Here is a 57545-nt window from a genome sequence, read left to right as displayed (position 1 = left end):
ATGACGTCGTAGGGGTCGGGGTGCAGCACCGCCTCGAGGATGGGAGTGCCGACGTTGCCGGCACTGGTGGCGCGCAGGCCGGCCGCGCGCAGCATCGAGGCGAGCATGTTGACGGTGGTGGTCTTGCCGTTGGTGCCGGTGACCGTGAGCCACGGCGCGGCGCCGACCTCCGGTCGCATCCGCCAGGCCAGCTCCACCTCGCCCCACACCGGTATGCCGGCCTGCGCGGCTTCGGCGAGGAGCGGCTGGTCGGGGCGCCAGCCCGGTGACGTGACGACGAGGTCCAGGGGCGTCTCGTACGGCAGGTGCGCGACGTGCTCCGCGCCGAGCCGCACGTCGACGCCCAGGATGTCGAGGATGTTGGCCCGCTCGCGCAGCGCGGTGCTGCGCTCGGGGTCGCCGCCGTCGACGGCGATGACCCGGGCGCCGCGCTCGTGCAGGGCGTCGGCGGCCGCGAAGCCGCTCAGCCCCACACCGGCGACGAGCACGCGCAGTCCGCTCCAGTCGGCGCCGGCGCTGGTCAGCCCGTCCAGTCGTCCCCCGATGGGTCCACTGCTCACGTCGCTCCCACAACCCACTCTGCGTAGAAGAGCCCGAGGCCGAGGGCCACGAAGAGCCCGGCGATGATCCAGAACCGGATGACGATGGTGACCTCGTTCCACCCCACCAGCTCGAAGTGGTGCTGGAGGGGCGCCATCCGGAAGACGCGTTTGCCCGTCAGCTTGAACGACCCGACCTGGATGATCACCGACAGGGTGATGGCGACGAACAGGCCGCCCAGGATGACGACGAGCAGCTCGGTGCGGGTGGTGATGGCCAGCCCGGCCATCGCGCCGCCGAGGGCCAGCGAGCCGGTGTCGCCCATGAAGATCTTGGCAGGCGAGGCGTTCCACCACAGGAACCCGAAGCAGGCGCCCATGCCGCAGGCCGCCACCACCGCCAGGTCGTGGGCGTCGCGCACCTCGTAGCACTTGATGCCCGCGTTGGTCTGGCAGTTCTGGTTGAACTGCCAGATGCCGATGAGCACGTAGGCCGCGAACACCATCACCGAGGCGCCGGTGGCGAGGCCGTCGAGGCCGTCGGTGAGGTTCACACCGTTGGACGTGCCGGCGATCATGAGGTTGGCCCAGATGACGAAGAGGATCAGGCCCACGATCGTGCCGGCGAACGCCAGGTCGAGGTTGGTGTCCCGCACGAAGGAGATGTGCGTCGACGCCGGGGTCCGCGACTTGTCGTTGGGGAACTGCAGCGCCAGCACAGCGAACAGCACCGCCACGAGCGTCTGCCCGGCGAGCTTCTCCCCCGACCGGAGGCCGAGGCTGCGCTGCTTGCTGATCTTGATGTAGTCGTCGAGGAAGCCGACCAGTCCCAGCCCGGCCATGAGGAACAGCACCAGCAGGCCGCTCATGGTCACCGGCGTCAGGGTGACCAGGTGGGCCACGGCGTAGGCCAGGAGGGAGCCGGCGATGATGACCGCTCCACCCATGGTGGGCGTGCCGCGCTTGGTGTGGTGCGACGTCGGGCCGTCGTCGCGGATGAACTGCCCGTAGCCGCGACGCACCAGGAACTTGATGAACATCGGCGTGCCGAAGAGGGCGGCGACCAGTGAGACGACGGCCGCGATGAGGACAGCCTTCACGTCGGGTTGCCTTCCTTGGTCATGGCCAGTCGGTCTCCGAGCCACCGTAGCCCGGCGTCACGGCTGGACTTGAGCAACACGACGTCGCCGGGTGCGAGCTCTCGGTCGAGCAGGTCGTAGGCCGCGTCCGCGTCCGGCACCCAGGTGGCCTCGTCGCCCCAGGAGCCCTCGTGCTGGGCCCCGGTGGCCATGGGCCGGGCGGTCTCCCCCACGACCACGAGCCGCGAGATGTTGAGCCGCACGGCGAGCCGGCCGATCGCGTCGTGCTCGGTGGTGGACTCGTCGCCCAGCTCGAGCATGGTGCCGAGCACGGCCCAGGTGCGGCGGCCGTGGCCCATCGCGACGAGCGCCTTCAGCGCCGCGCGCATGGACTCGGGGTTGGCGTTGTAGGCGTCGTTGACGACGGTGACCCCGTCGGGGCGCTCGGTGACCTCCATCCGCCAGCGGCTGGCGGGGGTGGCGGTGGCCATGGATGCGGCGACGGCGTCGATGGGCAGGCCGCACTCCAGGGCGGTCGCGATGACGGCCAGGGCGTTGCCGACGTGGTGCTCGCCGTGCAGCGGGAGGGTGACCCGCACGTCGCCGTCGACGCCCCGCCCGGAGACGGTGAACGACGGGCGACCGGCCTCGTCGAGGGCGATGTCGGTGGCCCTCAGGTCGGCCTCGGGGCCGGTGCCGACGAGCTCGACCCGGGCCGGCGTGGCCGCGGCCATGGCCGAGACGATCGGGTCGTCGGCGTTGAGCACCGCCAGCCCGGTCGGCTCGAGCGCCGCGACGAGCTCGGACTTGGCGCGGCCGATGGCCTCGCGCGAGCCGAACTCGCCCACGTGCGCGCTGCCCACGTTGAGCACGATGCCGATGTGGGGTCGGGCGATCCCGGTGAGGTACTCGATGTGCCCGACGCCGCGGGCCCCCATCTCGACGACGAGGAAGCGGGTCTGCGAGGTGACCCGGCACACCGTCAGCGGCACGCCGACCTCGCTGTTGAGCGAGCCGGCGGGCGCCACGGTGGGGGCGGCCGAGGAGAGCACGCTGGCGAGCAGGTCCTTGGTGCTCGTCTTGCCCGAGGAGCCGGTGATGCCGATGACGGTGAGCTCGCCGTGGGCGGCGATGACGCCGCGCGCGAGGGCGGCGAACGCCTCCTGCACGTCGTCGACGACCACGCACGGCAGGTCCTCGACCTCGCGGGTCGTCAGTGCCGCGACGGCGCCCGCCGCACGCGCGTCACCCACGAACTGGTGGCCGTCCATGGACTCCCCCACGCGGGCGACGTAGAGCCCACCGGGCCCCGCCTCCCGCGAGTCGGTGACCACCGGGCCGTCGACGACGAGAGCGGCAGCCCCGGCCTCGTCGGTCCCGTGCAGCCGTCCCCCGGTCAGGTCTGCGATCTCCTTCAGGGTCAAAGGGATCATGCGTCTGCTCCCCCGGTGATGAGCTGCTGCAAGGCCTTGCGCACTTCCTCACGGTCGTCGAACGGGTAGATGGTGCCGGCCACCTCCTGGCCGGTCTCGTGGCCCTTGCCCACGACGGCGACGGTGGCACCGGGACCGGAGCGGTGGGCGGCCTGCACGGCCTGGGCGATGGCCACGGAGCGACGGTCCACGTCGTGGAGCTCGGCGGTCGTCGCGGCGTCCCGCGCGCCCTGGAGGACGGCCGCCCGGATGGTGGCCGGGTCCTCGGAGCGAGGGTTGTCGTTGGTGACGTAGACGAGGTCGGCGTGCTCGGCAGCGGCCCGGCCCATGGCGGCCCGCTTGCCGCGGTCGCGGTCGCCCCCGGCACCGATCACGACGGCGAGCTTCCCGGTGGTCGTGGGCCGCAGCGCGCGCAGGGCCGCAGCCACCGCCTCGGGCGTGTGGGCGTAGTCGACCACGCAGCGAGGCAGGTGCTCACCGCCGGGAACCGCCACGGGTTCCATGCGGCCGGGCACGTCCGGGTCGGCGGCGCAGGCGCGCTCCACCTCCGCAGCCTCGTGGCCGGAGACCAGCAGGGCGAGGGCGGCCAGGGCGGTGTTGACCCGGTTGAAGTCGCCGGGCAGGGCCGAGCGCAGCCGCAGCGTGGTGCTCCCGTCGGAGAGCGTGAACGCCGCGGGGTCGAGCTCGTCGGCGACCAGGCGCCAGTCGGCCGGCACGTCGGCGCACGAGGTGAGCGTCGTGACCGGCACGGAGGCCAGGCCGGCCAGCTCGCGGCCCCACTCGTCGTCGACGCAGACGACGGCCTGACGCGACCGCTGCGGGGTGAAGAGGGCGGCCTTGGCCAGGAAGTACTCGCGCATCCCGCCGTGGAAGTCGAGGTGGTCCTGCGAGAGGTTGGTGAACACGGCCACGTCGTAGACGACGCCGTCGACCCGGTGCAGGTCGAGGGCGTGGCTCGAGACCTCCATGACGCAGGCGTCGAGGCGGCGTTCGGCCATCACCGCCAGCAGTGCGTGCAGGTCGGTGGCCTCCGGGGTGGTGCGCACGCTCTTGACCCGCTCGTCGCCGATGCGGGTCTCCACGGTGCCGATCAGGCCCGTGGTCTGCCCGAGGGCGTGCAGGGCCGAGCTGACGAGATATGCCGTGGTGGTCTTGCCGTTGGTGCCGGTGATGCCGTACGTCCGTAGCGGCTGGTGCTCGGTGCCATAGACGCGCGACGCGACGGCGCCGAGCACCGCCCGGGGCTCCTCGACCACGACGCGGGGCACGTCGAGCCCGGCCTCGTCGAGCAGGTGCGCTCCGGCCGCGTCGGTCAGCACCGCCACGGCCCCGCCCTCCACGGCCGCCCCTGCGAAGGTGGCACCGTGCGCGTTGGCGCCCGGGAGGGCGGCATACAGGTCGCCGGTGGTGACCGCGCGCGAGTTCAGGGTGACTCCCGTGACCACGGCGTCGCCGGCCGGGGCCGGCGCCCCCACGAGGGCTGCCACGGCCGCGAGCGGGGTGGCGCGCACGGCGGCAGGACGGGGGGTGGACACGAAGGAGGAGACTACCGGCCCCACCGTCAGCGGACGCCGCCGGACTTGCGGTCGCGCAGCACGGTGGGGTCGTCCTTGGCGGGCGTCTCCTCCTCCTTGATGCGGACCTTGGGCGGCTTGGTGTTCGTCGGCGGGATCTTGAGCTCCTGCAGGGCGTAGGTCATGACGTCACGGAACACCGGGCCGGCCACGACGCCGCCGAAGTAGCCCTTGATCGGCCTCTGGAGGGTCACCGAGACGACCAGCTGGGGGTCGTCGGCCGGGGCGAAGCCGATGAAGCTGGCGGTCTTGCCGGAGTACCGGCCCTGCTTGGGGTCGTAGCGGTCGGCGGTGCCGGTCTTGCCGGCCACGCGGTAGCCGGGGATCTTCGCCTCGGGCGCGGTGCCCTCGTTGCCGACGACGCCCTCGAGCATGTCGCGGACGGTCTTCGCGGTCTTCGCCGACACGACCCGCACCGGCTTGGCCGGCTCGGCCTTGACCCAGCCGCCCTTGCCGTCGCCCACGTCGGCGATGAGCCGGGGCGGGATCCGGACCCCGCCATTGGCGATGGTCTGGAAGACGCCGGTCGCCTGGAGCGCGTTCACCGAGACACCCTGGCCGTACATGATCGTGTAGCGCTGGCTGCCGTCCCAGTCCTTGACCGGCTCGAGCAGCCCCTCGCCCTCGCCGGGGAACCCCATGCCCGAGGTCTGGCCGAGCCCGAACCGGTAGAAGTAGTCGTGCAGCGTGGTCGCCTTCATCTGCTCGCCCGCGAGGACCGTGCCGATGTTGCTCGACTGGGCGAGCACGCCGGCGAACGTGAGGTACTCGGTCGGGTGGTCGTGGCTGTCCTTGAACTCGGTGCCGTTGCGGCGGATCCGGTTGGGCACCTCCACGACGGTCGAGGGCGAGACGACGCCCTCCTCGATGGCGGCTGACGCGGTCATGACCTTGGCGGTCGAGCCGGGCTCGTAGACCTCGTTGAACGCCTTGTTGGTCCAGTTGTCCTGGCTCTGCCCCGGCTGGTTCGGGTCGAACGTCGGGTACGACGCGACGGCCAGCAGCTCGCCCGTCCTCACGTTCTGCACCACGACGGTGCCCGACAGCGCGTTGGTCTGGATCACCTTCTGCGCCAACGCGTTCTGCGCGAACCACTGGAGGTCGGAGTTGATGGTGAGCTTGACGTCGCGCCCGGGCACGGCCGGGGTGGTCTGCTGGTGACCGGTGGGGATCACCCGGCCGTCGAGCGCCTGCTCGTAGACGGTGTGGCCGTCCTTGCCGGACAGCGACTTGTCGAGCATGACCTCGACACCGGCGCCGGCGCTGCCGTCGGAGCGCAGGAAGCCCACGAGCGAGGCCGCGGCGGTGGAGGTCGGGTAGTTCCGGTCGGGGGTCGGCTCGCTGTAGATGCCCGGGATCCCGAGGGCTGAGATCTTGCGCCAGTTCAGCGGGGTGATGTTCTTGGCGACCACGCGGTAGCGGGCGTGGCCGGTCAGGACGGGAGTCAGCTCGGCGGCCGACATGCCGACCAGGGGCGCGAGGTCGGCGGCCGCGCCGGCCGCGCCCACCACCTGGTAGACGCCGTTGACGCTCTTCTTGTACTGCGCCACCGCGGTCTGGTCCACCGTCACCGTGCGCCGCTCGATGCTCGACGCGAGCACGGTGCCCTGCGAGTCGAGGATGCGACCGCGCATCGCGGGGATGGGCACCTTGGCCGTGCGCGACGACAGCGCGTCGGCCGAGGTCGCCGCGGCGTCGAACCCCTGCAGGCGCAGCAGCTGCGCGGCGAAGATGCTGAAGACGAACAGGACCGTCCACACCATGACCCGCATCCGGCGGCGGGGGTTGGCCGTGCCGAGTCGCAGGGACTTCGGCTTGCGACCACCCGGGTGCCGCGGCGCGGAGGCGCGGTTCTCGGGGCCCCGTTCGGGGCGGGCCGGTCGTGTCGGTCGCTGCGCCGGCCGTCCGGTGCCGGCGCCCTGCCGGGCGCTCACCGGGGGCACGCGCCGCTGGCCCGCCGCGCCCTGGCCGCCGACCTGCCGGACCTGCCCGGCCTTCGGGGCCGCCTTGGGGTGCGGGGCGCCCTCGCGCCGCGGTGCCGCCCGACGCGTCGCGCCCTTCGACGCCGAGCCGGCCTGGCCCGGCCGGGTGCCTCGGGGCTGCGTCACGTCGATACCTCTGGGTCGATGCTGGTGGGGTTGCTGCTGGCGTCGCTACGGGTGCGGGGTGCTGCTGGTGCGGGGTGCTGCTGGCGGGAGTCTTGCTGGTGCGGGGGTGCTGCTGGTGCGGGGGTGCTGCTGTGGGCCGGGGCCGTCAGCGCGACGGCGTCGCCGCCGGGGTGCGGCCGTTCTGCCTCTTCTGGCCGGTCTGCCCACGGTCGGGCGTACGGGCGGTCTGGGCGGGGTGGGTCGTGGAGGTGGTGCTCGTCGTGTTCCTCGTGCGCGCGTTGACGCTGGTGCGGGTGGTCACGACGGAGCCGTCCGGCTTGGTCACCACCATGGTCGTCGTCGTCACGTCCCCCTTGCGTGTCACGGTGGTCCTCGGCCCGGCTGCGGCGCCCTTCGCCGGCGTGGCCGACGTCCCGCTGTGGGAGTGGGCCTTCGCCTGGGGAGCCGTCACCACGGTAAAGCCGGCCTGCTTCTTCGCCGGCTTCGCCACGCCGAGCACGGCGCCGTCGCTGAGCCGCAGGAAGGCTGCGGAGTCGGCGGGCACCATGCCCAGCTTCGAGGCGCGCGCGGCGAGGTTGGCCGGCGCCTTCTGCGCGTCGATGGCCGCGGTGAGGGCCTCCTCGGTGTCGGTCAGCTGTCCCGAGGTGGCCTGGAGCTTGTGCAGGGTGAAGGAGCCCTCGGCCATCGTGGTGTTGAGCATGAGCAGGCCCATCAGGCCGCCGACCAGCAGGAGCATGCAGAGGGCGGCGAACATCGCGCTGCCCGGGTGTCCGGCCTTGCCGGGGACGACCCGGAGCGGCTGTGGTGCCGTCGAACGGCGCTGGGGTGCCCGTGATGCGACCCTCGCCGTCGCAGTCATCTGGCTCATCGGTGCTGTCCCTTCGTGGAGCGTGTCTTCTCGGCGACCCGGAGCCGGGCCGACGCAGATCTGGGGTTGGCGGCCTTCTCCTCCGCGCTGGGCTCCTCGGCCCCGCGCGTGAGCAGCCGCAGGTAGGGCCGGTGCTCCGGCAGCTCGACGGGGAGTCCCTCGGGAGCGCTGCTGCGGGCGCCGGCGGCGAAGACGCGCTTGGTGATGCGGTCCTCGAGCGAGTGGTAGCTGAGCACGGCGACCCGTCCGCCGACCGCGAGCGTCTCGACGGCAGCGGGCAGCGCCGACGCCCAGGCGGACAGCTCCGCGTTGACCTCGATGCGCAGCGCCTGGAAGGTGCGCTTGCCGGGGTGCCCGCCGCTCTTCTGCGAGGCGGCCGGCACGACCTTCTTCAGCAGCTCGACCAGGCGGCCGGAGGTGGTGAACGGCTCGACGGCCCGCTCGCGCACCACCGCCGCGGCGATCTTGCGGGCGAACCGCTCCTCGCCGTACTCGCGCAGGATGCGCTCGAGCTCGGCCGCCTCGTAGGTGTTGAGCACGTCGGCCGCGGTCAGCCCCCGGCTCTGGTCCATCCGCATGTCGAGCGGCGCGTCCTGGCTGTAGGCGAAGCCGCGGTCTGCCTCGTCGAGCTGCAGCGACGAGACCCCGAGGTCGAACAGGGCGGCCTGCACCCCGTCGATGCCGAGGTCGGCCACCACCGTGGCGACCTCGTCGTAGACGGCGTGCACCAGCGTGACGCGGTCACCCCACGCAGCCAGCCGCTCCCCCGCCAGCGCGAGCGCCTCCTGGTCGCGGTCGATGCCGACGACGCGCGCGTTCGGGCAGCGCTCGAGTACCGCCTGCGCGTGCCCTCCCATGCCGAGGGTGCCGTCGACGTAGACCGAGCCCGGCTCGGTGAGCGCGGGCTCCAGCAGGTCGAGGATGCGGTCGCGCAGCACAGGGATGTGCCGGTCCTCGGCGCGTCCTCGGCTGTCCATGCGCGTCTACTTCCTGTGGGTGGTGCTGGGGTGCGGTGCTGCGGTGGCTGGGGGTGGGGGGTCGTATGCCGCGTGCGGCCTGTGGGTGGCCCCTGCGGTCAGGTCTCCATCCGCTTTGTCGCCCGAGACGGGGGAAGTCGCCTCGGGTGGCGAAGCGGCTGGAGACCTGGCTCCAGGGACCGCCGGCTCTTACGTCAGAGGAGTCCGGGGATCACCTCCTCGCTCTGGTCGGAGAAGGCCTGCTCGGTGCTCTCGAGGTAGGCGTTCCAGGCGGCGGTGTCCCACACCTCGACGCGGGCACCGGTACCGATGACGGTGCAGTCCTTGGACAGCCCGGCGTACTCGCGCAGCGCCGCCGGGATGGTCACGCGGCCCTGCTTGTCGGGCACCTCGTCGGAGGCGCCGGAGAGGAAGACGCGCATGTAGTCGCGGGCGGCCTTGCTGGTGGTGGGCGCCTGCTGCATCTGCCCGGCGAGACGCACGAACTCGTCCATCGGGAACACGTAGAGGCAGCGCTCCTGGCCGCGGGTGACGACGAGGCCGTCGGCGAGCCGGTCGCGGAACTTGGCAGGGAGGAAGAGCCGCCCCTTCTCGTCCAGCTTGGGGTTGTGGGTCCCGAGAAACACGCGCCTCCACCTCCCCTCTGGCGTGCTGCGTGGCACCATCGGCCTCTGATGCGCCCCACTTTACTCCACCGTTATCCACTTCACGACCAGAATGCGCGATTTTCCCGTTCGAGGTGTCGCGTCAGTGCAGGTCAGCGCGGTGGAGGGAAGTGGGGAGGATCTCCGCACACGCACCTCGTCGGAGGAGAAGAGAGCCGCGCGAGGAGGCCGCCGGGTCACCGGGCGGTGACGATCTGGCGCGGATCGGCAGGAAACGGGCCCCGGGAGGCCGTCGACCGGGCACCATGACGGCCCCCGACGCGTTCCCGAGAGGTGCACCGCGGCATAACCCTGTCGTGGTGGAGCGTTGTGGGGGAAGATCGAGCGACATCGACGAAGGGACATCGGACGTGGCGATCACGGAGCCGACGGAGGGACGACTCGTGCACGACCAGGACGCCGCAGCGGGCGACGGGCAGCCGGCCGTGCCGGCCGCTGCACCCGTTTCCTCCCCCGCCCCGGCACGCGAGGGGGAGGTGGCTTCGCTCGAGCTCGTCACCCGGGTGGCCGGGCAGCTCTCCCGCGCCATGAACTCGGTGATCGAGGGCAAGCCCGACGTCGTGCGCACCGCCATCACCGTGCTCCTCGCCGAGGGGCACCTGCTCCTCGAGGACGTGCCCGGCGTCGGCAAGACCATGCTCGCCAAGACCCTCGCACGCTCCATCGACTGCTCGGTGCGGCGCGTCCAGTTCACCCCTGACCTGCTGCCCAGCGACATCACCGGCGTGAGCGTCTTCAACCAGGACGTGCGCGACTTCGAGTTCCGCCCCGGTGCCATCTTCGCCAACGTCGTCGTCGGCGACGAGATCAACCGCGCCTCGCCGAAGACGCAGTCGGCGCTGCTCGAGTGCATGGAGGAGGGCCAGGTCACGGTCGACGGGCAGACCTACGGCCTCCCGCGACCCTTCATCGTCATGGCCACGCAGAACCCCATCGAGATGGAGGGCACCTACCCGCTGCCCGAGGCACAGCGCGACCGGTTCATGGCCCGCATCTCGCTCGGCTACCCCTCGACGCGGGCCGAGCTGGCCATGCTCGACACCCACGGGCAGACGAGCCCGCTGGACAAGCTCGAGCCCGTGACCGACGCGGACACCATCTCGACGATGGTCCGGGCGGTGCGCGCCGTCTACACCAGCCCGGCGATCAAGCAGTACGTCGTCGACCTCACGTCCTCCACGCGCACCAGCACCGCCCTGCGGCTCGGTGCCTCCCCGCGGGCCACCCTGCAGCTGCTGCGTGCCGCCCGGGCGCACGCCGCACTCGAGGGCCGCGACCACGTGCTGCCCGACGACGTCCAGGCCATCGCCGTGGCCGTCCTGGCGCACCGCATCATCCCCACGGGCGAGACCCAGCTGGCCCGCAAGAGCACCGCCGACGTGCTGCACGACCTGATGCGCCGCGTGCCGGTGCCCTCGGCCAACCGCTGAGGGAAGGGGGACGTCGTGCGCCGGCTCCGCGACCTGCTGACGACACGCGGCCGTGCCTTCGTGTCCGCCGGCATCACGCTGGCGCTGTGCGGCATCGGGCTCGGCTTCTCGGACCTGACCCGCATCGGCATCCTCCTCATCGCGCTCCCGCTGTTCAGCGCGCTGATCATGCGGCGCCACGACCTGCGCTTCGCCCTCGACCGCACCCCCCGCCCCAGCCGGGTGCAGGTCGACGAGCCGTCGACGGTCACCGTCACCATCGAGAACGCCGGACCCAGCGCCAGCCCGCTCCTCATGGCCGAGGAGCAGCTCGACTACGCGCTCGGCGACCGCCCCCGCTTCGTCGTCTCGCGCCTGCGCCGCGGCGACCGCCAGGAGATCCACTACACCGTGCGCTCCCACGTGCGCGGGCGGCACCGGCTCGGCCCGCTCGGGGTGCGGCTGCGCGACCCGTTCGGCCTCAGCACCCGGGTGGCGGCCATCAGCGGGGCCGGCGACATCCTCGTGCTCCCGCGCATCGTGCCGCTCGGCTCGGGACGACCGCCGGGCAGCGGCATCGGCGCCGAGGGAGCGATCCCCCACATGGTGGCCCTGCACGGCGAGGACGACGTCTCCATCCGCGCCTACCGCGACGGCGACGACCTGCGCCGCATCCACTGGCCGTCGACGGCGAAGACGGGCGACCTCATGGTCCGCCAGGAGGACCGGCCCGCCCGGCGGCGCGCCGTCGTCGTGGTCGACTCACGCGCCGCGGGTCACCGCGGCAGCGGCAGCTCGAGCTCCCTCGAGTGGGCGGTCACCGCCGCGGCGTCCGTCACCGCACACCTGTCCGAGCAGGGGTATGCCGTGCACCTCGTCACCGACGAGACCGCCGACGACGGGCGCGCGGGCGCCGCCATCGACCTCGACCACGCGCTCGAGGTGCTGGCAGAGGCCCAGGCGGGGCAGCCCGAGCAGTTCGCGGAGGTCCTGCACGCAGCCCACCCGGTGACCTCCTCGGGTGGCCTGGTCATCGCGGTGGTCACCGCGCTCGACGAGGACCTCGCCCGGCAGGTCGCGGCCCTCCGCCAGCCGGGTGGCACCGGCCTCGCCATGGTGGTCGACTCCGCCAGCTTCGGCGGCCAGCGCAGGCCCACGAACGCGCCCACCGAACCGGCGTGCGTCGCGGTGCTCCGCAGTGCCGGCTGGAGCGCGGTGGTGGTCGGTGCCGACGACCAGCTCCCCTCGGCCTGGGCGGCACTGGCCGGGGCGTCGAACCCGGTACCGGCATGAGCCGCACCCGCCTGGCCGACACGGCGATCGCCGCCCTGGCCACCGCCGTGGTGAGCTGGCCGCTGACGACGCTGTTCACCCCCGACGACTGGATCCGGCCGACCATGCTCATGGTCGCGTTCGTGGCCGCGGCCGGGCTGCTGGGCCGGTGGCTGACCACCTCCAAGACGGGGGTGCTGTTCGTGCAGCTCGTGGCCCTCGTGGTCGGCGCGGGCTGGATCTACGGCCGCGGGCACCTCTGGCACGGCCTGCCCGGCGTGGACACGGTGCTGGCGTTCAACAACCTGCTGGTGGACGCCCGCGAGACGATCCAGAACTACGCGGCGCCGGCACCGACCAACCGCGGCATCATCCTCGGCGTCGGGCTGGCCATGGGCCTGACGGCGATGCTCGTGGACCACCTCGCCGTCATGCGGCGCTCCCCGGCCCTCGCCGGGCTGCCCCTCCTCACCGCGTTCCTCATCTCGGCGTCCAACTCCGGCAGCTCGCTGCACCCGGTCTACTTCGTGATCGCCGCGGGCGTGTGGCTCATCATGGTCGGGCGTCAGGGCATCGCCTCGGTGCGCCGCTGGAGCACCACGGCGCCGCTGCAGAGCCGGGGCCGCGCCACGTCCGACCGCGACGGCACCATGGGCTTCGCGTCCCTCGGGCGGACCCTCGGCGTGGCTGCCCTGGCTGCGGCCGTCGTGCTGCCGGTCGTCACCCCCCACCTGCCGACGCGGTACCTCGTCGACGGGCTCGGCAGGGCGACCGACTCCACCGGCTTCAGCGACGGGCAGATCGGGCTCAACAGCACGCTCGACCTGACGCGCAGCCTCGAGGACCGGTCGCAGTCCCCCGTGCTGTCGTACACCACCACCGCGGCGTCGCCCACTCCCCTGCGGGTCGGTGTCCTGACCACCTACCGCGGCGGAGAGTGGCGCCCCGACCGCAGCGACAGCGAGCTGAGCCCTCGCCCTCGCGTGGCCCTGCCCGACGACATCTCCAGCGACGTCCCCCGCAAGCGCTACCGGATCAGCGTCGACGACTCGCGCCTGCAGGCACCCCAGCTCGCGGCGCCCTACCCGCTGGTGGCCGGCGAGGTCGACGACGCCTCCTGGGGAGTCGACCCGCAGACCCAGGTGCTGCGCACCAACCGGTCGGTGACGTCGTACCGGATGGACTACGTCGCCCTCGACCCGCCGCGCGCGCTGCTGGAGCAGCCCACCACCGACCGGCTCTCCGACAGCCAGCGCTTCGACGCCCTCCGCGTCGACCGGGAGTCCGCACCGACCGTGGAGTCGCTCGTGCGCCAGGTGGTGCCCGAGGGGGCGACGCGGATCGAGGCCGCCATGGCGATCCAGGAGCACTTCCGCAGCTCGGCCTACACCTACTCGCTCCAGCTCGCCGGGCCGGTGCGCGACGAGACCGGGCGCGACGTGCCCATGGACCCGATCACGCACTTCCTCACCACGCGGCAGGGCTACTGCGTGCAGTTCGCCACCGCCATGGTGATGATGGCGCGGGCCGCCGGCATCCCCGCGCGCATGGCCATCGGGTTCCTCCCCGGCACCCTGGACAAGGGCACCTACACCGTGCGCGCGGCCGACGCCCACGCCTGGCCGGAGCTGTACTTCGAGGGCGCAGGCTGGCTCCGGTTCGAACCGACGCCTGCCTCGCGCAGCGGCCAGGCGCCGCCGTACTCCCTCGAAGAGGTGCAGACGCCCGACACCCAGTCGACCGCCACGGACGCACCCAGCGTGTCGGCCACGTCGGCACCCCGCCGCGACAACGGCGCCAACGACCCGGGTGCCTCCGACCGGGCCACCACGTCCGGCAGCGCCGACACCGGTGTGCTCTCGGCCTGGTGGTCCTCGGGCCGGCTCACCCTGCTCGGCTGGGTGCTCCTCGGCCTCGTCGTCGGCGTGGCAGGCACGGTCGCCGTGCCGGTGGCCGCGCGGCTGCGGCGCCGCCGACGGCTGCACGAGGCGCCCGACGACGCCCAGCGCGTCGAGGTGGAGTGGCAGGCGATGGTGGAGCGGATCGGCGACCTCGGGGTCGTCGCGCCCCGGGGCAGCACCCCACGCCAGGCCGGCCGCTTCTACCAGCGCGAGGCCTACCTCGAGGGCGCCGAGGTCGCCTCCCTCAAGCGCGTCGTCGACACGGTGGAGCAGTCACGCTACGCCCGGCCGGGGACCACGCTCGTCGACATCCGCGAGGACGCCGAGCGCGTCGTGCACGCGGTGTCCGGGGTGCGGCGGCGGCGCGACCGGGTGCGGGCCCTGCTCTGGCCGCAGGACGGGCTCGTGGAGTGGCGCGAGCGGCGGGCGGCCGTGACCGAGCCGGTGCAGCGAGCCTGGGACTCGGTGCGGTCCCGCCTCGGCCGCAGCTGAGGGCTGACGGCTGAGGGCGGACGGCTGACGGCCCGGAGAACGCTGACGACTCAGAACAGCGCGTTCAGGCTGTTCCAGCCGGCGCCGAGCCGCACCCGCGGCCGCCAGGTCCCGCTGGCGGTGCGGGGGTACAGCCACAGGACGCCGGACCGGTCGCGCGCCACGACGTCGGGCACGCGGTCGCCGTCGAGGTCCCCGGGGCTCATGATCGCGGTCATGCCGTTCCAGCCGGTGCCGATCCGCACGGCAGGCTTCCAGCCGCCCTTCCCGTTGCCGGGGTAGAGCCACAGGTCGCCGGTCGAGGCACGACGAGCGAGCACGTCGGCCGCACCGTCACCGTTGACGTCGCCCGGGCCGACGAGGGCGTTGAACGCGTTCCAGCCGGTCCCGACCCGCACGGCCGGCTTCCACCCGCCCTTCCCGTTGCCGGCGTAGAGCCACAGCTCACCCGTCGACGCACGGCGTGCGAGCAGGTCGACCCGTTGGTCACCCGTGAAGTCGCCGGGGCCGACCAGGGCGTTGAACACGTTCCACCCGGTGCCAACGCGAACGCGGGGCAGCCAGGCCCCGTGGCTGTCACCGCGGTACAGCCACAGGTACCCCGTCGACGCCTCGCGGGCCAGGACGTCGAGCGGGCCGTCGCCGTCGACGTCACCGGGCGTCTCCAGCAGGCTCAGCCCGTTCCAGCCGCTGCCGATCCGCAGGCCGGCGGCGAGACGGGTGCCCGCCGCACCGGCATACAGGCGAAGGTCGCCGGTCGCGGTGCGCGCGAGCACGTCACCGACCCAGTCACCGTTGAAGTCGGCCGTCGACATCGACAGCGTCGACGCCGGCACGGGCAGCGGGGTGAAGGCGTACGGCTCACAGGTGCGGTCGTAGTCCGCCACGTCGTCGTACCACTGGGAGAGGACCACCCGCCCGCCGGAGAAGCTGGCCTGGGTGCAACGGTCGAGGGCCTCATCCGGGTAGTCGAGCCGGCCCGCCGTGGCCCACACCGGCACGCCGGGGAGCCACCAGGAACCGGTGATGGCCTGCCAGCCCGCGGCATACGAGTAGAGGCCGTAGGCGACGCCCGCGTCGCGCAGCCCGCGCATCAGCCCCTCGACGACGTAGCGGTTCTCGCGGCGCTGGGCCGTGGTGTCGGACGGCCACGGCTGGGCGGGGCGCGGTTCGACGTCGACCCACACGACGGGTGGCGTGAACGGGACGGCCTGGAGGCTCTGCAGGGCGAAGCGGGCCTCGGCGTAGCCGACGTTGGACAGCTGCCCGGCCCGGGTGGTGGCCCGCCACGGCCCCTGGGTGCCGTAGGTGCCCAGCTGCGCCGTCGTGGGGAAGGCGGCGATCGTGTAGGCGTGGGTCGGGGTGCCGTGCTGGGTCGCCCACGCGACCTGGTCGGCGAGGCAGGGGTTCTCGGTGAAGGGCAGGCCCTTGGTGAGCCCGATGACGGCGAACGCCGCGGTGTCCGGCGGCATGGGCAGGCCGAGGCCGCCGACAGCCTTGTCGCACTGCGGCCACGACACGTCGTTGCCGAGAAGGGTCGCCGCGCGGGCGGCTGGGGCGGTGAGGAGGCTGCCCGTGAGCAGCGCCGCGACGGCGGCCACGGTCGCCAGCCACCCCACGACGAGTTCCTGTGTCCGACCGCCAGCCATGACAACCACCTCTGGCGCTGCCCTCCGCGCCACCACCAGCACACGCCTCCACCGCGCCCACCGGCTAGGGCCGCAGGTCCCGCGCCCTCCTCGACCTGCCGACGCCCGCCACGGCCGGCGCAGGGACCGCCTACAGCCAGGTGAAGATGCGCGCTGTCGTGCCCTCGGTGCCGGAGCGGAGCTGGACGAGGTCGCACAGCTGGTTGACGAGCCACACGCCGCGCTGACCGAGCGACGTGGGGTCCGGGGTGCGCCGTCCCACGAGGTAGTCGTCGATGTGGCCCGGGTCGGCGACCTCGCAGACCAGGGCGTCCGGCTCGCGCCAGATACGCAGCGCCGCCGGTCCGCCGCCGTACTCGGTGCTGTTCACGGCGAGCTCCCAGACCGCGAGCGTGAGGTCCGCCGCTCGCTCGGGGTCCAGACCGACGGCTGACGTCTGCTCGGCGACCCGCGACCGGACGACCATGAGGTTGGCCGGCCCGAAGTCCAGCACGTCGGCAGAGGGGGGCGGATCGGGGAGCTTCTCGTTGAACGTGCCAATGCCCGGCGGCTCTGGGCGGCCGGCGTCGTGGGAGTGGGGGGTCCCCCCGACGATGGCCTGGTGGCTGTGCAGGGCACCCTCGGACTCCGGCGACCCGAGCCGCTGGACGTCATAGGCGCAGCGCAACCACAGGGGCTGCGAGGGCTCCACGGCGAGGTCGAGGAGGGCCTCGTGGAGCTGGCACTCGGCGACCTCGGCCGCGTGGCGTCCCTGCCACAGCGGCTCAGCGATCCCGCGCGCCTCCTGCCCGTCTCGGCAGGCTTCGTCGATGAACTCCCGCCAGGCGGGAATGATCCGCGCCGGGTTGGCTCCGAGGTGGCCCATGTCGACGAACCGGACCGTCGAGGCCGCCGCACCGAGCTCCTGGCGGACCAGCGTCAGATGGGGCTCGGGGAGGGCCACCATGACGGGCTGGCCCAGCGCCAGCGCCTCCTCGATGAAGGGCACCGTTCCTGCGAGGAACTCGTCGTCGTCGCGATAGAGCAGTGCCTCGTGCCGGTAGCCGGCGTGCGGCGTCGGTTCGGCAGGTCGCGTCGCACGAGCCTTGTGGGGCGACAGCCGCACGGAGGGCGACGGCCCCGCCGGCCGCCCCTCACCGGGTGGGGCGCCCACGCGTTCCTCGGCTCGCTCCGGAGCCACCCCGAGAGCTGCCGCGACGTCAGTCGGTGCCAGGCCGTCGCGGGCCAGCCGCCGTCCCAGTGACCGACGTACGGTATCGAGCCCGCGGCCGTCGGTCTCTGAGCGTGCCGTGTCAGCTGCGCCGAGGGCAGCGGTGAGGGTGTCCGGCAGGAACACGATGTCGAAGCCCATGCCTGCCGGCGGCCGGTCGGAATCACCGACCAGCGCCCGGGCCACACCCTCGACCTCGGACAGACGACCGGCTACAGAGGCACGGCCCAGTTCGGGGAGGCTGACAGCCCAGACGGGACCGGCGCGCCAACAGAGCACCTCGTGGACCCGGACGGAGAACGCCAGACCATCGGTCGAGAACCCGGCCATCACACCGCCGTTCGATGGAGGAGCCGGGTCTAAGGCTTACGAGCCCTTTGTACCATGTGGTGGCGTCGGGGGCGAGGTCCGGGCTGTGGGTCCGAGGTCCAGCTCCCCGTCCAGGAGCCGTTGGGCCACCTCGCGCACGCTGAGGTCGTGCGCCCTCGCATGGCTGCGCAGGCGCTCGAACGCGAGGTCGGGGACGGTGCCCTCCCGCGCAGCGAGGAAGCCCTTCGCCTGCTCGATGACCACCCTGGAGTCCAGGGCCCGCTGCAGCTGGGCGATCCGCTCTTCAGCCCGTTCCTGGGCGGGGCGGCTGATGCTCCGGTGGAGGTTGCATACCACACCGCGCACGACCGGGTCGTCCAACAGGTTGGTCAGAGCAGCCTCGACCCACGTCCACGACCCGTCCTCGTGGCGGATCCGCAGGGTGAGGGGGGCGTAGCCACCGGGTCGCTCGGTCACCTGGGTGAGGAACTCTGCGAGGGGTGCGCGGTCGTCGGGATGCACCAGGGGGATGAACGACTGGCCCATCACCGCTGACTCCTGCCAACCGAACAGGGCGGTCACGGCCGGGCTCGCATAGGTGACGATGCCGTCTGTGCGCACCACCAGCGCGGCATCCGTCGAGCGCTCCAACAGCGGTCTGAGCGCCGTGCCGAGATGGGCCGACACGCCCACGATGCCGACGAGCTCCCCGTCGACGTGGATCCCGGCATCCGTGACGAGGGCGGGGAAGACGGAGCCGTCCCGGCCGCTCACCGCGAACCCTCCGGACCAACGCGCCCCAGTGCGCAGCGCCAGCATGATGTCGGCAGCCATCTGCTCGGACATCGTGGGCACGGTCAGGGTGGCGATGTTGCGCCCCAGCGCCTCCTCGGCCGTCCACCCGTACAGGTCCTCGGCGGCAGCGTTCCAGTAGAGCACCACGCCGTCGAGGTCCGTCGCGATGACAGCCTGCCCGATGGAGGCCAGCAGGTCCTCGGTGGAGAACGGGACATTCGGCATCTCCGGCGCCCCCTCCAGACCCGTGGATCGCGGCCACGCCGCCTTCCCCACCATAGACCTCCGCGTCAGCCACTGCGCAGGACGCCAACAGGCCAGGCACCCCGAAGGACGACCTGGCCTGTTTGCGCCTGGTGGCAGCGGTGCCGATCAGTCGAGGTAGTCGCGCAGGACCTGCGAACGGCTCGGGTGGCGCAGCTTGCTCATCGTCTTGGACTCGATCTGGCGGATCCGCTCGCGGGTCACGCCGTAGACCTTGCCGATCTCGTCGAGGGTCTTGGGCTGGCCGTCGGTGAGGCCGAACCGCATCGAGACCACGCCCGCCTCGCGCTCGGACAGGGTGTCGAGCACCGAGTGCAGCTGCTCCTGCAGGAGCGTGAAGCTGACCGCGTCGGCCGGCACGACCGCCTCGGAGTCCTCGATGAGGTCACCGAACTCGGAGTCGCCGTCCTCGCCGAGCGGGGTGTGCAGGGAGATGGGCTCGCGGCCGTACTTCTGGACCTCGACGACCTTCTCGGGGGTCATGTCGAGCTCCTTGGCGAGCTCCTCCGGGGTGGGCTCGCGACCGAGGTCCTGCAGCATCTGGCGCTGGACGCGGGCGAGCTTGTTGATGACCTCGACCATGTGCACCGGGATGCGGATGGTGCGGGCCTGGTCGGCCATGGCGCGGGTGATGGCCTGGCGGATCCACCACGTCGCGTAGGTCGAGAACTTGTAGCCCTTGGTGTAGTCGAACTTCTCGACCGCACGGATCAGGCCGAGGTTGCCCTCCTGGATCAGGTCGAGGAAGAGCATGCCGCGGCCGGTGTAGCGCTTGGCCAGCGAGACCACGAGGCGCAGGTTGGCCTCGAGCAGGTGGTTCTTGGCCTTCTTGCCGTCCTGGGCGATCCACCACAGCTCACGCTTGAGCTTCATGTCGATCTTGTCGCCCGAGTTCAGCTTCTCCTCGGCGAACAGACCGGCCTCGATGCGCTTGGCGAGCTCGACCTCCTGCTCGGCGTTGAGGAGGGCGACCTTGCCGATCTGCTTGAGGTAGTCCTTGACCGGGTCGGCGGTCGCGCCGGCGGTGACGACCTGCTGGACCGGGGCGTCCTCCTCGTCGTCGTCGCGCAGGACGAAGCCGCCGCGCTCCTCGGCCTCCTCGGTCTTCGCCGGGGTCGCCGCGGACTCGTCGTCGGCGTCCTCCTCGATCACGACCTCCTCGAGCTCGGACTCGACGACATCGGTCGGCTCGACCTCGACGTCCTCGTCCTCCTCGGGCTCGACACCCTCGGCGCTCTCGGTCCCGGGTGCGGTCTTGGTGGCGGTGGCCTTCTTGGACGCGGTCTTCTTCGCGGCGGACTTCTTGGCCGGCGGGGCGGCGGCGGCCGTGGCCTCGGCGGTGGTGCCGGCCTTCTTGGCGGCGGCCTTCGTCGCCGTCGCCTTGGTGGCGGTCTTGGCCGCGGTCTTGCTGGTGGCCGGCTTGGCCTCCTCGACGACAGCCTTCTTCGTCGCGGTCTTCTTCGCGGCCGTCTTCTTCGTCGAGGCCGACGCGGTGCGGCGGGCGGAGGAGGTCGCGGCGACGGCTCGCGTGGCGGTCGCGGCGTCGAGGGTGATCGAGATGCCCTGCTCCTCGAGGGAGCGCAGGACCGTCTTCATGCGCTTGGGCTCGACCTCGGCCTCGACCAGGGCGACCCGCAGCTGCTCGCTGTCCACCGAGCCGTTGGTACGGCCCAGCAGGAGGAGGTTCTGCAGCGCGGAGTGCGCGAACTCCTTCGGCAGTGGGCGAGACGGGCTCTCGGAGGCGTTATCGGACACAGGCGACACGGACTACCTTTCGTCGCGGACAGAGCAGCGCACGCCATCAGGGCCGAAGCGCACGACCATGACAACAACAGCGGAGGCGGAAGTATTCACGACAACCGGCTCTCAGGGGCTGCGGGGGACCTGCTCGCCGGTATGCGTAAGTGACATTGTAAAACGAGTCGGCCCCTGCTCTCGCACCGGAGCGGCAAAACCCGCCAAACGGACCACCGGTATGCCGCGCACGGGCTCGCGTATCGGCCCGCACGCGTGCGGGTCCGGTCAGGCCTCGGGCTCGGCCTTGACGGCGAGCACCGGGCAGGACGCGTCGAGCAGGATCCGCTGGGCGTTCGAGCCCAGGATCAGCTTGCCCACCGGGGTGCGCCGGCGCAGGCCGATGACGATGAAGTCGGCCGAGGTCTCCTCGGCCACCGCGATGAGGTCCTCGGCGGGCTCGTTGCCGCGGACCAGCTGCCGGACCTCGTGCTCGATCCCGACCTCGTCGAGCTCGTGCTGGACGTTGTGGAGCTCCTTCTCGAAGCGCTCGGCCTCCTTGGCGTCATAGTCCTTGCCACCGCGGTTGGAGTTGATCACGATCAGCTTCGTCTTGCGGAGCAGGGACTCGTCGGCGGCGCGACGCAGAGCAGCGCGACCTTCCTTCGTAGGCACGTAACCCACAACGATGGCCACAGGAACCTCCTTGTTCGGCGTCCGGGCGGCTGGGGGTGGCCCGGTGGCCAGACGCTACCGGATTTCCTCTGCCCCGGCCGGTCGCGCGACCGCTTGGCGGAGGATGGCTCCCACCTGCTCGGTCTCGATGAGGAACCCGTCGTGCCCGTACGGGGAGGTGATGCTGACGTGCTCGGCGTGGGGCACCGCGGCGGCGATCTCCTCGGACAGCCGCGGCGGGTACAGCCGGTCGGAGTCGACGCTGGCCACGACCAGGCGTCCCATGACGCGCCTGAGCGCTGCCGCGACGCCGCCACGGTCGCGGCCGACGTCGTGGGAGTTCATCGCCTCGGTGAGCACGAGGTAGGAGTTGGCGTCGAAACGGGCCGCGATCTTGCCCGCGTGGTGGTCGAGGTAGCTCTCGACGGCGTAGCGGCCCCCACCCCCGACGGGCTGCTCGGCGCCCTGGGGCAGCCGGCCGAACCGCTCGTGCAGCTCGAGCTCGCTGCGGTAGGTCACGTGGGCGATCCGCCGGGCGATGCCGAGACCCTGCTCGGGGCCGGCGCCCCGCTCGTAGTAGTCGCCGCCGTGGAAGGCGGGGTCGCTGCGGATGGCGAGCAGCTGCGGCTGGCACCAGGCGATCTGCTCGGCCGTGGCGTAGGCGGTCGAGGCCAGCACGATGGCCGTCTCGACGCGCTCCGGATGGGTGACCGCCCACTCCAGCGAGCGCATGCCGCCCATCGACCCGCCGAGGACCGCGTTCCAGCGCTCGATGCCGAGCAGCTCGGCGAGCCGGGCCTCCACCGCCACCTGGTCGCGGATGGTCACGAACGGGAACCTGCTCCCCCACGGCCGGCCGTCGGGCGCCGTCGAGGCGGGGCCCGTGGTGCCCTGGCAGCCGCCGAGCACGTTGGCGGCGACGACGAAGTGGCGGTCGGTGTCGAAGGGGCAGCCGGGGCCGATGAGCCCGTCCCACCAGCCCGGCGTCGCGTGCCCCGGTCCGGCCGGACCGGAGACGTGGCTGTCGCCGGTGAGGGCGTGCTCGACCAGGATGGCGTTGTCGCGGGCCTCGTTGAGGGTGCCCCACGTCTCGTAGGCGACGGTGACGTCAGGCAGGCGCCCGCCGGCCTCGAGCTCGACGGGTCCCACCGAGACGAACCGCCGGTCCCCCACCGGGTCGCCCTCGCGCCACGCCCCCGCGGAGAGCCAGGCTCCCGAGGAGAGTCGAGGAGTCGACGACGTGGTGGTCATGGGGCACAGCTCCTGTGGTCGCGCTTGCCGCGACGGTCGCCGCGGCCCGGTCCTCACCCGGGGCACCCCACCGCGAGGAGGGTTGCCGTCCAGCGAGCCGGGGCTTCGCGCTGGAACTCGTGACCTTGGCGCCCAGCATAGGACCGGCGCCCGTCACGTGGTCCCCGCTGTCCGGTTTCTGGACGCTGCGCCGGTGCCGTCAGGCCGTGACGGTCGGGCGGAAGGCGACGTTGACCATGGCGGCCACCAACTGGGCCAGCCGGTAGTCGGGTTCGAGCGCCAGGGCCCGCTCGACGGCGGCCCGGGCCAGGGCTCCGTCGCCCAGCACGCACCACGCCACGTGGGCCAGCACGGTCAGGGCCGGGGCGGCCTCCTCCGCCGGCAGCATCCGGCACAGCTCGACCAGGCGGCCCTGCAGCCGGCGGGCCGCAATGGCTCGACCCCGGCTGCGGCGGGCCCCGACCCACGAGGCCCGCGGCAGGCAGCTGCGCAGCTGGTCGGGCAGGTCGCCGTCGAGGGCCTCCAGCGGCAGGGTCCCCGGGCTGAACCAGGCGATGAGCCCGTCACGCAGGTGGACGTCGCGCAGGGAGAGCGCGAGGTCGGCCACCTCCTCGGGGGCCAGGCCGTCGAGGGGCGGCCGTCCGGCCGACACGTCGCACACCACCGCCCAGCCGGAGAGCTGGCGCAGCCGTCGGGCGTCCCGGGCACGCTCGGCTGCTGCCGCTTCCGCCGCCCACTCGGCCTCGCGCTCGAGGTCACCGTCGAGGACCTCGGCCGGAGGCTCCTTGCAGCTCCTGCTCCCCACCACCCGCAGGAACGGGGGCACCGTCGGCGGCGGGGGCAACGGCAGCGCTCCGGTGACCGGGTCGGGGAGGTCACCTCGCGCCAACCCGAACGCCGCGCCGGCCGGCGCCCTGCCGAGGGTCCGGCCGGCGGCCCGCCACGTGGTGCGGGGTCCCACCTGCCGGATCGCCGCCGCCACCTCGGCGGACCGGACCGGGTCGGGGTCGAGCTGGCGGGTCACCGCCTCCCGGTCCGACAGGGGTGCGGTCTCCATGGCCACGAAGTCGGCCACTGCCGGGGTGTCCTCCGGCGCCGGGAGCGGCGCCCCGCCCTCGGGACAGCAGCCGGTCGCGCAGTCCACGGCATACCAGCGCCCCTCCCGCACGAGCAGGCGGTCCAGCACCTCCATGCCCCGCTGCTCGCAGGCGTCGCGCAGGGCGTCGAGCACCGGCACCGCACTGGATTGCGCCGACTCGTAGCCCACCAGCAGCACGGCCTCGGGCCGTTCGCGCTCCAGCGCGGGCAGGAGGGCGTCGACCGCAGCGTCGACCTCGTCAGCGGGCGGGAGGTCGAGGCGCTGGACCAGCCCGATGGACCGGTGGGACACCGCCACGACGACCACGGCCTCGTGCGGGTGGTAGCCGAGCTGGAACGGGAGGACGGCGAGGACGTCGGCGGGGCCGCGGAGCCTGATCGGGTTCATGGCCCCACGGTCGCGGCGCGCACCGGAGCCCCACGAGACTCCGTCGAGGTCCTGTGGAGGACGTGACGACGCCCCGGGTGGCTGTGCACAACCGGGGCGTCGACGGCCGTCAGGCCAGCGTCAGGTCAGCTCAGCGGACGACCTCGCCGGGCACCGTCTGCGCCTGCGCCGAGGCGCCACGCGGCGCACGCTCGCGCGCGCTCCGGGCGCCGCCGCTCCAACCGGTGCGCGAGTCAGCGGCCGTCCCTCGCTCCCAGGCGAGGAAGGCGTCGGTCTCGTTGACGATGGTCGCGGCGATCCAGGTCACGACCACCGCGTCGTCCGCGAGGCCGAAGATGCTGAGGAAGGCCTCGGGCACCAGGTCGAAGGGCGACAGCACGTAGGCGGCCGCCGCGGCGACGAGGAAGAGCTTGCCGGCCGTGGCGCCGCGGTACTCACCGCGGACGGTGGCGCGCAGCAGGCGCGGCAGGGCGGAGAGCCGCTCCCCCATGCTCGGACCCCCTGGCCGGACGGCGGTACGCAGGGCGGTGGCGAGGGTGCGGAACACTCCCCAGCGAGACATGGCCATCGGTGATCTCCCATCGTCCGGGCACGGTCGGCCGAACATTGAGCCAGTGGAACACAGTTCCAACGTCCGAGTGGCCGACACCATTCCCCTACCCGCTTCCAGCAGCGGTATGCCGCCCGCTCGGGTGAGCGGGCGGCATACCCAGGCGCCGTCGTCGGTGTCAGGCGGTCAGGCCGCGGCTGCGGCGCGGGAACTCGTGCCTCGCCTCCTCGGCGATCCGCTTGAGGAGGTAGGCGTCGAGGCCCGCGCCCACGGCACCACCGACGAAGGGGACGGCCTTGCCCATGCGCACCAGCGCCTTCTTGCCGACCTGGCTGATGAGGCGGAACGCGACGGCCTTGTTGACCACCATCAGGGCCGGCCCGGGCAGGCGCTGTGCGGCGAGGTTGGAGAGCCGGCCGGTGGTGGCCACGCCGGCCTTCTTGAGCAGGTCGTCGGAGTCGGCGCCGACGAGGGTGAGCAGGACGGCCGAGCGGATCTGCGGCTGGCGCAGGTCGTAGCCCCGGGCCGAGGCGACGGCCGCCACCATGCGGGTGGCCACGAGGTAGAACTCGACCACGTTGGCCGGCAGCGCGACCGGCAGCGTGACGAACCCGCCGAGCCCGGTGGCGAAGCCGCCGGCGGCTGCGAGCTTGAGGTGCGAGGAGACGATCACGTCGATCGCCTGCTCGCTGTCGGGGTGGTTCGACAGGGCGACGTCGGCGACCTGCTGCGCCGAGTGGAACGGTCCCCTGCCGTCGATGCCGGTGTCGAGGATGCCCTCGATGACCCGCACGACGCCGTTGCCGAACGCGCCGTGGTCCTGTGGGCCGGCGCCGGCCTGCTCGAGCGCCGACGGTCGCTTCCCCGCGGCGGTCGACGTCTCGCCGTGCTTGCCGCGGTCAAGGTCCAGAATGCCCATTTCGCCCTCCTCGTGACGGTGCGGCCATCCTGCCACGGGGCGCCCGGACCTGCCGGTCTATCGTGGGCGCATGGCTGACGCGCAGACCCCTGAGCAGCAGGTTCCCGAGTCGAAGTTCGCCGACTACGCCCACCCCGAGCGGCTGGTCTCCACGGCGTGGCTGGCGGAGCAGCTCGAGGCCGGAAACCCCGACGGCATCGTGGTGCTCGAGTCCGACGAGGACGTCCTGCTCTACGACACCGGCCACATCCCCGGTGCGCTCAAGCTCGACTGGCACCAGGACCTCAACGACCAGGTGACGCGCGACTACGTCGACAGCGAGCAGTTCGCGAAGGTCATGTCCGCCCGCGGGATCGGACGCGACACCACCGTCGTCATCTACGGCGACAAGAACAACTGGTGGGCCGCGTACGCGCTGTGGGTCATGACCCTCTTCGGCCACGAGGACGTGCGGCTGCTCGACGGCGGCCGCGCGAAGTGGGTCGCCGAGGGCCGCGAGATGACCAAGGACGTGCCGACGCCGCAGCCGGCCGACTACCCCGTCGTCGAGCGCGTCGACGCCCCGATCCGCGCCTTCAAGGACGACGTGCTGGCCCACCTCGGCCAGCCCCTGGTCGACGTGCGCTCCCCCGGCGAGTACTCCGGCGAGCTGCTGCACATGCCCGACTACCCGCAGGAGGGCGCCATGCGGGGCGGCCACATCCCCGGCGCCAAGTCGGTGCCGTGGGCGCGCGCGGCCAACGAGGACGGCACGTTCAAGTCGCGTGAGGAGCTCGAGGCGATCTACCTGCAGGAGCAGGGCCTGAAGCCGCAGGAGCCGACCGTGGCCTACTGCCGCATCGGCGAGCGCTCCTCGCACACCTGGTTCGTGCTGACCCACCTGCTCGGGTTCGAGGACGTGCGCAACTACGACGGCTCGTGGACCGAGTGGGGCAACGCCGTGCGCGTGCCCGTCGAGAAGAAGTAGGCGGTCCCCGTGCCCGACACCACCGGTCTGCCCGCCGAGCTGGCGGAGATCGCCGAGGACTTCGCGGAGCTGCCCGTCCCCGAGCGGCTCCAGCTGCTGCTGGAGTTCAGCGAGGAGCTGCCGGCGCTGCCGGAGCGGTATGCCGCGGCCCCCGAGTCGATGGAACAGGTGCACGAGTGCCAGTCGCCGCTGTTCCTCACCGTCGAGGTCGACGAGGAGTCCGCGCCCGAGCCGGGCAAGCGGGTCGTCTCGCTGTTCTTCTCCGCCCCTCCCGAGGCACCGACCACCCGCGGCTTCGCCGGCATCCTGCACCAGGGGCTCGACGGCCTCTCGGTCGACGAGATCCTCGCCGTGCCCGAGGACGCGCCCTACCGGTTCTCGCTCGCCGAGGCGGTCTCCCCGCTGCGGCTGCGGGGCATGGTGGGCATGCTCAGCCGCATCAAGCGGCAGGTCGCGCTGAAGTCCCGGGCTGCCTGAGCAGCCGATGACCGCCGCTGCCGGCGCGACCCCGGTCGTCGCGTCGCCATCCGGCCGCGTCGCGGTGGTGGCCGCGCCGCCCTCCTCCTCCACCACGCCGGCGCTGCTCGCCGTCGTCGGTGACGACCTGGTGCAGGTCGGGCCGGTCGAAGAGGTGGTCGCCGTCGTCGAGCGCCTCGAGCGCGACCGGTCGCCGCGCTGGACCTGGTGGGGGGCCGGCACCGACGCCCGGGCCCTCGTGTCCGCCCGCCTCCCGCTGGCCCGCTGCTGGGACGTCGCCGAGGCGCACCGCCTGCTCTCGGGAGGGTGGGAAGCCTCACCGCAGGTGGCCTGGGCGCACGCTCGGGAGCTGGACGCCGCAGCCCTGCCCGCGGCCTCGGCCGGCGACCTGTTCGACTTCGGCGTCGACGAGTCCCCCGGCGGCGAGGGCGAGCCCGTCGTCCTCGACGACCCGGTGCGCGCCGACGGCTACCTGCGACCCGACGTCGGCACGCCGGCCTGGCCGCTGACGGCCGAGCGGCTGGTCGCCTGGGGCCGCTCCGCGCTGGACTGCGCGGCCACGCAGGAGGCCCAGCTCAGGCGCCTGGGGCCGCGAGCCGTCGCGACCGCGCACTCGGAGTCGGCTGCGGCCCTGCTGTGCCTCGAGCTGGAGCGCGACGGGCTGCCCATCGACCGGCCCGCCGCCGAGCGCCTCATCGCCGAGGCAGCCGGACCGCGGCCCCGCGACGAGCGGCACGCCCGTGAGGTGCGCGCCGAGCGCGATGCCGTCGTGCTGCGGCTCGCACCCGGGCGCGAGCACACCGACCTGCGCAACCCGGTGCAGGTGCGCGAGCTGCTGCTCAGCGTGGGCGTCGACGTGCCCAACACCCGCAAGGGGGTGCTGGCGCCCTACCGCGACACCCACCCGCTGGTCGCGGCGCTGCTGGACTGGCGCACGGCCGAGCGCATCGCCACCACCTACGGCTACCCCTGGCTCGAGGCCCACGTCGGGGCCGACGACCGGCTGCGCGGCTCCTGGACCGCCTGCGACGGCGCGGCGGGGCGGATGACCGCCCAGAACGGCCTGCACAACCTGCCGACCTCGCTGCGGCCGGCCGTCGCCGCGCAGCCCGGCCACGTCCTCGTCCGTGCCGACCTCGGGCAGATCGAGCCCCGTGTGCTGGCAGCGGTGTCGGGTGACCGGGCGTTCGCCGCGGCCACCCTCTCCGACGACCTGTACGCGCCGGTCGCCCAGACCCTGGGTGTGGAACGGGCGGTCGCCAAGGTCGCGGTGCTGGGCGCCATGTACGGCGGCCGCCGGGGCGCGGCCGCCGACGCGCTCAAGGGACTCGAGCGCGCGTACCCCACCGCCATGGCCTACCTCGACCAGATGTATGCCGCGGGCGTGCGCCGCGAGGTGCTGCGCACCTTCGGTGGCCGTGCCGTCCACACCGGGGGCTTCCTGCCCTTCGGCCAGCCCGGTGACGCGGCCCTCGGCGACGACCCGGCGCGGGCCGCGGCCCGGGGTCGCTACGCCCGCAACGCGGTCATCCAGGGCGCTGCGGCCGAGCTGTTCAAGGCGTGGGCGGCCACCGTGCGGGCCACGACCCGCGACCTCGGGGCCCAGATCGTGCTCTGCCTGCACGACGAGCTGCTCGTGCACGTGCCCGCGGAGCACGCCGAGGATGCCCGTGCCCGGGTGGTGACCGCGCTGAACGACAGCGCGCGCCGGTGGACCGGCTCGACGCAGGTGCGGTTCGTGGCCGACACGGCGGTGGTCAACCGCTGGTCGGAGGCCAAGGAGTGAGGTCCGTGCCACGCTGTGCGCATGAGTGACGTCATCAGCACCGCGCGGCAGGCGAGCGACCACCCCGCCCTCGAGACCGCGGCCCGGGTCGGCTACGCCGTCAGCGGCCTGCTCCACCTGCTCATCGGGTGGATCGCGCTGCAGGTCGCCTGGGGCATCGGAGGGTCGGGGAAGAGCGCCGACCAGAGCGGGGCGCTGCAGTCGCTGGCCGGCAACGGCGCCGGCAAGCTGGCGCTGTGGGTCGGCGTGCTCGGCTTCCTCGGCCTCGGGTTGTGGCAGCTGGCCGACGCCGCCTTCGGCCACCCGGGCTCCGACAAGGACGCCTGGATGTCCAAGGTCAAGTCCTTCAGCAAGGCGGTCGTCTACCTCGCGCTGGCGTGGACGACGTTCACCTTCGCCCGCGGGAAGTCCAGCAGCAGCAAGAGCCAGACCGTGGACCTCACCCAGCAGCTGATGAGCAAGCCGGGCGGCCAGTGGCTCGTGGGCATCGTCGGCCTCGTCGTCATCGGCGTGGGTGTCTACCACGTGTGGAAGGGCGCGACCGAGGGGTTCCTGAAGGACCTCGAGGACGACCCCGGCACCTGGGCGGTCCGCCTCGGTGTCGTCGGCTACATCGCCAAGGGGGTGGCACTGACCGTCGTCGGCGTGCTCTTCGGGCTCGCTGCGCTGCACGCCAACCCCAAGGAGGCCAAGGGCCTCGACGGTGCCCTGCGCACGCTGAAGGACCAGCCGTTCGGCCCGGGTCTGCTGACCGCCGTGGCTCTCGGCATCGCCGCCTACGGCATCTACAGCTTCACCCGGGCGCGACACGCGCGCGTCTGACCGCGGCACACCGCCTCGTCGCGGCAGGAACGCCGAAGGGGCGGGGACACGCGGTCCCCGCCCCTTCGGCGTTGTTCGGTGCTTCTCCGTCAGGCGGTCGGGCCTTCGTCGTCGTCTTCGGCCACGTTGCGCAGGAACTGCTCGAGCTCGGCGCCGATCTCGTCGGCCGAGGGCAGCTCGCTGACGTCGGTGGCGAGCAGGCTCGGCTTCTGCAGGCCCTCGACGAAGGTGTCGTACTGGCGCTCGAGGGCGGCCACCACCTGGGCGACCTCCTCGGACCCGGCGAGCTCCTGGGCGATCTCGGCGCGGTTGAGCCCGGCCGCCGCCACCAGGTCGTCGATCGGCAGGTTGAGCGCGGTGGCGCCGGTGATCGCGTTGAGCGCGGTCACTGCGCCGTCGGCGAACTCGGACTGCGCCAGGTAGTGCGGCACGTGGATGGCGAAGCCCATCGCGTCGTGGCCCGACTCCCCCAGTCGCAGCTCGAGCAGCGACGCCAGGCTGCCGGGCACCTCGACGCGGCCGAACGGGTTGAGCTGCTCAGGGATCAGGCGGGGGTCGGTGGCGTGGGCCGTCATGCCGATCGGACGGGTGTGCGGGACCGCCATCGGGATGCCGTGCGCGCTGACGACGAGGTCGACGCCCAGGGCCACGACGAGCTGGCGGATGGCCTCGACGACCCGCTCCCACTGGTAGTCCGGCTCGGGGCCGGTGAGCAGGAAGAACGGGGTGCCGTCGCGGTCGACGAGGCGGTGCAGGGCCAGGCAGGGGTCCTCGTAGCTGAGCCAGCGGTTGGTGTCGAAGACCATGCCGGGGCGGCGACCGCGGTAGTCGAGCAGCTGGTCGACGTCGAAGGAGGCCACCACGGACCCCTCGGTCGTGGCCAGCAGGTGGTCGCTCAGGAGGCGCTGGGTGTTGCCGGCGTCGACGAAGCCACCGAGCGTCACGATCATCACCGAGGCCCGCAGCTCCTGCGGTTCGGCGTCGGTCTCGAAGCGGTAGAGCTCGGACGGGTTCTGCACGGTCAAACCTCTCTCAGGGTGGTCCTTCTCGAGGGATCAACACCACAGTCTGCCAAGGTGTTCCTCACCTGCGCGCCGAGAGGTCGGGCGGCCCCGGGCTGACCGGTGCGCCGAGAGGTCGAGCGGCCCCGGACTGACCGGACGACGGCAGGGCCGAGGAGGGCGTTCGTCAGGAGGCCAGGGCGGCCATCGCCTTGCGGATCCGCTTCTCCGAGACCGGCTGCGCGGTGCCGAGGCCGTTGGCGAACAGGCTGACCCGCAGCTCCTCGATCATCCAGCCCACGTCGAGCACGGGCTGCGAGCGGCGGTCCACGGGTGCCAGGGAGTCGAGGAGGTCGGCGTAGGCCTCCTCGACCCGGTCGACGACCTCCTGCCCCTGTGCGTCGCGGGCCAGGGCGGTCGGAGCCTTCTCGATGCGCTGCAGCATCCCGCGCAGGTAGCGGCGCAGGTGCGGCAGCCGGGCCAGGCCCGTGTCGGCGACGAAGCCCGGGTAGACCAGGCTGTGCAGCTGTGCCTGCAGGTCGGCGGCCAGCGGGGCCACCGCCGGGCCATGGAGCGCCGCCAGCCGTTGCTCCACCTCACGGGCGAGGACGAGCGCCGGCTCGACCTCGTCGACGACGTTCAGCACCCGCGTGACGACGTGGGTGCGCACCGCGGAGAGCACGTCCTCGAACGCCTCCGGGTCGCGCACCGGTCCGGGCCGGCGCTCGGCCACGACGGCGTCGACGGCGCACGCGAGGCAGTCCTCCAGCAGGGCCGGCACGCTGCCGTGGGGGTTGCTGCCCAGCGTCAGCTTCTGGGTGTTGGTGAGCCGGGCGAGGACGCGCTTCCACGGCGCCGACGTGTTGAGCAGGAGCAGGCGCCGCACCCCGAGCCGGGTGGCCGCCTCAGCCTCCCGCTCCCCCGGCAGCACGAGCAGGTCGACGGAGTCTCCACGGTCCACGAGCGCCGGGTATCCCTGCACCACCTGGCCGCCGGACCGCGTCTCGAACGTCGGGGGCAGGGCACCGAAGTCCCACTGCTTCAGGCCCTTGCGCTCGATCGCCGCGCCTGCGCGCGACATCCGGCGCTGCACCTGGCCGGCCAGCTGCGCCTTCAGCTGCTCGAGGTCCTTGCCGCCGGCGAGCGAACGGCCGCGGTCGTCGTCGACGCTGAAGGTGATGCGCAGGTGGTCGGGCACCCGGGTGACGTCCCACTCCTGCTGGGGCACCTGCACGCCCGTACGCGCGTGCAGCACCCGTGAGAGCTCGTCGACCAGCCGTCGTCCACCACCCGGCTGGGCGTCACGCAGAGCAGCGGCGGCGTGGTCGGGCGTGGGCACGAAGTGCCGGCGGGTGGCCTTGGGCAGCGACTTCAGCAGGGCGGTGGCGAGGTCGGCGCGCAGCCCGGGGACCTGCCAGTCGAACCCCTCGTCGTGCACCTGGTTGAGCACCTGCACGGGGATGTGCACCGTCACGCCGTCGGCCGCCGCGCCCGGCTCGAACTGGTAGGTCAAGGGCAGCTCGAGGCCACCCTGCCGCCAGGTTCGGGGGTAGTCGCCGGCGGAGACCTCCTCGGCCGACTCGCTCGTCAGCAGCTCCTCGGTGAACGTCAACAGGTCCGGTGTCTCGCGACGCGCCTTCTTCCACCAGCTGTCGAAGTGCCGTGCCGACACGACGCCGGCCGGGACGCGCCGGTCGTAGAACTCGACGAGCGTCTCGTCGTCGACGATGAGGTCCCGCCGGCGTGCCCTCTCCTCGAGCTCTGAGAGGCGTTGCAGCAGAGCGCGGTTCGCGCGGAAGAACTCGTGGTGGGTCTCCCAGTCGCCCTCCACCAGCGCGTGCCGGATGAACAGGTCGCGCGACTCCTCGGGGTTGATCCGCCCGTACTGCACGGTGCGCGCCGCGACCAGCGGGACGCCGTACAGCGTCACCCGCTCGGTGGCCAGGGCCGCGCCCTGTTTCCGTGACCAGCGCGGCTCGCTGTAGGTGCGCTTGACCAGGTGGGCGGCCAGCCGCTCCGCCCAGACCGGGTCGATCCGGGCGTTCGTGCGTGCCCACAGCCGGCTCGTCTCCACCAGCTCGGCCGACATCACCCAGGTCGGCTGCCGCCGGAACAGCGTCGAGCCCGGCGAGATGGCGAACCGGGCCCCGCGGGCGCCGAGGTAGTCGCGCTTGACCTCATCGCGCAGGCCGACGTGCGAGAGCAGCCCGGCGAGCAGCGCCTGGTGGATGACGTCAGCCTTCGGCTCCTCGTCCCGGGCCGCGGTTGCCCGGTCGGGGTCGAGGCCCTGCTGCCGGCACGCCTGGCGCAGCTGGGTGTGCAGGTCCTGCCACTCGCGCACGCGCAGGTAGTGCAGGAACTCGGCCTTGCACATGCGGCGGAAGGCGCTGCCGCTCAACGCCTTCTGCTGCTCCTTGAGGTAGCGCCACAGGGTGAGCAGGGAGATGAAGTCGGAGTGCTCGTCGCGGAACCGCGCGTGCGACTGGTCGGCCTGGGTCTGCTTGTCGGCCGGCCGCTCGCGCGGGTCCTGCATCGACAGTGCCGCGACGATGACGAGCACCTCACGGGTGCACCCGAGCTTGTCCGCCTCGAGCAGCATGCGTCCCAGCCGCGGGTCCACGGGCAGCCGCGCCAGTGCCTTCCCGTATGCCGTGAGCCGTCGTCCGCGGCCCCGTCCCCGCTTCGGTGCGGGGCCCGCGGGCGCCGCCTCCGCGGCATACCCGGTGTCGAAGGCCTGGAGCTCCTCGAGGAGGCGGACGCCGTCGGCGACCTGCCGCGAGTCGGGGGCGTCGACGAACGGGAACGCGGCGATGTCACCGAGGCCGAGCGAGGTCATCTGGAGGATGACCGACGCGAGGCTGGTGCGCTGGATCTCCGGCTCGGTGAACTCCGGCCGGCTCTGGAAGTCGTCCTCGGAGTAGAGCCGGACGCAGATGCCGTCGGCGACGCGGCCGCACCGGCCGGCGCGCTGGTTGGCACTGGCCTGCGAGACCGGCTCGATCGGCAGGCGCTGGACCTTGGTGCGCTGGCTGTAGCGGGAGATGCGCGCGGTGCCGGCGTCGACGACGTAGCGGATGCCCGGCACGGTCAGCGACGTCTCGGCGACGTTGGTGGCAAGGACGACCCGGCGGCCACCGTGGCGGCTGAAGACCCGGTGCTGCTCGGCTGCCGAGAGCCGCGCGAACAGCGGGAGCACCTCGGTGTCGGGCAGTCCCATCGAGGCGAGCGCGTCTGCGGTGTCACGGATCTCGCGCTCCCCCGACAGGAAGACCAGGATGTCCTGGCCGCCCCCGTCGCCCCGGTTCTCGGTCCACAGCTCCTCGACGGCGTCGCAGACCCCGGTGACCTGGTCGCGCTCCTCGGCGTCCTCGCGGTCGGGGTCGACCAGTGGGCGGTAGCGGACCTCCACCGGGTACGTGCGACCGGAGACCTCGACGACCGGTGCGGGCGTGCCGTCCGGCTGCGCGAAGTGGCGGGCGAACTTGTCGGGGTCGATGGTCGCCGAGGTGATGACGACCTTGAGGTCCGGCCGGCGCGGCAGCAGCTGCTTGAGGTAGCCGAGGATGAAGTCGATGTTGAGCGACCGCTCGTGCGCCTCGTCGATGATGATCGTGTCGTACTTGCGCAGGTCGCGGTCGTGCTGCATCTCGTTCAGGAGGATGCCGTCGGTCATGACCTTGACCAGCGTGTTGTCGCTGGCGAGGTCGGTGAACCGGACCTGGTAGCCGATCGCACCGCCGAGCTCGACCTCCAGCTCCTCGGCGATGCGCTCGGCCACCGAGCGGGCGGCGATGCGCCGCGGCTGGGTGTGGCCGATGAGCCCCTCGCGGCCGCGGCCGATCTCGAGGCAGATCTTCGGCAGCTGGGTGGTCTTGCCCGAGCCGGTCTCGCCCGCGACGACGACGACCTGGTGGTCGCGGATGGCCGCCGCGATGTCGTCCTTGCGCTCCACCACCGGCAGGTGCTCCGGGTAGTGCAGGTCGGGAACGGGAACCGCCCGGCGCGGTGGCCGCTGTGGTCCGCGCGGACGCCGCGCGCCTCGGCCGCCTCCACCACGACGGGACGCACCCCGGCCGTCCGTCCCCCGCTCGACGTTCCGTTCCCGGGCCTCGGGCTTCCGTTCCCGGGCCTCGGCCTTCCGCTCCCGGGCCTGCGGGGACCCGCCCGACGCGGGGTCGTCGGAGCGCGGGCTGGACATGCGGCCAGCATACGTGCGCAGCCGACGGCCCCACGCGCTCACCCAATTGGGCGAGCGGGCCAGTCCCTGATCCCTAGTGGCGATGCTGTACGGAGGTTTCCGGCCCCGTCGTTAGCGTCGAGAACGATCCCGTGAACGGCGGGGAGAACGATGGGAGAACACCGATGCGCACCAGCCGCTTGTCCATCGCGGTCGTCGCCTCCACGACGATCGCGCTCGTAGGCGCCACCGGGGCGAGCGCCCACCCCACCACCGCCACCAAGGCACCGAGGGCACCCAGGGTGGTCACCCTCACCGACCGTGTGATCGCACCGTTCCAGATCGCGGTGCGCAACGGCTACATCAACCACGACCACGGCGTCTACGTCGCCGACGGCGGCACTCAGACGGTGTCGCGGATCCGATCGAACGGCACTCTGAGCACCGTTGCGACCTTCCCGGGTAAGGACAGCGACGTGGCGGGCCTGGCCTGGTCGCGGGCCGGCCGCACCCTCGCGTGGACGTCGACCGACCACGCCAAGGGCGAGTCGTGGCTCAACCTGACCCGGTCCGACGTCGGCACCCGCCGCTTCTCCCTCTCGGACTACGAGAAGAGCGCAAACCCCGACGGTGACGTCCACTACGGGATCAAGAACCCGACCCAGTGCCAGATCGACGCGTTCAAGAAGCTGGGGCCGGACGCTCCCCCGGCGAGCTACACGGGCATCAAGGACTCCCACCCGTACTCCGTCGTGCAGTGGGGTGACTACTGGGTCGTCGCCGACGCCGGTGGCAACGACCTCGTCAAGGTCGACAACCAGGGCCACATCTCCACGCTGGCAGTCCTGCCGCCGCAGCCGGTGAAGATCACCAAGGCCGCGGCAGCCGCCAACCACCTGCCGTCCTGTGTCGTCGGCGCGACCTACGCGTTCGAACCCGTACCGACCGACGTCGAGGTCGGACCGCACGGGCTGCTGTACGTCACCACCCTGCCCGGCGGCCCGGAGGACCCGAGCCTCGGCGCCCGGGGGTCGGTGTACGTGGTCAACGGCTACACCGGTCAGACGCTGCGGATCGCCACCGGCTTCGCCGGGGCCACCAACCTCGCGCTGGCCGGCCGCACCATCTTCGTCACGGAGCTGTTCGCTGGACGGATCTCCACCGTCCACCAGGGCAAGCCGCGACCCTTCCTGACGCTGCCGGGCGCCCTGTCGGTGGAGTACAGCGCCGGCCACCTCTACGCCGGGACCATGGCCCCGATGGACCAGAAGACCGGCAAGGTCACCGGCAAGGGCCGGGTCGTCGAGATTCGCAGGTGAGGAGCGAACGAGTCACCCGTCGGGACAGCCGCTCAGGTGAGCGGTCGCCGCAGCCAGTGGGTCTCTCCCGGTTCCAGCAGGAGCCGGGAGAGCCCCGTGCCGCCGTGAGCGGGCGACGCGGAGCCGCTGCGCCCGCCGCCCAGGTCCTGCGTGTGGTCGTCGCCGACGAGTCGTGCAGCTTCCGAGACGGCCTCGGCTTCCTGCTGCGGACCGGTGGCGTGGAGGTGGTCTCGTCGGTCGGCGAGCTGCCGAGCCTCCTCGAGTCGGTCGGCCGGCACGCCCCGGACGTCGTCGTCGTCGAGGCTGACCTCCGGGCCAGCGGCCCAGGGTCCGGTGTCGCCGCGGTGCTCCGGCTGAAGGCCGAACAGCCCTTGCTGGGATGCCTCGTGGTGGCGGACCACCTCCGGCACGAGCACGTGCTGGCCCTGCTCGACGGCGCGGGCCCTGGCAGTGGCTACCTGCTCAAGGGAACGGAGCGCGACGTCCTCGGTCTGCTCGATGCCCTGTGGCGCGTGGCACGAGGCGGCCTGGCGCTCTCGCCCGAGGTGGTCGAGTCGATGGTGGCCGCACGCCGCGCATCGGCACCCCTCGCCGGCCTGGGACAACGCGACCTGCAGGTGCTCACGCTGGTGGCGGAGGGACGCTCCAACGCCGGCATCGCCGAGGCCCTCCGGCTGTCGACGAGGACCACCGACCACCACGTCAGCGACCTGCTGCGCGACCTCGGCGTGGAGCACGACGGCACCGACTACGGCCGCGCCCTGGCCACCCTGGCCCTGCTGCGCTCCTGAGCCTTCTCCCACGCCTGGTTGACCTGCTTCCCCCGCGTGTAGGCAGTCGTGCCGCCCTTCAGGCCCCAGGCCGTGAGCAGCATGGTCCGGGCGTCCGCCCCGCTGCGGGTGGCACTCGCCCAGTCGGCTCGGGCGGCACGCACGGGGCGCATGGCCCGTTCCCTGGCGGCGGCGCGCACCCGCTGCCGCAGCGGGAGCGGCCGGTATGCGCCCGGCGGAGTGCCCGGCGGAGCGCCCGGTGGAGGGTTCGGCGGCGTGGTGGCCTTGGGCGCCGGCCTGACGCGCCACGGGACGCCGTCTCGAGCCTCGGAGGCCAGGCCGTGTCGCAGCCGATCCCCCGCGCTGCTGAACCCGACCGGCCCCTGCGTCTTGCCCGAGAGGCCGCGTGCGAGGGCACCGGCGCGCAGCGCCCCGGTGGCGAAGCCGACCGTGTCGAGGGCCGCCTCCTCGGCCAGGGTGCTCCACTGCCCCTCGTCGTAGGCGACCTTGACGACACCGTCGAGCAGGAACCCGCTGGCGGTCGCTGTCGCGCCGACCGCCACCGCCACCGGCCGCCAGGTGGGGACGAGCGCGGCACACGCGGCGTTGGCGCTGACCGAGTCGGACAGCCGGGCGGCACCCTTGACGGTGTCGTACTGCAGCGAGTCGGTCAGGGAATCGTGGGCGAGACCACCGAGGAGCCGGCTGCACCGGCGGTCGGCCTCGTCGAACCGCTTGCGCGCGGCGCACCACCGGCGCTCGTTGTCGAGCACCTCACCAGCAGCCTCCACCATCAGCCGTTGCAGCTCCGGCACCCGGGCCCGCTCCTGCGGCAGCTCGCTGGTCTCCGCGCGGCCCAGCGCCTCGAGGTACCGGTCGCGCCGCAGCAGTCCCCTCTCCCGCAGGGTGATGGCGAGGTTGCACTCCTGCTGGGCCTCGCGGAACGCGCAGGCAAACTCGCGCAGGGCAGCCGCGGCGCCGGCATACCGCTGGGCCACCGCGTCGAGCACCGGTGGCAGCGCGACGACCTCGGCGGCGAAGGCCCGCCCAGCCGGGCTGTCCCACCTCGAGCCGTGTCGCAGGGCCAGCAGCCGTTCCTGCGCCGAGGCGACGCGCTGTGCCTCGGCGCGCAACCCGGCGGCGAAGCCCTCCACGACGTCGGGGCTCCCCGGGATCGGCGCGTAGCCGCCTCTCACCGCAACGGTCCCCCCATCGCGTCGGCCACCCGGGCCTCCACCTCGACGTAGCCGGCGCCGGCCGTGTGGGCCGCCAGCCCGAGCGACTCGAGGCGGCGCGCGAGGAGCAGCCGGTAGCGCTCCCAGTTGCCGAGCACGTCGGTCACCGCCCCACCCGTGTCACCCGGCCCGAACGCCCACGGCTCCACGCCGGTCACCCGGCCGAGGGCGGCGAGGAACGCGCGGACCTCCTCCAGCTCGTCGCCGAGCCGGACGAGGTCGTCGGCGCTGACCGCGATCTCAGGCATGACGGCGAGGCTAGGCCGATCCGTGGCCGGGGCCGGCCGGTTGTCCACAGGGTCTGGCCGGACCCCACCGGGACAGGGTGGCGCCGGGCACGGCCGAGGGGGGTGCCGTGCCCGGCGCGGGGGTGGGGCGTCAGGACACTCGGGCGGCGGGTCAGGCCACCCTGTGGAAGGTCAGGCCACGCGGATGAAGCGCAGGCGCCAGGCTTCCGGGCCGCGCTCGAGGTAGTCGACCGCGAAGGCACCGGGCGCACGTCCCTCGAGCTGCTTGAGCAGCGGCTGCGGGTCGTGGGGCGCGACGAGCACCATGCCGGAGCCGGTCCGGACGGCGTCGAGGGCGCCGAAGATCGTGGCGTGTCGGATGGCGTGCGGCACCGTGCGGGCGTCGAGCTCGGGCAGCTCGGCACCGTCGGTCTCGCCACACGAGCAGGCACCGCCGCAGCCGCCGGTGGTCGTGGCCGCATCTGCCGCGGCCTCCTCGTGGCCGTGCCCGCGCCCGTGGTCGGGGCCGTGGTCGTGCGCGTGGCCGCTGTGGTCGTCATGCCCACCGAGCAGCTCGTGCATACCGGCCAGCGCACCGGCGACCGACACCTCGGGCGAGCTGGCCAGCAGCGGCAGCACCTGCTCGTTCTCCTTGGTGAGGTGGCTCTCGAAGGTCACTGCCAGCGCGCGGGCCTCCGCGGCTGCCTCGACCTGCGACGGTGCCGTCCTGAGGCCCTCGACCAGGGAGAGGATCAGCTGGTGCTCGGCCAGCATCGCGTCGATGAGCAGGCGGGCCCGGTCGTCGCGGTGGGCCGGCGGGTACATCGCCTTCTCCTCGGCGAGGGCGTGCGGCACGAGGTCGCGCTGGGCCCAGCGCACCAGGTCGTCGCGGGCGGCGAGCGCCGTCTCGTCGTCAGCGGCGGAGGCCACCCGGCGGGCCAGGGCCTGCAACGTGCCGGCCATCTCTGCGTGGTGGCTCTTGACCGCCTCGACGGCGGCGGCGTCCTGCTCGGTCGATGCGATGACGACGGTGTCCACGATGTCCTCCCGGTGGGGTCCTGCTGCGAGTGGCAGGGCGTCTGGTTATTTAATACACTTGTTTCCGTGAATATTCCAACCAGCCTCGAGCAGCGACTGTCGACCCCCGGCCTCGGTCCACGCCCGGCATCGGCGACGGCCGCCGCGGGGGCGGCCCCGAGCCGGGCTGCCGCAGCGGTGCTCGACCAGCTGGCCTGCCTCGCCGGGCCGGTCACGGCGGCCGCGTTGGCGGAGAGCAGCGGGCAGCACACCAACACGGTGCGTGAGCACCTCGACGCCCTCGTCGAGGCCGGACTGGCGACGCGCGAGCGGGCGGAGTCCTCCGGCCGCGGACGGCCGGCCTGGCTGTACGCCGCGACCGAGGTGCAGCAGCCCGTGGTGCGCGAGTACGCCGGTCTCGCAACGGCCCTCGCGATGCAGCTCGCCCGGACCAGCGCCCACCCGCGCGACGACGCCGTCGAGGCCGGCCGGGCCTGGGGCGAGCAGCTGGCGTCCGAGCGAGTGGCGCCGTCCTCCCCTGCCGGCGCCCGGCGCGAGGTGGTCGACCTCCTCACCGGGCTGGGCTTCGACCCCACCGCCGACAGCCGCGTCCAGACCGTGCGGCTGCGCCAGTGCCCACTGATCGCCGCCGCCCGGGAGGAGCCGGAGGTCGTCTGCTCGGTGCACCTCGGCATCGTGCGCGGCGCTCTCGAGTCGTGGCACACCCGCAGCGACGAGACGTCCCTCGTGCCGTTCGCCGAGCCGGGCGCCTGCCTCCTCCACCTCACCGGGGCGACGGCCCGGACCGGCGGCGACCAGCCGTGAGCTGGCGTCGGCTGCCGTTCCTCCTCCCCGCGGGCCTGGCCCTGCTGCTGGGGGTCGACGCCGGCCTGCGGCTGCTCGGCGCCCCCGCCCTGCCGCTCTCGCAGCGGCTCCCCGTCGTGCACGGACCGCTGCTCGTGCTGGGTTTCGTCGGCACCCTGGTCGCGCTGGAGCGCGCCGTCGCCCTGCGACGACCCGCGGGGTATGCCGCCCCGGCCCTCCTCGGGGTCGGTGGCCTCCTGCTCGTGGCGCCCCTGCCGCTGCGCGCAGGCCAGTCGCTGTTGACCGCCGGCGCTGCCGCACTGGCCATGGTCTACGTGGCGCTCTGGCGCCGTCAGCGCGACGACGCTGTGCTCATCCAGGCGCTGGGCGCGGTGCTGGCCACGGGTGGCGCCCTCCTGTGGCTCGGCTCCGTCCCGGTGCCCCGGCTGCTGCCCTGGCTGGCGGGCTTCGTCGTCCTCACCATCGCCGGAGAGCGGCTCGAGCTGGCGCGCCTGCAGATCCTCAGCTCAGGCAGCGCGGCCGCGCTGGTGCTGACCGCCGCAGCAGTCACGGTGTCCGCGGTCGCCTCACTGCTGTGGCCGACGGCCGGGTTCCCCCTGCTCGGCGCGTCCCTCCTCATCCTCGTCGGCTGGCTGGCCGTGCACGACGTGGCCCGCCGCACGGTGCGCGCCAGGGGCCTGCCGCGCTTCATCGCCGTCTGCCTGCTGGCGGGCTACGCGTGGCTCGCGGTGGCCGGCGGCACCTGGCTGCTTGCCGGGCCGGTGCTCGACGGACCGGCCTACGACGCGGCCGTGCACGGCGTCTTCCTCGGCTTCACGCTGTCGATGATCATGGCCCACGCGCCGGTCATCCTCCCGGCGGTCCTGCGGGTCCGGCTCCCCTACCGGGCCTCCATGTACGCCCCCGCGCTGCTGCTCCAGGCCTCGCTCGTCGTGCGCGCGCTTGTCGGTGATGCCTGGGGCGTCGAGGTGGCGCGCCGGGCCGGTGGCATCGGCAACGCGGCCGCCGTCCTGCTCTTCCTCGGGGTGATGGTGTGGTCGGCATCATCGCGCCGCGAGCCAGGCCCACGACGCCCGACGTCCGGCACACCCGACACCGCTCCCCCGCCCCAGGTTCCTGCCTCTCACGGGACGCTCACGGTGGGAGCGGCCCGATGACCGCAGGGCCCGGGCGCTCGGGTCCGCGCCTGCGCTGGCACCTGGCCGCCAACAGCGGCGTCATCGCCTGGCTGGTGGGCCTGCTCGGCGTCTCGCTCGCCCACCCGTTCGTGCCCGAGTCCCGCTGGCTGCTGGTGCACCTGCTGCTGCTGGGCGCGGTGACCAACGCCGTGTTCGTCTGGAGCGCCCACTTCGCCGACGCCCTCCTGAAGAACCCTTCCCCCTCACGGCGCGGGCAGGTCGTGCGGCTGGTGGTCCTCAACGCCGGGGTGCTCGCTGTCGTCGCCGGGATCGTCACCGGCACCTGGACGCTCACGCTGGCCGGAGCAGTGGGCGTGGGGGGCGCGGCTGCCGCCCACGGTGTCGCCATCGCCCTGCAGGGCCACCGGGCGCTGCCGTCCCGCTTCGGCGCCTCGGTGCGCTACTACGTCGCGGCGTCGGCGTGCCTGCCCGTGGGGGCCGCGCTCGGCACGCTGCTGGCGCGGCACCTCGGCGAGCTGCTCCACGGCCGGCTCGTGCTCGCCCACGTGGCCGTCAACGTCCTCGGCTGGCTCGGGCTCACGGTGCTCGGCACGCTCCTGACCCTGTGGCCCACCATCCTGCGCACGCGGATCGCCGAGGGTGCCGAGCGCCAGTCGCGCCAGGCCCTCCCCGTCCTCGTCGTGTCCCTCGTGCTCGTCATCGCCGCCGCCCTCGCCGGCGTCCGCGTCGTCACCGGTGTGGCCCTCCTCGGTTACCTCGCCGCCGCCCTGTGGTCGCTGCGGCCGATGCTCAGCGCCGCACGCGCCAAACCACCACAGACGTATGCCGCGTGGTCGGTGCTCGCGGCGGTGGCGTGGCTCGCGGTGTCACTCGCCTGGCTGGCGGGGCTGGTGCTCCTGGCGCCGGACTGGGCCGCGGCGGGCGAGGCGACCCACCGCGTGGCCGTCCCGCTGGCCGCCGGGTTCGCCGCCCAGGTGCTCCTCGGTGCCCTGACCTACCTGCTGCCGGTCGTGCGCGGTGGGGGGCCGTCGGTCGTGCGGGCCACCACCGACGTGCTCGAGCGTGGGGCTGCTCTGCGGGTCGTGGTCGCGAACGCCGGTCTCGTGCTGCTCCTGCTGCCGGCACCGAGTGTCGTGCGGGTGCTGGTCTCCGCCCTGGTGCTGGCGGCCTACGCCTCCTTCCTCGTCCTCCTGCCGTTGGCGCTCAGAACTGCCCGACGCAGTGAAAGCACCGCCGCGCCGACCCGGGCACGGCACCAGCCCGAGCCACTCGCGGAGGTGCGCACGCGGCATACCGGATGGGCCATGGCCGGTCTCTCGGCCGTGGTGCTGGCGGTCGCGCTCGGGGCCGCGGTCGACCCGACCGCGCTCGGGACCGCCTCGGCCGCCTCGGCTGGTGTCGCCGCCACCGGTCACACGACGTCGGTGCGCGTCGAGGCGCGCGACATGCGGTTCCACCCCGACTCCGTCGACGTGCCCGCCGGGAACCGGCTCGTCATCGAGGTGGTCAACCGCGACAGCGACGTACACGACCTGGCGCTGGAGACCGGCCAGAGCACGGGGCGCCTCTCCACCGGGCAGACCGGACGGGTGCAGGTCGACGTCGTGGGCCGCGACCTCGACGGGTGGTGCACGATCGTCGGGCACCGGCAGATGGGAATGGTGTTCTCCGTCAACGTGGTTGACGTGCCGGCCGCGGCGTCGCCCAAGTCAGGAAACGCGCACCACAGCCCGAGGCAGGGCGGCACGATGCAGGGCGGCACGACGCAGGGCGGCACGATGCCGCACGACTCCGCTGCGAGAGGTGCGGCGGTGCGGCCGGACTTCCTGGCCAAGCCCCCTGCAGGGTTCACCGCCCGCGACGCTCGGCTCGCCCCGGCGCCTGGTTCGCGGGTGCACCGTGTCTCGCTCGTCGCGCAGGAGGTGGAGCGCGAGGTGGCCGTGGGTGTACGGCAACGGCTGTGGACCTTCAACGGCACGGCCCCCGGCCCGGTGCTGCACGGACGTGTCGGCGACCGGTTCGAGGTGACGCTGCGCAACGACGCCGGCATGGGCCACTCCATCGACTTCCACGCGGGCGCCCTGGCACCCGACGCCCCGATGCGCACCATCGCGCCGGGTGGGTCGCTGACGTTCTCGTTCACCGCGCAGCGTGCCGGCATCTGGATGTACCACTGCAGCTCCATGCCGATGTCGTTGCACATCGCCAACGGCATGTTCGGCGCGGTCGTCATCGACCCGCCGAGGCTGCCGCGGGTCGACCGCGAGTACCTGCTGGTGCAGTCCGAGCTCTACCTCGGCGCGCAGGGTGGGACCGCCGACCCGGCGAAGGTGGCGGCCGAGCGACCGGATGCCACGGTGTTCAACGGTTTCGCCAACCAGTACGACCACGACCAGCTGAAGGCTCGGGCCGGCGAGCGGGTGCGCGTCTGGGTGCTGGACGCCGGGCCGAACCGGCCGAGCTCGTTCCACGTAGTCGGCTCCCAGTTCGACACCGTGTTCCTGGAGGGCAGCTACCTGACTCGCCGTGGCTCGGCGGGTACGGTCGGGGGCGCCCAGGCCCTGGCGCTGCAGCCGGCGCAGGGTGGGTTCGTGGAGCTGAGTTTCCCGGAAGCGGGCGACTACCCGTTCGTTTCGCACATCATGGTGGATGCGGAGCGCGGTGCGCACGGCGTCTTCCGGATCACCCGATAGGAGTCCCATGGCAGACCTGCAGTGCCCGGCACGGATCGTGCTGGCCCGTCACGGTGCCGCGTCGACGCCGGACGGAGAGAGCCCACGCACGCTGACGAAACGCGGTGTGGCGCAGGCGGAGGCGCTGGCCGCCGTCGCGGCCAGCCTGCGGGTTGCGGCCGTGTGGTCGAGCACCATGCTGCGGGCCCGGCAGACCGCCGACATCGTGGCCGACCGGCTCGAGCTCGAGGTCGTGCCGGACGACCGTCTGCGGGAGCTCATCAACGACGAGCGGTGGACCCCGCCGCTGCGGCAGGAGGACGAGCCTGGTGACGTCTACGCCGCCTGGCTCGACGGCGACCTCGACGGCACGATCTTCGGCGAGACCGGCCACGACGTCGTCGGGCGGCTGCAGCGCGTCGTCGAGGAGGTCGCTGACCGGTTCCGCGGTGAGGCGGTGCTGCTCGTATCGCACGGCGGGATCATCGAGCTCGGGCTGGCCCACTTGGCGCGCAACGTGAACGCGGCGTTCGTCGACTCCCACCCGTTGGACAACGGTGAGGCCGTGGAGGTCGAGGTCGACTCCTCGGGATGGGTCTGCACGAGCTGGGCCGGTGAGCCGATGGGCGCCAGCCTGCAGGCATGAGGCCCGCACCGGACTGACCCGCTCATGACCGGGGGCCGGGTCGCCACTGCGACCCGGCCCCGCGGCACGCCCCTGCGGTTCCCCCGCCAGGCGGTTCTTGGTGTCAGGCGCTCTTGGCGGCCGTGAAGCCCTGCTCGAGGTCGGCGATGATGTCGTCGATGTGCTCGATGCCGACGGCGAGGCGAACCAGGCCCGGCGTCACGCCGGCCGCGAGTCGGTCCTCGTCCGGGCCCTGCGAGTGGGTGGTCGACGCCGGGTGGATGGCCAGCGAGCGAACGTCACCCAGGTTGGCGACGTGGCTGTGCAGGGTCAGCGCCTCGACGAAGCGCCTGCCCGCCTCCACGCCACCGTGGATCTCGAAGGCCAGCACCGCACCGGCTCCCTTGGGCGCGTACTTCTGCGCCTTGGCGTAGCTCTCGTGCTCGGGCAGCGACGCCCAGACGACCCGCTCGACCTGGTCCTTGGACTGGAGGTACTCCGCGACCTTGCGGGTGTTCTCGAGGTGGCGCTCGACCCGCAGGCTGAGCGTCTCGATGCCCTGAGCGATGAGGAACGCGTTGAACGGCGAGATCGCCGGGCCGAGGTCGCGCAGCAGCTGCACGCGCGCCTTGAGGATGAAGGCGAGGTTGGCGCCGAGGGGGCTGCCCACGCCGAGGTCCCGCGCGAAGACGAGCCCGTGGTAGCTCTCGTCCGGGGTGTTGTAGTTGGGGAACTTCTCCGGGTCCTTGGCGAAGTCGAAGGTGCCGCCGTCGACGATGACGCCGGCGATCGAGGTGCCGTGTCCGCCAAGGTATTTCGTCGCCGAGTGCACGACGATGTCGGCGCCCCACTCGAGCGGGCGGATCACGTACGGCGTGGCGATCGTGTTGTCGACGACGAGCGGCACACCGTTGTCGTGCGCGACCTCGGCGACGGCAGCGATGTCGAGCACCTCGGACTTGGGGTTCGAGATCGTCTCGGCGAAGAAGAGCTTGGTGTTGGGCTGCACCGCCGCCTTCCACGATTCGATGTCGTTGGGGTCCTCGACGAAGGTCACCTGAAGGCCGAACTTGGGCAGCGTGTGCTTGAGCAGGTTGAAGGTGCCGCCGTAGAGGCTGGGGCTGGCAACGACGTGGTCACCCGCCTCGGCGATGTTGAGGATCGCGAGGGTCTCGGCGGCCTGGCCCGACGCGACGAGCAGTGCGCCGACGCCGCCCTCGAGGGAGGCGACGCGCTGCTCGACGGCGTCCTGCGTCGGGTTCATGATGCGCGTGTAGATGTTGCCGAACTCCTTGAGCGCGAACAGGTTCGCGGCGTGCTCGGTGTCCTTGAACACGTAGGAGGTCGTCTGGTAGATCGGCAGCGCGCGGGCGCCGGTCGCGGCGTCCGGCTCCTGGCCGACGTGGATCTGCCGCGTCTCGAAGGACCAGTTCGGGGTGTCGCTCATCAGGGGTGCCTTTCGCATCAGTTCATGTGTCAGTCGTATGCCGTGTGCACGAGTCGGGCTTGCGCCCAGGACGCCCGTGGGCACCTCGGTCGTCGAACGTGCCGGAGTGCCCGAAGGGCGTCACCGACGGCGGTGATGAGCACCGTCGGTGACGGTGCGGGACACGTGATGAGGTCTCCCGCGCTTGCGCTCGGCTGTCGCCTCACGCCAGGTCTTCACCCGGGGCACCCCACCGCGGTTGGAGGGTTGCCGGTCAGCGAGCCGGGGCTTCGCGCTGACACTCATGACCTGCCGTGATGATAGGCATAACGCGACCTGAAGGTGGAGCGCCGTCTCTCATCTCGGACGGGTAACGAGGTCTTCCGAGTCGGGTAAAGGCGGTGGCGCCGGCGCCGGACCTGACGCAGACTGCCCCGTGGGGACACCACAGGGGAACGCAGAAGGGCCCGGTCCGGCGGGCCGGGCCCCTCTGCACTGTGGTCCTACTCGTCAGGCCCGATCCTCTTCCCCGCCCGCCCTCCCCCGCACCCCAGACGGCACCTCCGCTCGAGGAACCTGGCGTGACTTCGCGCCGGCGTCTTCGTTGGTCCTTGTAGCAACGCAGCGGGGATTGGTGGGGCCCGCCTGTGGACAAGCCAAATGGTCCAAAAGCGGCAAACCTCTACACTCGGTGCCGAACTGCCGCGACGGGCGACGCCGCCCGGGTCGAGATGGGGAGAGTTTTGACCGGATACGCGAAGGCCGCCATCGCCGCCGCCAGCCTGGCTGCAGCGCTGGCCGTGACGAGCTGCAGCGACGGAGCCGATGCTGAGCCGACCCCCACCTCGGCGGGGTCCACGAGCACTTCGTCCTCCAGCTCGAGCACGAGCCCCACGTCGAGCTCCGGCAGTGCCACGTCGTCGTCCACGGCGACGGTGAACGTGCCGGCTGCTGCCCGAGCCCACACCGAAGAAGGCGCCCAGGCGTTCGCTGAGTTCTACTACGCAGTACTCAGCGATTCACAATTCCGTGCCGACTCGAGCCAGTTGCGGGACCTTGCAACCCCCGAGTGCGTCTCTTGCCAGGCGTTCGCTCAGAAGGCCGATGCCATGAAGGAGCGGGGCCAACACGTCAACTGGCGATCGTTGAAGGTCAAACAGAGCCAGGTGACGCCTGCAAAGGTCAAGGACGGATACGTCGTGGACGTTCTTGCCGAAGACCGGCCCTCCAAAGTGATTGCCAAGGACGGCACCGTCGTCTCCACCAGCAAGGGATCGAAGCTCGCCTTCAGGACTTCTGTCGTGTGGCGTACTGACGGGTGGAAGGTGAGCGACTCGAAATTGGTGACGGGTTGATGGTCCGCGTCGGCGCCACAGTTGCGGCCATGCTCTTGGCTGCCTTGTGTTCAGATGCGGGCGCAAGCGCCGCAACCAAGCCGGGCCCAAGTGGCAAAGCCGACAACTACTACATCAACACATACGTAGAGACGCGGCAGGAGACCGCCACATCGAAGCCCGACCCGCCTGCAAAGGCATCCGATCCGGTGAAGAACGCTGCACAGGTGAAAGATTCGAAACCACGCTTCGAATACCGACTTGTTCTCGCGTGCGGCGCGAATCGTGCTCGCAGCGTCGAAGGCAGTGAGGACGTAACAAACTGCTCTTACGCCCTGACCGCCTGCCGGTATCGGACACCACCGTCGGACAACCCGCTCTACTACGTCTGGCGTCGCGCAACGGAACCGGCCGATTCTCCGTGGCAGCTAGTAGGAGACTCCTGCGGCACCGAGACCGCACCCTCGGAGGCACCGGCACCGCCGCCGGTTCCGACCATGGGGCAGATCCAGGAAGCGTTCCGGCGACTGCCGTTCTCCAAGCCCACCGTCAAGATCGAGCCCAAGGGCAACGTCACCCTCGTCAACCTGCCCACCTACTACGAGGCGACCTGGCCCCGCGACAACGGACTCGAGCCCGGCGAGGTCAGCGCCCCCGTCAAGCTCCTGTCGTGGTCGGTCGAGTTCAAGGTCGACTCCCACTCCTACACCTTCCACTACGGCGACGGCACCTCCTCCGGCCCCGTCGAGGACGCCGGTGGCGGCTACCCCGACGGCAGCGTCAAGCACACCTACGCCAAGCCGATCGACGCCGCTGCAGTCAGCGTCGACTCCCGCCTCACCGGACAGTTCCGCGTCAACGGCGGCGAGTGGGTCGACATCGACACCATCGCCGACCTCCAGGACGAGCCCGTCACCACGCTCCAGGTCCGCGAGGCCAAGGCCCGGCTCTACACCAACTGACGTCGAGAGCCGGCGCGTTGGCTGGCGCGGCCAAGACGTCACCCGCCCAGGCCCGCAGGCGGCTCAACCTTTGGCCGTGACCTGTCGAACCAGCTGTGCGATCTCGACATCCTCACGCGCCTCGACGACTGCGACGGCGACAGGGCTCTCGGTGTCGTGGACGAGTGCGTCGAGCTCCGGAGACTCGTTGGCTGATGCGGAGATTCGCGCCCCGGTGAACCCGAGCCCCGTCACGGCCCGCTCCCGGACCGACGCCGAGTTCTCCCCCACCCCACCGGTGAACGTGATCGCGTCGACCCCACCGAGCGACGCCACCATCGCGCCCATCTCGCGCACCAACCGGTGCACGTAGACGTCGACCGCAGTTTCGGCAGCCTCATCGCCGGTCCCGGCTCGGGTGAGCACCTCCGACTGGTCCGACGTCCCTGCGAGCGCCTTGATGCCCGAGTCGTGCTCGAGGGCGTCGTTCACCTCGTCGGCGGACAACCCGCCCTCGCGCAGCAGCCACAGCACCATCCCGGGGTCGACCGTCCCCGAACGGGTGGCCATCACCAGGCCCTCCAGCGGCGTGAACCCCATGGTCGTGTCCACGCTCCGCCCGCCGGCCACCGCGCACAACGACGCCCCTGCCCCCAGGTGGCAGGTCACGATGCGCAGGTCCTCCACGGGACGCCCCACGAGCGCGGCGGTGCGCCGGGCGGCATACGCGTGCGAGAGCCCGTGGAAGCCGAACCGGCGCAGGGGCCACCGTTCCCGCCAGGCTGCCGGCACGGCATACGTCGCCGCTGCAGCGGGCATCGTGCCGTGGAAGGCGGTGTCGAAGCACGCCACCGATGGCACGTCACCGAACGCCTTGCGCGTCGCGTCGATGCCCGCGAGCGCACGCGGCTGGTGCAGCGGGGCGAGCGACGTCAGCGCCTCGATCTGCCCACGCACCGCGTCGTCGACCACCACCGGCTCGGTCATCTCGGCGCCGTGGACCACCCGGTGCCCCACGGCGTCGAAGGACCAGCCGCCGGCCACCTCGTGGAGCACGGAGGCGTCGCCGTCGTCCCAGTGGTCGATCTCGTGCTTCTCGACCACGGCGTCGTCTCGGTCGAGCACACTCAGCTTCAGGCTGGACGACCCGGCATTGACGACCAGGACACGTTCGGCCGACCCCCGACCGGTCATGACTCCGGCCACGTCCAGTCGCGCACCTCCGGCATGTCCTCGCCGTGCTCGCGCACGTACCGGTGGTGGACGGCCCGCTTGTCGACCATCTGCTGGCGCACCACCGCGGCCTTGGTCGCCAGTCCGGGCACCCGGTCGATGACGTCCATGACCAGCTTGTAGCGGTCCATGTCGTTCATGACGACCATGTCAAAGGGCGTCGTCGTGGTGCCCTCCTCCTTGTAGCCGCGCGCGTGCACGTTGTCGTGGTTGGTCCGCCGGTAGGTCAGGCGGTGGATGAGCCACGGGTACCCGTGGTAGGCGAAGATGATGGGCTTGTCGGGGGTGAAGATCGCGTCGAACTCGGCGTCCGGCAGCCCGTGCGGGTGCTCGCTCGCCGACTGCAGCTTCATGAGGTCCACGACATTCACCACACGGACCTTCAGGTCAGGCAGGTACTGGCGCAGCAGGTCGGCCGCGGCCAGCACCTCCAGCGTCGGCACGTCTCCGGCGCACCCGAGCACCACGTCGGGATCGCCGTCGTCGTTGCTCGCCCACTCCCACACGCCGAGGCCGCGCGCGCAGTGGGCCGCCGCCTCGTCGACCGTGAGCCAGTTCGGCTGCAACTGCTTGCCGGCCACGACCACGTTGACGTAGTCGCGGCTGCGCAGGCAGTGGTCGGCCACCGAGAGCAGGCAGTTCCCGTCCGGCGGGAGGTAGACCCGGATGACCTCGGCCTTCTTGTTCACCACGTGGTCGATGAACCCGGGGTCCTGGTGCGAGAACCCGTTGTGGTCCTGGCGCCACACGTGCGAGGTGAGCAGGTAGTTGAGCGACGGGATGGAAGCACGCCACTCGATGTTGCGCGTGACCTTGAGCCACTTGGCGTGCTGGTTGAACATCGAGTCGATGATGTGGATGAACGCCTCGTAGCAGCTGAACAGGCCGTGCCGACCGGTCAGCAGGTAGCCCTCGAGCCAGCCCTGGCACAGGTGCTCCGACAGCACCTCCATGACGCGGCCGTCGGGCGCGAGGTGCTCGTCGGTCGGCAGCACCTGTGCGTTCCAGGTCTTGTTGGTCACCTCGAAGACCGCGGCCAGCCGGTTCGATGCGGTCTCGTCCGGCCCGAACAGCCGGAAGTTGTGCATGTTCCGCCGCATGACCTCGGCCACGAAGCCGCCCATGACACGGGTCGCCTCGGCCACGCTTCCACCCGGGCGCGGCACCTCGACCCCGAAGTCGCGGAAGTCCGGCAGGTCGAGGTCGACCATCAGGCGACCGCCGTTGGCGTGCGGGTTCGCGCCCATCCGGCGGTCCCATTTCGGCGCCCACTCCTGCAGCAGCTCGACGGGCCGGCCCTGCTCGTCGAACAGCTCCTCCGGGCGGTAGCTGCGCAGCCACTGCTCGAGCACCGCCGTGTGCTCGACGTTCCCGCGCACCGACGCCAACGGCACCTGGTGGGCGCGCCAGGTGCCCTGCACCTGCACACCATCGACCTTGTCGGGGCCGGTCCAGCCCTTCGGCGTCTTCAGCACGATCATCGGCCACAGCACCTCGGGCTCACCCGGAGACGGTGCCCCTGACTCCGCGCGGGCCTGCGCCTGGATGCCCTTGATCTCGTCGAGCACCCTGTCGAGGGTCGCGGCCATCGCCTGGTGCACCAGTTCGGGCTCGTCGCCCTCCACGAGGTACGGCTTCCACCCGCAGCCCTGGAGCAGCTTCTCGAGCGCCTCGTCCCCGATCCGCGACAGCACCGTGGGATTGGCGATCTTGTAGCCGTTGAGGTGCAGGATCGGCAGCACGGCACCGTCGCGCGACGCGTCGAGGAAACGGGTCGACTGCCATGACGTCGCGAGCGCGCCCGTCTCGGCCTCACCGTCACCGACGACGCACGTCACGACCAGGTCGGGGTTGTCGAAGGCCGCACCGAACGCGTGCGCCAGCGAGTAGCCGAGCTCACCGCCCTCGTGGATCGACCCCGGCAGCTCGGGTGCCACGTGGCTCGGGATTCCGCCGGGGAAGGAGAACTGCCGGAACAGCCGCTGCATCCCGCCTGCGTCCCGTCGGATCGAGGGGTAGGCGTCGCTGTAGCTGCCCTCCAGCCAGGCGTTCGACGCGATGGCCGGGCCGCCGTGCCCCGGGCCGATGATGTAGATCATGTCGAGGTCGCGCTCGCGAATCACCCGGTTGCAGTGCGCGTAGATGAGGTTCAGACCGGGGGTGGTGCCCCAGTGCCCCAGCAGCCGCGGCTTGATGTGCTCGGCCGCGAGCGGCTCCTTGAGCAGCGGGTTGTCCATCAGGTAGATCTGCCCCACGGACAGGTAGTTGGTCGCGCGGAAGTACGCGTCGACCCCCGCCAGCGCCTGCTCGTCGAGGACCTGCCCGTGCTCGCCTGCCGTCACCCTGCGCATCCAACACTCCTCACACCCCGGGCACCGCGCGAGCACGCGATGCCGTATGCCGTGCAGGGACCACCCTGTCAGTGCTTGCCGCTGGTGACCACAGGACTTCCGACCCGTCCACATTCGTTCCCCTCCGCTTCTCCGAGCATGCCGCTTCCTGTCGAGACATCTGGTCGCCCGATGCAGCACGCGCCATAGTGAGCGGTACCGCGTGACAGGCAAGGAGGACCGGTGATCCCACGGACCCAGTACGCGCCCACCGCCACCGGTGACCTCGCGTACAAGGTGTGCGGCCAGGGGCCCAGGGACCTGGTGTTCTCCCCTGCCTTCGCCTCCAACCTGGACGTCTTCTGGGAGCACCCGGAGCACGCGCTCCTGTTGGAACGCCTGTCCTCACTCGGCCGCCTGATCACCTTCGACAAGCGGGGCAGCGGGTTGTCCGAGCGCAGCACCGAGAGCCTCTCGCTCGAGCAGGCGAGCGACGACATCGTGGCGGTCATGGACGCTGCGGGCAGCGAGCGGGCCGTCCTCATCGGCTGGCTGGACGCCGGAGCTGCCGCGCTCGCCACCGCGGCTCGTCACCCCGACCGTGTCGAGATGGTGGTGGCCGGCGAGGTCACCGCGACGGGGCAGCCGGGTGAGGACGGCGTGACGGGCTGGTCACGACCGGATGTATCCGCCACCACCGAGGTGCTGGCCGCCGGCGGGTGGGGACAGGCGGTCATGCTGCAGCGTCTCGCACCGGAGCTCGCCGCCAACCCGCGTGTGCTCGACTGGTGGAGCCGCTACGAGTCGGCTTCGGCGACCCCTACCGCCGCCGTCCGTCTGCTCGAGGCCTACACCCGGGTGGACCTGCGACCGCACCTCGCACACGTTCGGGCCCCAGTGCTCCTGCTGCACGACAGCGACTTCCCGCTCGTGACCCAGGAGTCCATCGAGTGGCTCGCGAGCCAGCTCGCCAACGCGACCCTGAAGATCGTCCACGCCCGTCTGCCGCTGACCAGCATCGTGCCGACCGACGAGGTGATCGACGAGACCGAGGAACACCTCACCGGCACGCGAAACCTCAGCAGTGCCGCGACACAGGTCGCCGCCCTCCTCTTCACCGACGTGGTGGGCTCGACCCAGGAGCTGGCCCGGACGGGCGACGTCAGCTGGGGGCACCTGCTGTCGGCACACCGTGCAGCGGTCCGCCGGTCGATCGACCGCTTCGGCGGCCACGAGGTCGACACCACGGGCGACGGGTTCCTCGCCACCTTCCCGGTGCCGTCCGCGGCCTTGCGGTGCGGCTCGGAGATCGTCACCGACGCACCGGCATACGGCCTTCAGGTCCGGGCAGGAGTGCACGCCGGGGAGATCCTGGTCCGCGACGACGACGTCATGGGGGTGACCGTCCACATCGCGGCTCGCGTGGCATCCTCGGCCGGCCCCGGTGACGTGCTGGTCACCGACACGGTGCGCACCATGCTCGCCGGCGCCGGTCTGCGGTTCACCGAGTGCGGTGAGCACCAGCTCAAGGGCGTCCCGGGGGTGTGGCGGCTGTTCCGGCTCCAGACCCCGGTCCGCTAGTGGCACCAGGACCCGTCGAGCGGCTGCATCCAGCCCCTGTTTTGATGGTGACATGACGATCCAGGGTGAGTACGTCCCGAGCCCGCGCGCGTGGGTCCGCGAGCAGGTCGAGGCCATCGAGGAGTCGGGCACCACGCGGGCGGTGCAGATCATGGACCGCCCGGTCGTGCTCCTCACCCTGCACGGCCTCTCCGGCAAGGTGCGCAAGGTGCCGCTCATGCGCGTGGAGCACCACGGCGTGTATGCCGCCGTGGCCAGCCAGGGCGGCGCCCCCGAGCACCCGAAGTGGTACGCGAACCTGCGCAAGAACCCGGTGATCGACCTCCAGGACGACACCAGCACCTGGACGGCGAGAGCGCGGGAGATCGACGGCGCCGAGCGCGAGGAGTGGTGGGAGCGCTGCGTCGAGGCGTTCCCGCCCTACGCGGAGTACCAGGAGAAGACCGACCGGGTGATCCCCGTGCTCCTGCTCGAGCCCCACGACGAGAGCTCCGATGAGGACTGACCACCGGGACTGACCCGCAAGGGCGGAGGGCTGCGCGATGAGTTCGCCGTCCAGGAACGGTCTTGACGGCATGGACATCGAGTTCACTGCCACCCTGGAGAAGAGTTCGGCCACCGGCGGCTGGACCTATGTGGTCTGGCCCGAGTCGGCCAGCTACTTCGGCACCCGCGGCCTGGTCAGGGTCCGCGGCACGGTCGACGGCCAGCCGTTCGAGAGCTCCTTCATGGCCCTCGGCGACGGCAACCACAAGCTGCCCGTCAAGACGGCGGTGCGCCGTGCCATCGGCAAGGAGGCCGGTGACACCGTGACGGTCCGGCTGCTCGAGCGGATCGAGCGAGCCCGGTCCGCCTAGGCACCAGGGGCACGGCGGCCGCACCATGGTCGGCATGGCGTCCACGCCGCCCACCGAGGGGCTCGAGAGGGTCTTCGCCGACGAGTTCGACCGGCCGGACCTCGATCGCGGGGTCTGGCTGCCGCACTACCTGCCGGCATGGAGCTCCCTCGCGGCATCCGCCGCGACCTACGAGGTGCGCGACTCCTGCCTCGTCCTGACCATCCCACCGCAGCAGGGGCTGTGGTGCGGCCCCGACCACCGTCCCCCGCTCCGGGTCTCGGGCGTGCAGTCCGGCAACGCGTCCGGACCCGTGGGCAGCACCTCCGGTCAACAGCCCTACCGAACCGGCCTGACGGTCCGGGAGCAGCAGGCGCCGTTCTGGGGTTGGACGCCCAGGGGTGGGCTGCTCGAGGTCCGCCTGCGCGGCGAGGTGACGCCCCGATCGATGGTCTCCTTCTGGCTGGTGGGTCTGGAGCAGGTGCCGGAGCAGTCGGCGGAGATCTGCGTGGTCGAGGTGTTCGGCAACGCCGTCCGACCCGACGGCTCGACCGCCGTCGGCACCGGCCTGCATTCCTTCCGCGACCCGCAGGTGCGGGAGGACTTCGCCGCGGTGCGCCTGCCGCTCGACGTCGCCGAGTTCCACACCTACGCCGTCGACTGGCTGCCCGACCGGGTCGACTTCCTCGTTGACGGCACGCTGGTGCGCACCTGCCAGGGACCGCCGACCTACCCGATGCAGGCGATGGTGGCCGTCTTCGACTTTCCCGACTGGTCCACCGGTGACGACGAGGAGGTCGTGCCCCTGCTCGCCGTCGACTGGGTCCGCTGCTACCGGCGCTGAGCGGTGGTGCGGGTGCGGCGCAGCCAGAGCAGACCGAGCACCGGCAGCACGAGCGGCACGTAGCCGTAGCCGGACCCGAAGTGCGACCACACCGTCTTGTCGGGGAAGGCCTCGGGCACCAAGTAGGAGACGAGACCGATGACGAGCACCCCGACCAGCTCGATGAGGATCGCCGCCAGCGCCACGCGCCACGACGTGCGGCTCCCCCGCGCCAGCGCGACGGTGGCCACGATGTAGATCACCGCCGCCAGCGCGGAGAGCAGGTAGGCCACCGGGGCCCGCGAGAAGTACTCGGTGATCTGGAGGACCGACCGTCCGGTCGCAGCCAGCGCCATCACGGCATACACCGCCACCAGCACCACGCCCGGTCCCGACCGGGTGCTCACCCGTTCCTCAGACATGAAGGTCCCAGATCTGCTGCAGGCGGCCGGTCATGATCGCCACCGCGAACGCGCCGGCCGCGACGACGCCCATCGCCCAGCGGGTCTTCTCCTTGATCGCGAGGAACGCGACCGCCGGCGGGACGAAGGGCAGGGTCAGCCCGTATGCCGCGTACGTCGCCTTCTCGGCGCCGCCCCCGCCGACGTCCCCGACGCTGACCAGCACCACGACCGCCTGCACCAGCAGGCCGACCTCGAGCAGCCCGGCGACGAGCAGTACCCGGTCGTCGATGAGCCGGTCACGCCACGCGTACCAGCCTGCCATCGCGGCGAGGACGGCCGACGCGGCGTAGAGGGCCACGGTCAGGGGGAACAGCACGTCGGAAAGGGTATCGGGACGCTCTGCGAAGCAGCCTCTCGGCCATGCGCACGGCGGCCCTCGAGCTCGCGGACGCCGTGGAATGGGCCTCCTAGGGCTGGGCCTGCTGGGACTGGGCCTCCTGGGACTGGGCCTCGTCCAGGGTGTCGCGCAGCGCGTCGAGCAGGATGTCGATCTCCTCCTCGGTGGCGACGAGCGGCGGCGCCAGGCGGATCGTCGACCCGTGCGTGTCCTTGGCCAGCACACCGCGCTCGAGCAGGCCCTCGCACAGCTCACGCCCGCTCAGCAGGCCCGGGTCGAGGTCGACCCCGGCCCACAGTCCCCGCACCCGGATGCCGACGACGCCTTGTCCGACCATGGTGCGCAGACCGGCCTCGAGCCGGGCCCCGAGCACCTGTGCCCGCTGCTGGTACTCCCCCTCCTCCAGCATCGCGATCACCTCCCTGCCGACGGCCGCCGCCAGCGGGTTGCCGCCGAAGGTCGATCCGTGGCTGCCTGGGGTGATGACGCCGAGGATGTCGGCGTCGGCCGCGATGGCCGACACCGGGTAGAGGCCGCCCCCGAGGGCCTTGCCGAGGATGTAGATGTCGGGGGTGACGCCCTCGCGGTCGCAGGCGAACGTGGTGCCCGCGCGTCCGAGCCCGGACTGCACTTCGTCGGCCACCATGAGGATGTCGCGCTCACGGCACAGCGCCCGCAGGTCGCGCAGGAACCCGTCCGGCGGCAGGATGACCCCGCCCTCCCCCTGCACCGGCTCGAACAGCACCGCGACGGTGGTCTCGTCGACCGCGTTGGCGATGGCGTCGACGTCGCCGTACTTCACCCGCGGGAAGCCCGGCGTGAACGGCCCGTAGTCAGCGGTCGCGACGTGGTCGGTCGAGAAGCTGACGATGGTGGTGGTGCGGCCGTGGAAGTTGCCGTCCATCGTGATGATGCTGGCGCGGCCGGCCGGCACCCCCTTGACCTGGTAGCCCCAGCGCCGGCTCACCTTGATCGCCGTCTCGACGGCTTCGGCGCCGGTGTTCATGGGGAGCACCATGTCCTTGCCGGTCAGCGCTGCGAGGTCACGCGCGAAGGGGCCGAACTCGTCGTTGTAGAACGCCCGGCTGGTCAGGGTGAGCTTCTGCAGCTGCTCGGTGGCGCGGGCGACGAGGCGCGGGTGGCAGTGGCCGAAGTTGAGCGCCGAGTAGCCGGCCAGGCAGTCGAGGTACCGCCGTCCCTCGACGTCGGTGACCCAGCAGCCCTCGCCACTCTCCAGCACCACCGGAAGCGGGTGGTAGTTGTGGGCGGCGTACCGCTCGGTGAGCTCGATGTGCTCGGCCGACGAGTGCGGCACGACTCAGCCCACCGGGCGCTCGAACGTGACCAGCACACCTTCCGTGCCACCGGGACCGACGCGGCCCTTGACCTCGGCCGTGGTGATGGTCCGCAGGTGCCAGCCCTGGGCGGCCCACTCGTTGAGGACCTTCTCCAGCTTGTCCGCCGACATCTTGCCGCCGATGAGGCCCTCGCGAAGCTGCACGACCTTGTACTCGTATCGCATGGCCCGACCGTACCGGCGGGGCTGGGTCGGCGCCCGGGCCTTTCGGACTCTCCGCACCGACCGTGCGCGGCTCCCAGCATGGTTCCACGCACGGTATGCCGCGTGTGCTCCCCGGGGGTGGCCATGACCCTCGGACATGCCGCAGGCCCCGCCGGCAGTGGGCGGGGTGTGGGGCGGGGCCGTCACAGGTGCCAGGTGACCTGGGTGTCGGTGATGGTGCAGGTCAGGTCGCGGTCGTGGACCAGGGTGTGGTGCCGGCCGCAGAGCAGGGCGGTGTTGGCCAGCGACGTGTGGCCGCCCTGCCACCAGGGGGTGCCGTGGTGGGCGTCGCACCACTGCGCGGGCACGGTGCAGCCGGGCCAGGTGCAGCCGCGGTCGCGCAGCCAGGCGGCCAACCGGATGGCGGGTGGGACGAGGCGTTTGCGGCGGCCGACGTCGAGCAGCTCGCTGTTGGTGCCGAGGACGGCGGGGATCAGGTCGGCCTCGCAGGCGAGCCGGCG

General features: G+C 72.2%; 50 protein-coding genes and 2 riboswitches (1 of these 52 running past the window's edge). Of the genes, 19 read left to right on the top strand and 31 right to left on the bottom strand.

What is annotated here, in order from left to right; translation table 11 throughout:
• From murD to mraZ, 8 genes are all read right to left on the bottom strand, one after another.
• A protein-coding gene (gene murD / locus BMW78_RS18370) for a UDP-N-acetylmuramoyl-L-alanine--D-glutamate ligase (RefSeq protein ID WP_245735972.1) crosses the window boundary here: on the bottom strand, nt 1-560 show its beginning. Its footprint begins 943 nt before the window's first position; the window shows 560 of its 1503 coding nt (coding positions 1-560); the start codon lies at nt 558-560; its stop codon lies beyond the left edge, outside the window.
• Entirely contained in the window at nt 557-1639 is a 1083-nt protein-coding gene (mraY, locus tag BMW78_RS18365; RefSeq protein ID WP_091762707.1) for a phospho-N-acetylmuramoyl-pentapeptide-transferase, read from the bottom strand. Before mraY ends, murD begins: the two co-directional genes overlap by 4 nt.
• A complete protein-coding gene (locus BMW78_RS18360; RefSeq protein ID WP_091762705.1) occupies nt 1636-3051 on the bottom strand; it encodes a UDP-N-acetylmuramoyl-tripeptide--D-alanyl-D-alanine ligase in 1416 nt (471 codons plus the stop codon). Before BMW78_RS18360 ends, mraY begins: the two co-directional genes overlap by 4 nt.
• Nucleotides 3048-4586: a UDP-N-acetylmuramoyl-L-alanyl-D-glutamate--2,6-diaminopimelate ligase gene (locus BMW78_RS18355; RefSeq protein WP_091762704.1), complete on the bottom strand. Its 1539-nt coding sequence runs from the start codon at nt 4584-4586 to the stop codon at nt 3048-3050. Before BMW78_RS18355 ends, BMW78_RS18360 begins: the two co-directional genes overlap by 4 nt.
• A gap of 26 nt (nt 4587-4612) precedes the next feature.
• Entirely contained in the window at nt 4613-6733 is a 2121-nt protein-coding gene (locus tag BMW78_RS18350) for a peptidoglycan D,D-transpeptidase FtsI family protein (protein WP_245735971.1), read from the bottom strand.
• A gap of 145 nt (nt 6734-6878) precedes the next feature.
• On the bottom strand, nt 6879-7601 hold the full coding sequence (gene ftsL, locus BMW78_RS18345) for a cell division protein FtsL (RefSeq protein ID WP_143056332.1): 723 nt from the start codon (nt 7599-7601) through the stop codon (nt 6879-6881).
• Entirely contained in the window at nt 7598-8578 is a 981-nt protein-coding gene (rsmH, locus tag BMW78_RS18340; protein ID WP_091762700.1) for a 16S rRNA (cytosine(1402)-N(4))-methyltransferase RsmH, read from the bottom strand. Before rsmH ends, ftsL begins: the two co-directional genes overlap by 4 nt.
• A gap of 194 nt (nt 8579-8772) precedes the next feature.
• On the bottom strand, nt 8773-9204 hold the full coding sequence (gene mraZ, locus BMW78_RS18335) for a division/cell wall cluster transcriptional repressor MraZ (RefSeq protein WP_091762698.1): 432 nt from the start codon (nt 9202-9204) through the stop codon (nt 8773-8775).
• A gap of 515 nt (nt 9205-9719) precedes the next feature.
• Between mraZ and BMW78_RS18330 the strand changes: the two genes are divergently transcribed.
• From BMW78_RS18330 to BMW78_RS18320, 3 genes are read left to right on the top strand one after another with little or no spacing between them, the layout of a single operon-like run.
• Nucleotides 9720-10673, top strand: coding sequence for an AAA family ATPase (locus BMW78_RS18330; protein ID WP_245735981.1), 954 nt, complete (start codon nt 9720-9722; stop codon nt 10671-10673).
• Nucleotides 10674-10688: 15 nt separating this feature from the next.
• On the top strand, nt 10689-11945 hold the full coding sequence (locus BMW78_RS18325; RefSeq protein ID WP_091762696.1) for a DUF58 domain-containing protein: 1257 nt from the start codon (nt 10689-10691) through the stop codon (nt 11943-11945).
• Nucleotides 11942-14317, top strand: a complete 2376-nt coding sequence (locus BMW78_RS18320) for a transglutaminase TgpA family protein (RefSeq protein ID WP_091762695.1) — start codon at nt 11942-11944, stop codon at nt 14315-14317. Before BMW78_RS18325 ends, BMW78_RS18320 begins: the two co-directional genes overlap by 4 nt.
• 50 nt (nt 14318-14367) lie before the next feature.
• On the opposite strand, the gene BMW78_RS18315 is transcribed toward BMW78_RS18320, so the two are convergent.
• From BMW78_RS18315 to BMW78_RS18275, 9 genes are all read right to left on the bottom strand, one after another.
• Nucleotides 14368-15966, bottom strand: a complete 1599-nt coding sequence (locus tag BMW78_RS18315; protein ID WP_091762693.1) for an FG-GAP-like repeat-containing protein — start codon at nt 15964-15966, stop codon at nt 14368-14370.
• A 130-nt stretch (nt 15967-16096) separates the two neighbouring features.
• Nucleotides 16097-17506, bottom strand: a complete 1410-nt coding sequence (locus tag BMW78_RS18310; RefSeq protein ID WP_091762691.1) for a sensor histidine kinase — start codon at nt 17504-17506, stop codon at nt 16097-16099.
• Nucleotides 17507-17542: 36 nt separating this feature from the next.
• Nucleotides 17543-18505, bottom strand: a complete 963-nt coding sequence (locus BMW78_RS18305; RefSeq protein ID WP_177180466.1) for a PAS domain S-box protein — start codon at nt 18503-18505, stop codon at nt 17543-17545.
• A gap of 147 nt (nt 18506-18652) precedes the next feature.
• The gene (locus BMW78_RS18300; RefSeq protein ID WP_091762687.1) at nt 18653-20299 is read right to left on the bottom strand and encodes an RNA polymerase sigma factor; all 1647 of its coding nucleotides are present in this window, start codon (nt 20297-20299) and stop codon (nt 18653-18655) included.
• Nucleotides 20300-20566: 267 nt separating this feature from the next.
• Nucleotides 20567-20974 carry a universal stress protein gene (locus BMW78_RS18295; RefSeq protein ID WP_091762685.1) on the bottom strand — a complete coding sequence of 136 codons (408 nt, stop codon included), beginning with the start codon at nt 20972-20974 and terminating at the stop codon, nt 20567-20569.
• 54 nt (nt 20975-21028) lie between these two features.
• A complete protein-coding gene (gene metX / locus BMW78_RS18290; RefSeq protein WP_091762683.1) occupies nt 21029-22204 on the bottom strand; it encodes a homoserine O-acetyltransferase MetX in 1176 nt (391 codons plus the stop codon).
• Nucleotides 22205-22219: 15 nt separating this feature from the next.
• Nucleotides 22220-22329, bottom strand: a riboswitch (SAM riboswitch).
• A gap of 74 nt (nt 22330-22403) precedes the next feature.
• Nucleotides 22404-23690: a DUF4192 domain-containing protein gene (locus BMW78_RS18285; protein ID WP_091762681.1), complete on the bottom strand. Its 1287-nt coding sequence runs from the start codon at nt 23688-23690 to the stop codon at nt 22404-22406.
• A 130-nt stretch (nt 23691-23820) separates the two neighbouring features.
• On the bottom strand, nt 23821-24180 hold the full coding sequence (locus BMW78_RS18280) for a YkvA family protein (protein ID WP_245735969.1): 360 nt from the start codon (nt 24178-24180) through the stop codon (nt 23821-23823).
• Nucleotides 24181-24418: 238 nt separating this feature from the next.
• Complete coding sequence (locus BMW78_RS18275; RefSeq protein WP_091762677.1) at nt 24419-25159, bottom strand: EcsC family protein; 741 nt, start codon at nt 25157-25159, stop codon at nt 24419-24421.
• Between the two features lie 70 nt (nt 25160-25229).
• Between BMW78_RS18275 and BMW78_RS18270 the strand changes: the two genes are divergently transcribed.
• From BMW78_RS18270 to BMW78_RS18255, 4 genes are read left to right on the top strand one after another with little or no spacing between them, the layout of a single operon-like run.
• A complete protein-coding gene (locus BMW78_RS18270; protein ID WP_091762675.1) occupies nt 25230-26126 on the top strand; it encodes a sulfurtransferase in 897 nt (298 codons plus the stop codon).
• 9 nt (nt 26127-26135) lie between these two features.
• Nucleotides 26136-26603, top strand: coding sequence for a SufE family protein (locus tag BMW78_RS18265; protein ID WP_091762673.1), 468 nt, complete (start codon nt 26136-26138; stop codon nt 26601-26603).
• A 7-nt stretch (nt 26604-26610) separates the two neighbouring features.
• Nucleotides 26611-28389 (top strand): DNA polymerase, encoded by a 1779-nt coding sequence (locus BMW78_RS18260; protein ID WP_091762671.1) that lies wholly within the window; start codon nt 26611-26613, stop codon nt 28387-28389.
• A 21-nt stretch (nt 28390-28410) separates the two neighbouring features.
• Nucleotides 28411-29211, top strand: a complete 801-nt coding sequence (locus BMW78_RS18255) for a DUF1206 domain-containing protein (protein WP_091762669.1) — start codon at nt 28411-28413, stop codon at nt 29209-29211.
• Between the two features lie 89 nt (nt 29212-29300).
• Here BMW78_RS18255 and BMW78_RS18250 read toward each other — a convergent pair whose 3' ends face one another.
• Together BMW78_RS18250 and hrpA are read right to left on the bottom strand one after the other, a co-directional pair.
• Nucleotides 29301-30230 (bottom strand): PAC2 family protein, encoded by a 930-nt coding sequence (locus BMW78_RS18250; RefSeq protein ID WP_091762830.1) that lies wholly within the window; start codon nt 30228-30230, stop codon nt 29301-29303.
• A gap of 169 nt (nt 30231-30399) precedes the next feature.
• Entirely contained in the window at nt 30400-34410 is a 4011-nt protein-coding gene (gene hrpA, locus BMW78_RS18245) for an ATP-dependent RNA helicase HrpA (RefSeq protein WP_091762667.1), read from the bottom strand.
• Between the two features lie 164 nt (nt 34411-34574).
• Here hrpA and BMW78_RS18240 point away from each other — a divergent pair, with 164 nt between their 5' ends.
• Nucleotides 34575-35708 (top strand): ScyD/ScyE family protein, encoded by a 1134-nt coding sequence (locus tag BMW78_RS18240; RefSeq protein ID WP_091762665.1) that lies wholly within the window; start codon nt 34575-34577, stop codon nt 35706-35708.
• 104 nt (nt 35709-35812) lie between these two features.
• A complete protein-coding gene (locus BMW78_RS18235) occupies nt 35813-36499 on the top strand; it encodes a response regulator transcription factor (protein WP_143056331.1) in 687 nt (228 codons plus the stop codon).
• Here BMW78_RS18235 and BMW78_RS18230 read toward each other — a convergent pair.
• The 3 genes from BMW78_RS18230 to BMW78_RS21370 all read right to left on the bottom strand — a co-directional run bounded on the left by BMW78_RS18230 (nt 36457) and on the right by BMW78_RS21370 (nt 38978).
• Complete coding sequence (locus tag BMW78_RS18230; RefSeq protein ID WP_143056330.1) at nt 36457-37674, bottom strand: hypothetical protein; 1218 nt, start codon at nt 37672-37674, stop codon at nt 36457-36459. The genes BMW78_RS18235 and BMW78_RS18230 overlap by 43 nt on opposite strands.
• Nucleotides 37671-37961, bottom strand: a complete 291-nt coding sequence (locus BMW78_RS18225) for a hypothetical protein (RefSeq protein WP_091762660.1) — start codon at nt 37959-37961, stop codon at nt 37671-37673. Before BMW78_RS18225 ends, BMW78_RS18230 begins: the two co-directional genes overlap by 4 nt.
• A 171-nt stretch (nt 37962-38132) precedes the next feature.
• Nucleotides 38133-38978 (bottom strand): DUF2249 domain-containing protein, encoded by an 846-nt coding sequence (locus BMW78_RS21370; RefSeq protein WP_091762658.1) that lies wholly within the window; start codon nt 38976-38978, stop codon nt 38133-38135.
• Between the two features lie 66 nt (nt 38979-39044).
• Here BMW78_RS21370 and BMW78_RS18215 point away from each other — a divergent pair, with 66 nt between their 5' ends.
• Genes BMW78_RS18215 through BMW78_RS18200 form a run of 4 tightly spaced genes read left to right on the top strand, consistent with a single transcriptional unit; the run spans nt 39045 to nt 44239 of the window.
• Nucleotides 39045-39782 carry a helix-turn-helix transcriptional regulator gene (locus BMW78_RS18215; RefSeq protein ID WP_218144421.1) on the top strand — a complete coding sequence of 246 codons (738 nt, stop codon included), beginning with the start codon at nt 39045-39047 and terminating at the stop codon, nt 39780-39782.
• Nucleotides 39779-40939, top strand: a complete 1161-nt coding sequence (locus tag BMW78_RS18210) for a hypothetical protein (protein ID WP_218144420.1) — start codon at nt 39779-39781, stop codon at nt 40937-40939. The genes BMW78_RS18215 and BMW78_RS18210 overlap by 4 nt, the downstream gene beginning before the upstream one ends.
• A complete protein-coding gene (locus tag BMW78_RS18205) occupies nt 40936-43614 on the top strand; it encodes a multicopper oxidase domain-containing protein (RefSeq protein ID WP_091762656.1) in 2679 nt (892 codons plus the stop codon). The genes BMW78_RS18210 and BMW78_RS18205 overlap by 4 nt, the downstream gene beginning before the upstream one ends.
• Before the next feature lie 7 nt (nt 43615-43621).
• On the top strand, nt 43622-44239 hold the full coding sequence (locus BMW78_RS18200; protein WP_177180465.1) for a histidine phosphatase family protein: 618 nt from the start codon (nt 43622-43624) through the stop codon (nt 44237-44239).
• 103 nt (nt 44240-44342) lie between these two features.
• Here BMW78_RS18200 and BMW78_RS18195 read toward each other — a convergent pair whose 3' ends face one another.
• On the bottom strand, nt 44343-45665 hold the full coding sequence (locus BMW78_RS18195; RefSeq protein WP_091762652.1) for a bifunctional o-acetylhomoserine/o-acetylserine sulfhydrylase: 1323 nt from the start codon (nt 45663-45665) through the stop codon (nt 44343-44345).
• Nucleotides 45666-45840: 175 nt separating this feature from the next.
• Nucleotides 45841-45954: riboswitch (SAM riboswitch) on the bottom strand.
• 372 nt (nt 45955-46326) lie between these two features.
• A complete protein-coding gene (locus BMW78_RS18190) occupies nt 46327-46572 on the bottom strand; it encodes a hypothetical protein (RefSeq protein ID WP_143056329.1) in 246 nt (81 codons plus the stop codon).
• A gap of 13 nt (nt 46573-46585) precedes the next feature.
• Between BMW78_RS18190 and BMW78_RS18185 the strand changes: the two genes are divergently transcribed.
• On the top strand, nt 46586-46999 hold the full coding sequence (locus tag BMW78_RS18185) for a DUF6318 family protein (RefSeq protein WP_091762648.1): 414 nt from the start codon (nt 46586-46588) through the stop codon (nt 46997-46999).
• A gap of 476 nt (nt 47000-47475) precedes the next feature.
• Nucleotides 47476-47940 carry a hypothetical protein gene (locus tag BMW78_RS20925; RefSeq protein WP_091762646.1) on the top strand — a complete coding sequence of 155 codons (465 nt, stop codon included), beginning with the start codon at nt 47476-47478 and terminating at the stop codon, nt 47938-47940.
• A gap of 63 nt (nt 47941-48003) precedes the next feature.
• Here BMW78_RS20925 and BMW78_RS18175 read toward each other — a convergent pair whose 3' ends face one another.
• Both BMW78_RS18175 and BMW78_RS18170 read right to left on the bottom strand, forming a co-directional pair.
• Nucleotides 48004-49113, bottom strand: coding sequence for an acetate/propionate family kinase (locus tag BMW78_RS18175; RefSeq protein WP_091762826.1), 1110 nt, complete (start codon nt 49111-49113; stop codon nt 48004-48006).
• On the bottom strand, nt 49110-51503 hold the full coding sequence (locus BMW78_RS18170; RefSeq protein WP_091762644.1) for a phosphoketolase family protein: 2394 nt from the start codon (nt 51501-51503) through the stop codon (nt 49110-49112). The genes BMW78_RS18175 and BMW78_RS18170 overlap by 4 nt, the downstream gene beginning before the upstream one ends.
• A 222-nt stretch (nt 51504-51725) precedes the next feature.
• Here BMW78_RS18170 and BMW78_RS18165 point away from each other — a divergent pair, with 222 nt between their 5' ends.
• The 4 genes from BMW78_RS18165 to BMW78_RS18150 are packed head-to-tail and all read left to right on the top strand — an operon-like array spanning nt 51726 to nt 54743.
• Nucleotides 51726-53063 (top strand): adenylate/guanylate cyclase domain-containing protein, encoded by a 1338-nt coding sequence (locus tag BMW78_RS18165; RefSeq protein WP_091762642.1) that lies wholly within the window; start codon nt 51726-51728, stop codon nt 53061-53063.
• A gap of 52 nt (nt 53064-53115) precedes the next feature.
• A complete protein-coding gene (locus tag BMW78_RS18160; RefSeq protein ID WP_091762641.1) occupies nt 53116-53568 on the top strand; it encodes a nitroreductase family deazaflavin-dependent oxidoreductase in 453 nt (150 codons plus the stop codon).
• A gap of 37 nt (nt 53569-53605) precedes the next feature.
• Complete coding sequence (locus tag BMW78_RS18155) at nt 53606-53920, top strand: DUF1905 domain-containing protein (protein WP_245735967.1); 315 nt, start codon at nt 53606-53608, stop codon at nt 53918-53920.
• A gap of 34 nt (nt 53921-53954) precedes the next feature.
• Nucleotides 53955-54743 (top strand): glycoside hydrolase family 16 protein, encoded by a 789-nt coding sequence (locus BMW78_RS18150; RefSeq protein WP_091762824.1) that lies wholly within the window; start codon nt 53955-53957, stop codon nt 54741-54743.
• Here the strand turns inward: BMW78_RS18150 and BMW78_RS18145 are convergent.
• The 5 genes from BMW78_RS18145 to BMW78_RS20920 form a co-directional block, all read right to left on the bottom strand.
• Complete coding sequence (locus BMW78_RS18145; RefSeq protein WP_091762637.1) at nt 54731-55144, bottom strand: hypothetical protein; 414 nt, start codon at nt 55142-55144, stop codon at nt 54731-54733. The genes BMW78_RS18150 and BMW78_RS18145 overlap by 13 nt on opposite strands.
• Entirely contained in the window at nt 55137-55502 is a 366-nt protein-coding gene (locus BMW78_RS18140) for a hypothetical protein (RefSeq protein ID WP_091762635.1), read from the bottom strand. Before BMW78_RS18140 ends, BMW78_RS18145 begins: the two co-directional genes overlap by 8 nt.
• A 91-nt stretch (nt 55503-55593) precedes the next feature.
• A complete protein-coding gene (gene rocD / locus BMW78_RS18135) occupies nt 55594-56838 on the bottom strand; it encodes an ornithine--oxo-acid transaminase (RefSeq protein ID WP_091762633.1) in 1245 nt (414 codons plus the stop codon).
• 3 nt (nt 56839-56841) lie between these two features.
• Nucleotides 56842-57045 (bottom strand): DUF4177 domain-containing protein, encoded by a 204-nt coding sequence (locus BMW78_RS18130; RefSeq protein WP_091762631.1) that lies wholly within the window; start codon nt 57043-57045, stop codon nt 56842-56844.
• A 182-nt stretch (nt 57046-57227) separates the two neighbouring features.
• Nucleotides 57228-57545, bottom strand: a 318-nt coding sequence (locus tag BMW78_RS20920) for an HNH endonuclease signature motif containing protein (RefSeq protein ID WP_177180464.1), incomplete at its 5' end; no start/stop codon positions are given.

Origin of the sequence: Pedococcus cremeus, from assembly GCF_900111375.1 — a bacterium.
Taxonomy (GTDB): domain Bacteria; phylum Actinomycetota; class Actinomycetes; order Actinomycetales; family Dermatophilaceae; genus Pedococcus_A; species Pedococcus_A cremeus.
Note: the sequence above shows the minus strand (reverse complement) of the source record. Positions and strands in the feature narration are given on the sequence as shown.

What these genes read in the sequence shown, in the direction of transcription:
- BMW78_RS18225 (WP_091762660.1), bottom strand. Translation starts at nt 37,961, where the DNA reads ATGCCTGAGATCGCGGTCAGCGCCGACGACCTCGTCCGGCTCGGCGAC.
- BMW78_RS18285 (WP_091762681.1), bottom strand. Translation starts at nt 23,690, where the DNA reads ATGAACCCGATCAGGCTCCGCGGCCCCGCCGACGTCCTCGCCGTCCTC.
- BMW78_RS18150 (WP_091762824.1), top strand. Translation starts at nt 53,955, where the DNA reads ATGGCGTCCACGCCGCCCACCGAGGGGCTCGAGAGGGTCTTCGCCGAC.
- BMW78_RS18255 (WP_091762669.1), top strand. Translation starts at nt 28,411, where the DNA reads ATGAGTGACGTCATCAGCACCGCGCGGCAGGCGAGCGACCACCCCGCC.
- hrpA (WP_091762667.1), bottom strand. Translation starts at nt 34,410, where the DNA reads ATGTCCAGCCCGCGCTCCGACGACCCCGCGTCGGGCGGGTCCCCGCAG.
- BMW78_RS18205 (WP_091762656.1), top strand. Translation starts at nt 40,936, where the DNA reads ATGACCGCAGGGCCCGGGCGCTCGGGTCCGCGCCTGCGCTGGCACCTG.
- BMW78_RS18240 (WP_091762665.1), top strand. Translation starts at nt 34,575, where the DNA reads ATGCGCACCAGCCGCTTGTCCATCGCGGTCGTCGCCTCCACGACGATC.
- BMW78_RS18260 (WP_091762671.1), top strand. Translation starts at nt 26,611, where the DNA reads ATGACCGCCGCTGCCGGCGCGACCCCGGTCGTCGCGTCGCCATCCGGC.
- BMW78_RS18360 (WP_091762705.1), bottom strand. Translation starts at nt 3,051, where the DNA reads ATGATCCCTTTGACCCTGAAGGAGATCGCAGACCTGACCGGGGGACGG.
- rsmH (WP_091762700.1), bottom strand. Translation starts at nt 8,578, where the DNA reads ATGGACAGCCGAGGACGCGCCGAGGACCGGCACATCCCTGTGCTGCGC.
- BMW78_RS20925 (WP_091762646.1), top strand. Translation starts at nt 47,476, where the DNA reads ATGGGGCAGATCCAGGAAGCGTTCCGGCGACTGCCGTTCTCCAAGCCC.
- BMW78_RS18270 (WP_091762675.1), top strand. Translation starts at nt 25,230, where the DNA reads ATGGCTGACGCGCAGACCCCTGAGCAGCAGGTTCCCGAGTCGAAGTTC.
- BMW78_RS18195 (WP_091762652.1), bottom strand. Translation starts at nt 45,665, where the DNA reads ATGAGCGACACCCCGAACTGGTCCTTCGAGACGCGGCAGATCCACGTC.
- BMW78_RS18305 (WP_177180466.1), bottom strand. Translation starts at nt 18,505, where the DNA reads ATGCCGAATGTCCCGTTCTCCACCGAGGACCTGCTGGCCTCCATCGGG.
- BMW78_RS18160 (WP_091762641.1), top strand. Translation starts at nt 53,116, where the DNA reads ATGACGATCCAGGGTGAGTACGTCCCGAGCCCGCGCGCGTGGGTCCGC.
- metX (WP_091762683.1), bottom strand. Translation starts at nt 22,204, where the DNA reads ATGACCACCACGTCGTCGACTCCTCGACTCTCCTCGGGAGCCTGGCTC.
- BMW78_RS18320 (WP_091762695.1), top strand. Translation starts at nt 11,942, where the DNA reads ATGAGCCGCACCCGCCTGGCCGACACGGCGATCGCCGCCCTGGCCACC.
- BMW78_RS18310 (WP_091762691.1), bottom strand. Translation starts at nt 17,506, where the DNA reads ATGGCCGGGTTCTCGACCGATGGTCTGGCGTTCTCCGTCCGGGTCCAC.
- ftsL (WP_143056332.1), bottom strand. Translation starts at nt 7,601, where the DNA reads ATGAGCCAGATGACTGCGACGGCGAGGGTCGCATCACGGGCACCCCAG.
- BMW78_RS18170 (WP_091762644.1), bottom strand. Translation starts at nt 51,503, where the DNA reads ATGCGCAGGGTGACGGCAGGCGAGCACGGGCAGGTCCTCGACGAGCAG.
- BMW78_RS18130 (WP_091762631.1), bottom strand. Translation starts at nt 57,045, where the DNA reads ATGCGATACGAGTACAAGGTCGTGCAGCTTCGCGAGGGCCTCATCGGC.
- BMW78_RS18175 (WP_091762826.1), bottom strand. Translation starts at nt 49,113, where the DNA reads ATGACCGGTCGGGGGTCGGCCGAACGTGTCCTGGTCGTCAATGCCGGG.
- BMW78_RS18145 (WP_091762637.1), bottom strand. Translation starts at nt 55,144, where the DNA reads ATGTCTGAGGAACGGGTGAGCACCCGGTCGGGACCGGGCGTGGTGCTG.
- BMW78_RS18280 (WP_245735969.1), bottom strand. Translation starts at nt 24,180, where the DNA reads ATGGGGGAGCGGCTCTCCGCCCTGCCGCGCCTGCTGCGCGCCACCGTC.
- BMW78_RS18200 (WP_177180465.1), top strand. Translation starts at nt 43,622, where the DNA reads ATGGCAGACCTGCAGTGCCCGGCACGGATCGTGCTGGCCCGTCACGGT.
- BMW78_RS18315 (WP_091762693.1), bottom strand. Translation starts at nt 15,966, where the DNA reads ATGGCTGGCGGTCGGACACAGGAACTCGTCGTGGGGTGGCTGGCGACC.
- BMW78_RS18275 (WP_091762677.1), bottom strand. Translation starts at nt 25,159, where the DNA reads ATGGGCATTCTGGACCTTGACCGCGGCAAGCACGGCGAGACGTCGACC.
- BMW78_RS18155 (WP_245735967.1), top strand. Translation starts at nt 53,606, where the DNA reads ATGAGTTCGCCGTCCAGGAACGGTCTTGACGGCATGGACATCGAGTTC.